This window comes from Arthrobacter sp. MA-N2 (assembly GCF_000517125.1).
Taxonomy (GTDB): domain Bacteria; phylum Actinomycetota; class Actinomycetes; order Actinomycetales; family Micrococcaceae; genus Arthrobacter; species Arthrobacter methylotrophus.
Genome location: NZ_KI912156.1, coordinates 2,290 through 58,868, shown reverse-complemented (window position 1 = coordinate 58,868; position 56,579 = coordinate 2,290). Strand labels below are relative to the sequence as shown.

The following is a 56,579-nucleotide window of genomic DNA, read 5'->3' as shown; positions in this document are numbered from 1 at the left end:
TTTGCGCGGGTTGTTGACCGCGGAGCGCAGCATGATGAGGCACAACGGGACGGTGGGGCCGCTGACGCCCTGGATGATGCGGCCCACAAAGAGCCACGTGACATCCGGGGCCATGGCCGCGATGACCGAGCCAACGGCCATCAGGAGCATCATACCGAGCAGGATCTTCTTGCGTCCCACGATGTCGCTGAGCCGCGGCAGGAAGAGCGAAAACAACGCCGCGGCGGTGAAGAACCAGGTTTGGGAGAGGCCGATGACGGCTTGGTCCGTGTGGAGCTCGTTGCCCATGGTGACCAGGGCGGGGCTGAGCATTGAAGCGTTGAGCTGGAAGGCCACGCAGGCGGCCAGCAAGGCGACCATGAGGGCCGTGACGTTGCCGCGGTTGGTCTTGGTTTCGTTGATAAGGGTGGTCATTTACTTGGCCTCTCCTGCGGTGCTGCCGGCTCCGGCGATGGCGGGTTCGTGCGGTTCGACGGCGCCGGGTTCGTGCGGTTCGACGGCGCCGGGTTCGCCGATGCGGACCAGCGCGTCCGTGACGAGGTTCCAGAACTTCTCGTGGTCGAGGTCGACCGCGACGGAAGTGTTGCAGTCAGCGGGTGCGGGGGCGCGGAAATCGGCCACGGTCATGCCGAGGGTGAGCTTGCCCTGCAGTTCGATGTCGACGGGTACCTTGCGGGTGCTCACGACGCTCGGATCGATCACGTAGGCCACGGCGCAGGGATCGTGGACCGGTGGATAGTCGAAACCTTGGGCGTCCTTGTAGGTCTTGGTGAAGAACTCCATCAGTTCCATCACGAACTTTGCCGGCTTGGTGCCCACGGCGGCGATCTTCTCGACAACCTCCGGAGTGGCCAGCGCCTGATGCGTGAGGTCCAGGCCGACCATGACCACGGGCCATTTTTCGTTGAACACGATGTGGGCGGCTTCGGGGTCGATGATGATGTTGAATTCGGCCACCGCGCTCCAATTTCCCACGTGGTAGCCGCCGCCCATGAGGACCACTTCCTTGACGCGTTCAACGATGCGCGGTTCCTTGCGGGCCGCCATGGCGATGTTCGTGAGTCCCGCGGTGGGGACCAGGGTCACGGTGCCCGGTTCGTGCGCCATGATCGTCTCAATGATGAGGTCGACGGCGTGGCGCGGGTCGAGCTCGATCGTGGACTGGGGCTGTTCGGGGCCGTCCATGCCGGTTTCGCCGTGGATGTCCGGCGCAGTTTCGATGGACCGGACCAGGGGACGGTCGCAGCCGGCGGCAAAGGGAACGCCTGTGATGCCGGCGATGGTGCCTACCGACAGGGCGTTGCGGGTGACCTTTTCGAGGGTCTGGTTGCCAACCACCGTAGTGACGGCCAGCAGCTCGATGTCCGGGTTGCCGTGAGCCAACAGCAGGGCTACGGCATCGTCATGGCCGGGATCGCAATCCAGGATGATCTTCTTGCGTTCACGGGTCATGGTGTTGGGGTCCATGTTCATCTCCACGTCATTGGGGCCTGCGCAGGCAGGGCGCTAAAGCATTCAGAGGAATTCTGGCACTGGAGCAGGGGTTACGTCAAGCGCTTAACGTTCGTGGTGTCAAGCGCTTGATGCCTTGCCACGTGGGAAAGGGCCGATTCACCGCTACGATCGATGTATGGAATCCGCCAATCGAGTTCACCAAGCCCCAAATCGGGTTCAACGCGTCACCGCGGCGATGGTGGCCTCGCTGGCGGGGGTTTCCACGGCGACGGTTTCCCTGGTCGCCAACGGCAAAACCCAGGGCAGGGTCTCCGAAGACAACATTTCGCGCGTCCGCGAGGCCATTGCCGAGCTTGGCTACGTGGTAGATGGAATCGGCAGTTCCCTGGCTAAAGGCGTGAGCTCGATTGTGATCCTCGTGGCGCCGGATATCTCCAACCCGTTTTTCGCAAAGGTCATCGCCGGGGTCCGTGAATCGCTCGGCTCCGATTACCAGCTGCTGCTCTCCGTGACGGACGCCGGTGAGTTCCCCCGCGCTGACGATGTCCGCAGGCTCCTGGCACTCCGCCCTGCCGGCCTCTTGGTGGATGCACCCAGCGCAGCCTTCCTGGAGGAGCTTTCCGTTGCCGGGCCGCTGGTCCTTCTCGATGCCCCGGGCCTCGAGTCCTACGCCCCGTCGGTCAACCTCGATGTCGCGCACGGTGCCCGTGAATTGGCAGCACATCTTGCCGACTCGGGGCACAAGCGAGCGGCCTACATGGACAGTGTGACCGGAACGGCAACGTTCGAGGTGCGCCGGGCGGCGTTCTTGGACGAGGCCCATGCGCGCGGTATTTCCGTGGCCGACGCGCACATCATCAGTACCACCATCGACGTCGGCGCTGCCGCGGCCGCCTTTGCCGCCGCCTGGCCGGACTGGCAACGCGCCGGGGTCACCGCCGTCGTCTGCGGGACTGATACGCACGCCTACGGTGTACTGCAGGAAGCCCGTGTGGCCGGCGTCCGGATTCCGGAGGAACTGGCGGTAGCAGGCTTCGACGACTTGCCATATTCGGCCACGAGCAACCCGAGCCTGACCAGTGTGCATTTGCCAGCCACTCCGCTCGGACTCAAAGCAGGCAAGCAACTGCGCGGGCTCATGGAAGGCCGCGAGTTGGAGCAGCCGCAATTGACCCTGGAGAGCTCGTTGGTGGTGCGGGGCTCCACGGCGTAGGGAGCTGGTTTGGCCGGCGGCTGCGGGCGGCTATGGGCCGGGGGGCTTTAGTGGATGACGGCCAGCAGTACGCCCACTGACATGAACAGCACCCCGAAAGTGCGGTTGAGGACCTTCTGGCCATGTTCGTTGTGCGTGAATCGTTGGAAGGAACGGGCTGCCAGAGCGAAGAAGAACCACATGACGCAGATGTCGATGAAGACGATCGTGGTGCTGAGGATCAGGTATTGCGGAATCAAAGGCTGCTCGGGGCGGATGAACTGCGGCATGAAGGCCAGGAAGAAAACGATCGCCTTGGGGTTGAGCAGGTTCACCCAAACGCCACGCTGGAACATGGACCAAGCCGGCTCATTCCGCCGCGCCTCCACTTTTTCCTTGTCCAGGTCGGGCCGGTGCAGGAACTGCCGGATGCCCATGTAGACCAGATAAGCCGCTCCCGTGTAGCGGATCACGTTGAAGACCACCGGCGAGCTGGAGACCAGAACGCCCACGCCGAGGGCCACGATCAGGATGTGGATGATCAATGCCGCCTGTTGCCCCAAAACTCCCCAGATGGAGCGGCGGAATCCCGAACTTAGCGAATTGCTCATGGTGGAGATGGCGCCAGCGCCGGGAGTGAAACTGATCAGGGTGCCGGCGCCTACCAGTGCCAGCCAAAGCGAAATCTCCACCGATCCAGCTTATGCCCGCAGGATGCGGCGCCCGGACGTGCGGGTGGTGCGGCTGTCGTCGTCGTTCGCATGACCTGGTTCCACGAGAACGATATGCGCAAGCAACTTGATCAAGTTGCTTGTACACTTAGGGAATGACCGATGCAACTGCGACGGACCAAGTGATGACCCGTTCCTTCTTCGAAACACTGCTTCCGCTGTTGCGGCGTTTGAACGCGGATAGGACGCTTTCTTCGGGGAAGTTGGGCGTGCTCCGCCATGTGGCCGAACATGGCCGTACCCCGACGGCGGAATTGGCGGCGGTGGTCCAGGTGAGCCCCCAGGCCATCTCGCTCGCCGCGCGCGAACTGGAACGGTTGGGATTGGTGGTGCGTGTCCCCGACGTCGGGGACCGGCGCAGGGTATGGATCGAGCTCACCGACGCCGGGCGGCAGAAGTTGGCCCAGGAGTCTGCGGCCGGTCTCGGTTGGCTAGATCGGGCAATCACGGAACGCCTGACGCCGCAGGAGCGGAGGACCTTGGAAGAAGCCATCCCGGTCCTCCGGAAGCTCGGGTCGGAGGCCTCTGTTGACTGAACCAGCCACACGCTCGCGCCTCATGCCGGCCTTGGTCTACGCGGCGCTTTCCACAGCGATCGTCAGCTCGCTGGGCATGCTGTTGGTGCCGACCATCTCCCGCGAGATGGACGTCTCCGTCAGCACGGCGCAATGGATGCTGACCGTCAATCTTCTGGTGGGAGCGATCGCGACCCCTGCCATGGGCCGGCTCAGTGACGGGCCGCATAAGAAGCGGCTGTTGCTGTGGTCGCTGTCGATCATCCTCCTTGGGTCCATCGTCGCCGCGGCGGCACCGAACTTCACGGTGTTCCTGATCGGGCGGGCCCTTCAGGGCTTGAGCTACGGGATTGTCCCGGTGACAATCGCCCTCGCCCGCCGCTACGTCGCTGCCGACAAGGTGCAGTTCTCGATCTCCAGCCTGTCGGTGACCGTGTCCACAGGGATCGGAATCGGCTACCCCTTGACCGGAATCATCGCGGGACTCTTCGACTTCAGGTTCGCATTCTGGTTTGCGGCGCTGTTCGTCGTCACGGCCATCATGGTGGTCTTCCGCACCGTGCCCGCAGGCCCGGACGAGCATGCCCTGCGGGTGCCCTTTGACTACACCGGGGCTGCTCTGCTCGGTCTCGGCCTTGGCGCCCTGCTCTTGGGCGTCAGCGAAGGGCCGAACTGGGGATGGAGCTCGCCATGGACGGTAGGCACCCTCATTTTCGCGGCAGCCGTCCTGGCGTCGTGGATCGGGGCGGAGCTGCGGGCCACGCACCCCTTGATCAACCTTCGGGTGCTGCGCAACGGGGAAGTGTTGCTCGCCAACGGCACGGCGGTCGGCCTAGGCGCAGCGATGTATATCGGACTTTCGATTTCGAGCCTCGTCGCCCAGGCTCCTTCCTCCACTAGCTACGGTATCGCGCTGCCCGTCTTCTGGGCCGGATTTGTGATGTTCCCGCTGTCGGTGGGAAGCTTTGCGGCCAATCGCCTCGTGCGCCGGCTTTCGCGGTGGATCCCTCTGACTGCGCTGTTGCCGATCGGTGCCGGCATGATGACGGCCGCGGGAATGCTGCTGTGGTTTGCCCACAACGGACTGTGGGAGATCCTGATCGGCATGTTGGTCTTCGGCTTGGGGATGGGCGCCAGCTACGCTGCGATGCCGGCATTGATTGCCCGTAGCGTCGCCACCGAAGAGTTGGGTAGTTCGGTGAGCTTCAACCAGGTCCTGCGCACTGTAGGGAGCTCCTTCGGCACCGCGGTCGCCGGAGCGGTACTTGCGGCAAACATGGGCCCCGATCTTCACCCGACAGGCAGTGGAATCAGTGCGACATTCGCCCTTGGAGCAGCACTCTGCGCGGCTGTGTTTACCGTCCTGCTCGTCCACGCCCTCCTGACACGATCTGTCCGGGCAGCCCGGGACGGAGCGACGCTCCGATAGCTTGAGATCGCAACCGGGGTCACGTCGAACCGTCTAGTGCTGGTAGATGTCCCTCCGGTGTCCCATGGCGAGCACCAGGACGATCAGCTCGGCGTCCCGGATCTCATAGATGATCCGGTAATCACCGGTGCGGACACGCCAGTCACCGCTGCTGCCGGAGAGCTTCTTTGCTCCCGGCGGGCGCGGTGTTTCGGCAAGGAGCTCGATGGCGGCCTGGATGCGCCTGCGGGCGTCCGGCGGGAGCTTGCGCAACTGCCGGACGGCGGCCGGCGCGAGCTGCACGGAATAGCTCACGCCAGGCCCAGCTCCGCCTTGACTTCCTCCCACGGCACCGGGCCATCGTCGGTCTCCGCCATTTCCGTCCGCGCCGCGTTCGCTGCCCGGAGATCTTCCAGATCCTCGGCCGCTTCGATCAGCGTGGCCAGATCCTCGGCGTCGATCAGCGCGGCCACGCGGCGGCCCCGGCGCAGCAAATAAACCGGTTCATGGCTCACACGCGCGGTATCGACCGCCTCGGAAAGCCGGCTCCGCGCGTCAGTCACTGTCATCTCGCTCATGGCTCAATTTTAGGCCGTGCGCGCCGAAATGTACATAATGGCTAAAAGCGTTAGAACGCCAAGAGGAGCGTAACGTGGGATCGGATGTTCGGCCGCGAGCCGGTAGTCGTTCACTGCCCCAGAGTCGCCGCTTTCACCAAGAGGTACTGCCGCTCCTGAAGGCTCTTGGTCTTCTTCGCTCCGGCGAGGAAACACTCCCGGGCCCGTATGCGATCCCCGGACATTTCGAGCAGGTGCCCGCGGACGGCGTCGAGCCTGTGCCAGTCTTTGAGGTCCGCCTCAAGCCCGCCCAGTAGCTCAAGGGCCGCTTGCGGCCCATCCACCATGGCCACGGCGACGGTGCGATTGAGCGTAACGACCGGGCTCGGGGCCATGGCCTCGAGAACCGTGTACAAGGCCAGGATCTGCGGCCAATCGGTCTGGTCCGCGGTGGTCGCCTCGGCATGGACCGCGGCAATGGCGGCCTGTATTTGATAAGGCCCGGGATGCCCCACGCCGAGCACGGACGACAGAAGTTCCAAGCCCTCGGTGATCTGCGCCGAGTCCCACAACCTGCGATCCTGCTCCGCGAGCGGCACGAGCACCCCGTCCGGGAGGGACCTGGCCCGGCGTCGGGCATCGGTGAGGAGCATCAGGGCGAGCAGCCCACCCACCTCGTGTTCGCCGGGGAGCAGTCTCCAGAGGAGCCGCGCCAGGCGGATCGCCTCCCGCGTGAGCTCCTCGCGCTGCATGGAGGGGCCGGAACTTGCCGCGTAGCCCTCGTTGAAGATCAAGTACAGGACATGGAGCACGACGCCGAGACGCGCCTTTCGCTCCCCGGCTTCCGGGAGTTCGAAATGGGCTCCCGCCTTCCTGATGCGCTGCTTCGCCCGGCTGATCCTCTGCCCCATCGTGGCTTCCGGTACGAGGAACGCGCTGGCGATTTCCGCCGTCGTGAGCCCTCCGGCTGCCCTTAAAGTCAGTGCCAGCTGCGAGGGTGCTGAGAGAGCGGGGTGGCAGCACAGGAAAAGGAGGGCGAGGGTATCTTCTGCAAACCCGCCCGTGTCCCTCGTTGAATAAGGCGCTTCGCTGGGCGGCGGTTCCAACGCTGCCGCACGCTTTTCGCGCTCTTGCCGGGAACTTTCGCTGCGCCAGTGGTCCACCAAACGGCGAGTGGCGACGGTGAGCAGCCACGCCCGGGGATTGTCCGGAACGCCGGAAGCGGGCCATTGCAATGCGGCCTCAAGCAGCGCTTCCTGGACGGCGTCCTCGCACTCAGCGAATTGGCCGTGCCTGCGCACGAGCACGCCGAGGACCTGCGGCGCGAGGGTGCGCAGCAGGTCCTCGAGCATGGACTCCCGGGAAGGCTTGGCCAAGGGCTAGACCTCCGGCGGCTCGTCCTGGACGCGGCGGAGCTCCACGACAGGCGCGTATTTCACGATGCTGGAGCAGATTTCCACTGCCCGTTCCTCGCTGGCCACGTCCACCACCCAGTAGCCGATCAGGGATTCCTTGGCTTCGGCGAAGGGCCCGTCGGTGGTGATGACGCCGTTGTCCGTCTGCTTGACCAGTTTGGCGGTGCCAGGGTCGGCCAGGCCCGCGTTGAAGACCATCTCGCCGGAATCGCTGAGGTCCTTGTCGATCTGGATCATGAAACCGATCATTTCCCGGATCCATTCGGGATCGGCGGTTTCCATCATGCCTTCCGCGGAACCAAACATCATGATCATGTATTTCATCTCGAACTCCTTATGTGGGCGCCCCGTGCGGGCGCTTTCGTTCATGGGTCGGAACTGCATGACGCTTTTCGACATGGCGAAGGGAATTTCCCGCGGGGTTTTGGCAGGCGCTACGCCCGCGCGATGACCTCCCCATTCGGAATCAGGAAAAAGCCATCATCCGTGGAGCCCCAGCGGTGCCAACCGGCGGAGATCCGGGCTAGGTCTGCCTCGTTGGCGAGCCCGTATTCCAACGCCTGCTCGGCAAAGGCGGAGTGCAGGACACGCTCGCTCCACACCCGCGATTGCCAGCGGCGCTGCTGCGCGGTGGCGTACAGCCAGTTGCTGCTGGAGGGCGCGACGTCGGTAAAGCCCGCCTGCTGCGCCCAGGACACGAGCCGCCGCCCGGCGTCGGGCTCCGCTCCGTTCCGGCGGGCGATCTTTTGGTAGAGCTCCATCCAGTCGTCGAGCTCGGGGACCTCCGGGTACCAGCTCATGCCGTGGAAATCGGCATCGCGCACCGCAACGATGGCGCCGGGCTTGGCTACGCGCCGCATTTCGCGCAAGGCGGCCACGGGGTCGGTCAGGTGCTGCAGGACCTGGTGCGCATGGACGAGGTCGAAGGTCTCATCCTCGAAGTCCAAGCCGTAGATGTTGCCGGTCACGAATTCCACGTTTTCCACGCCGCGCTCGGACGCCAGCGATGCAGCCTGGGCCACGATCTCAGGGGACCGGTCCAGCCCGACTGCCTTTGCGGGGGCCACCAGCTCCGCGAAGTCGCACGTGATGCTCCCAGGTCCGCATCCGACGTCGAGCACTGATGTTCCGGCGGTGAGATGCGGGATGACGAACGCGGCAGAATTCTCGGCCGTCCGGGAGGCGTGGGCGCGTACGACCGATTCGTGGTGGCCGTGTGTGTAGACGTCTTCGGGCTTCTGCTCGTTCATAGGGAAACGCTACCCCACGGACTCGAAAGCGGGCGGAACTGCCCAACTAGCTCGCATTTGTTGTCGCTATGGGGCGTCATAACGGCAATAAATGCGAGCTAGTCGGGGCCCACGCGGCCAGGGTTCCTCGGCGTGGAAACTAGCTGGGGTCCTCAGGCCGGCTCCTATACGCGGCCAGGAACATCGAAATCCTGCGCACGGCTTCTTCGATTTCCCGGACCGACGGCAGGATGACGAAGCGGAAGTGGTCCGGGGTGGGCCAGTTGAAGGCCGTGCCGTGGGAGACCAGGATCTTCTGGTCCTGCAAGAGGTCCAGGACGAACTTCTCGTCGCTCTCGATCGGGTAAACCTCGGGATCCAGCCGTGGGAACAGGTACATGGCCCCGGCTGCGGGGACGCAACTCACGCCGGGGATCGCAGTGAGGAGCTTCAAGGCAAGATCCCGTTGCTCGCGGAGCCGGCCTCCTGGCTTGATGAGTTCCTCGATGCTCTGGTAGCCGCCCAAGCAGGTCTGGATGGCGTGCTGCGCAGGAACATTGGAACACAAACGGAGGGAAGCCAGGAGCTCCAGTGCTTCACGGTATTCGGCGGTGGCGGCATGCGGGCCGGTCAAGGCTACCCACCCGGCACGGTAGCCCGGCATGCGGTAGGCCTTGGAAAGGCCGCTGAAAGTCAGGACGCAAACGTCGTCCGCCACGGACGCGGTGTGGATGTGCTGGGCGTCCTCGTAGCGGATCTTTTCGTAGATCTCGTCTGAAAACAGGACAAGATCATGCTTGCGGGCCAATGCCGCGAACTGCTCCAGGATGTGGCGTGGGTAGACCGCGCCCGTGGGGTTGTTCGGGTTGATGATGACGATTGCCTTGGTGCGCTTGGTGATCTTCGCTTCGACGTCGGACATGTCCGGCCACCAGTTCTGGCCCTCATCGCAGAGGTAGTGCACGGGCTTGCCGCCCGTGAGGGTGACTGTTGCGGTCCACAGCGGATAGTCCGGCGCGGGAATCAGGACCTCGTCGCCATTTTCCAAGAATGCCTGCAGCGTCATGGAGATCAGTTCGCTGACGCCATTGCCGATGAAGATATCCTCGACGCCGATATTCATCAGGTTCTTGGTCTGGTAGTACTGCGAAATCGCGGTCCGCGCCGTGAAGATCCCTTTCGAGTCGCTGTACCCCTGGGCACCGCGGATGTGGTGGATCATGTCCACCACAACCGACTCCGGCGCCTCCAGTCCGAACGGTGCGGTGTCGCCGAGATTCATCTTGAGGATGCGGTGCCCTTCGGCCTCCATTGTCTTGGCGGCTTGCAGGATGGGACCGCGGAGCTCGTAACGGACGTTCTGTAGTTTGCTGGAGTGCTGCATCGGGCGCATGGTTGATCATTTCATGTCTGGCGCCTGACCGCCCGGTGATGACGTTTTGCTGGAGTTTTGCTTCCTTTTCATTCCCACCGGATGATGACCGGCAGGCTGCTCGTGTTGGCTGGGACTTCACGCTCAGTGCCGCGGACCGCGACGACAAAGTGCTGGAGCTCGTCCGCTGAGGCAAGTACCTCGAAATGGCCCGTGGGATCGCTCACGACGGCGGTGGCTGACGAATGCGGCCGGATGTAGGCATCTGGGATGCCTTTGTTGTGGACATCGACCAGCCGGCCGTGGATCCGGCGGGACACCGTGGTGGTCGCGACGGGTGGTTTAGCGGCTGGAGGGCCGGAAGGCTCCTCGAAGCGGATCCCGACGGGAATACGGACCAGGAAACCGAGGCCTTGGCGGATGCCTGCATCGTATTCGTCTGGCTGGAACTCGCCGCTGGAGACCACGGAGTACTGGTTGTGATGCTCGACGGCCAGCAGGAGCTTCTCCATGTTGTCCAATTGGGTGGGGCCATGGCATTCCACGGCTACCTTTAGTTCAAGGTCCAGCAAGGGGCCTTCCCGCCGGGATCGGCCCACCCTGTTCATGGCGACGGTGTGGACGGTGACAGGTGCATCGGTGGATTGACTGGCGAGGGGTTCGGAGCCGTCGTCGAAGCGGACACGCTCTGGCGAAACGGCGTCGGAAAGTATCCCGAGGAGTTCGGTCAACGATGATCGCACAACACCCACGGTGTCACCCCACCAAGTGGTCCAGCACAGCCGATGTGGTCAAGATTACTCTTGCACCGCCCTGTGAGTCACCGGAACATCGGGCGTAACTCCAGTCGATGGTTCATGGCTTGGCGTGACGTCCTTGCGGGCCGCCACGGTGGCCTCGATGACGCCCTGCATGAAAGTCATCACGGTGTGAAGTTCTTCCGGTGAAAGGGCGCCGATGACCGGGGCGATGGCGCTTGCCAGGGGAGAGAACAGCTGACTGCCTGTGGCGCGTGCCGAATCCGTCATTTCCAGATGGACCTGTCGCCGGTCCTTTTCGCTGCGGTGGCGCGCGAGATGGCCAGCCCGGTCCAGCCGGTCCACGAGCGCAGTTGTTGCCGGTGAGCTCAGGTTGAGCGCTGTCCGGAGGGCGCCGGGGGTCATGGTCCTGCCTTCCCGGGCAGCGGCGACCATGGCAGCCAACGCATTCAGGTCTGTGCGATGAAGATCGTGACTACTGCTGACGGCCTCTACGTAGCGATCGGTTTCGACCGTGAATTGTTGGAGTAGCCCGAGGAGCGCCGCAGCGGACGGAACGTGCTGATTGTCATCCATGAGGCCTCCTTCAGCCTCAAATTATCCCACTGATGTGCCATTGACCAATTATCTCCATCATAGATATATTTCGTCGTGGAAGTAATTTGAAAGGGTGTGGGGATGATGGACAAGAAGCCAGGAGCCGGCAATCGAGGCCGCTCGCGGTGGTGGATAGCGTTGGCTGTGCTTTCGCTGATCGCATGGATGGCGGTCGGTGGAATGGGCGGACCAACCTTTGGAAAGCTCAGCGAGGTATCCAGCAACGATCAAGCCTCGTTCCTGCCAGCCAGCGCTGAATCCACGGAAGCCCGTGAATGGCAAAGCAAATTCACTTCCGGCGGGAGCGTTCCAGCGGTGGTGTTGATCGAGTCGCCGGAGAAGCTCTCACCCAATCAATTGGCTGGCCTGGCGTCCCTTGGCGCCCAACTGGCGGCTGTCAACGGAGTCAGCCCTTCGGCGTCGGTTGCTGGGCCGATTCCGTCCGCGGACGGGAACGCGGCGCAATTCATCGTCCCGGTTGAGCAAGGAAACGGAGTCAAAGGGAGTATCCAGTCGCTTCGTGCAAAGGCGGCAGGCTATGTGGCGGAGGCCGGTCTTCCCGCCGGGACGGCCACCTACGTGACGGGACCGGCAGGCTTCCTCGCGGACTTGGTCAACGCCTTTGGCGGCATCGACGGGATACTTCTCTTCGCGGCCTTGGGTGCAGTCCTGGTGATCCTGCTGGCCGTTTATCGATCCGTAGTGCTGCCCTTTGTGGTCCTACTGACCGCTGTCTTCGCGCTGTGTGGTTCCATTCTGGTGGTCTTTGCTTTAGCGAAGGCAGGCGTGGTCCAGTTGACGGGCCAGAGCCAAGGGATCCTGTCCATCTTGGTGGTAGGTTCGGCTACCGACTACGCCCTTCTATTTGTGGCCCGATACCGAGAGGGCTTGGCCTACCTGCCCAATAAATGGGCGGCAGTAGGGCGCGCGTACAAGGGTAGCTTCGAGGCCATCCTGGCATCGGGAACAACCGTCGCCTTGGCGTTGCTCTGCTTGCTCTTCTCGGAATTGAACTCAAACCGTGGGCTCGGGCCAATCGGCGCGATCGGAATCGGCTTTTCAATGTTGGCCAGCCTGACGCTGCTTCCTGCGGCCCTTGGCTTGCTTGGCAGGTCCGCCTTTTGGCCGCGTACACCGAGGAAGAGTCGGGCCAACTCCGACATCCCGCGCGTCTGGAGGCTTTTGTCCAACACCATCAGCAGGCGGCCCAGGGCCGTGTGGGTGGGCGCGGCTGCCATTCTGGTGGTGTGCGCCTCGGGCCTGCTCCAACTCCAAGCCAGCGGGGTTCCGCAATCGGATCTCATCTTGAGCAAATCGGAAGCAGTAGACGGCCAGGCGGCGCTCGGCCGGCATTACCCCGCCGGGGCAGGAAGTCCGGTGGTGGTTGTCGCCGACGAAAAGGCTGCGGATGCGGTCCTTGCGGCTGTCGTAGGCCAGGAAGGCATCTCGGATGCCGCCATGGTGGGCGCTCAAACCGGCGCCAGCCAGCGCCCGCTGGGCCAACCCCAGTCGAGCAATGCGCCTTTGGTGCGGGACGGCCGGGTGCTGATCAACGCCACGCTGTCCTCGGAGGCGGATTCGGCGAAGGCTGAGCAGACCATCGCAACGCTCCGGCAGAAACTGCATGACGTGGCGCCCGGGACGTTGGTGGGAGGAACAACGGCCACCGCGGCGGATACCAATGCCAGTGCGCAGGCTGATTTGTGGCGGATTATTCCGATCGTCCTGGCCGTCATCCTGTTGGTGCTGATGGTGTTGCTGCGGGCCGTTCTGGCGCCACTATTGCTGATCGGCACCGTTGTGTTGTCCTATGCGGCAGCGTTAGGGGTCTCGGCTTGGGTTTTCAACCATGTGTTTGGCTTCCCCGGCGCGGATGCCTCGGTTCCCCTTTTTGGCTTTGTGTTCCTTGTGGCCCTTGGAGTTGACTACAACATCTTCCTCATGACCCGTGTCCGGGAAGAGTCGCTGGGGGCCGGAACCCGGCCCGGTATCTTGAAGGGGCTCGGTGCGACCGGCGGTGTGATTACTTCCGCGGGCGTTGTCCTTGCCGCAACGTTTGCCGCCCTCGGGGTCATCCCGATCCTCTTCCTGGCGCAGATCTCCTTCATTGTGGCGTTCGGCGTGCTGCTCGACACCACCATCGTTCGCTCGCTCTTGGTGCCCGCCCTGTCTTATGACATTGGCCGGCGGATTTGGTGGCCCGGGCGTCTCGGCACGGTTCCCGCGGTAAAAGAGACTCAGCGGGCAACCGCGGCTTCCTGATCCCGCCACCAAGCGACCGTTGCCGCCATCGCGTCTTCAAGGGGCGTCGGCTCCAGTCCCAGCATGGCCTGGCTCGCCGTGGAGTCCATGACGAACGGCCGCTCGAATTGGTACAGCATTTCGGCCAGCTCGCGCATGTCGGTCGAGAACAGGCCGAGGGCCCGGAGCAGCCAGCTCGGAACCACACTCAGCTTCGGTTCTGGAACGCCGGCTGAGCGGGCGACGTTTCCCGCGATGCCGCGCATCGTCATCGCCGGTCCCGTGGGGGCGTGCAGCACCGAGTTCCAGGTTTCCGGCTTTTGCGCGGCAGCGATCATGGCGCCGGCGAGATCCGGGACGTAGGTGAACGAGTGCGGCTGCTCGGCGCTTGCGAGGACCTGGACGGTTTTGCCTCCAAGGACCAGTGGCACCATGCGCTCGCCGGCATGCGCCATCCGGACCCGGGGCCCGAAGAAGTCGCCGGCCACCACACTGACGGTGTTCGCCGCGTGGCTTTCGCGTGCCTTCAGCAGGGCGGAGCGGATCCCGCGTTTGCCTCCGGCAGCTTCGCGCGGGCTGCCTTCGGTCATGATCTTGTCCGGCTCGCTATAGGAGTAAAGGCTCTCGGGGAAGACGACGACGGCGCCTGCCGCCACTGCGGCGTCCATCACCACTTGCTCTGCTTGTGGAAGCTCGGCTGCCCAGGCTTTGGCTCGGTAGGCCGAGCCGTGGATGCAATGAAAAACGCCTGTGGCGCCCTCCAAGGCTTGAGCCACTTTGGCTGCATCCGAGACGTCCACGCGGCGCTTTTCGATCAGCGCGTGCTCCGGGCCACTGCCGGAGCGCGTCAGGATGCGCACCCGCTCGCCGCGTTGGGCAAGTTGCTGGGCTATGGTCCATCCGACGGGTCCTGCTCCGGTGACGACGTACATGGTGGTGCTCGCTTTCTGCTGGGGAATCAATTCAGAGAGCAGTGCTCTCTGAATTCAGGATGAACCTTCCCCGATTGCATGTCAAGAGCACCGCTCACATTTGTTGCCCATGCTCTCATTTATGGCATGCTGGGGTGCATGAACCTCCCTCCCGCCGCAGAGGCCAAGCGATCGACTCCCCGGGAGCGCGCCCGGGCCCAAACCGTGGCTGACATCATCCGCTTGGGCCGTGAGCACCTTGCGCTGCACGGAGCGGCGGCCCTGTCGCTGCGCGCCGTCGCGCGGGATCTTGGCGTGGTTTCTTCGGCTGTTTACCGTTACGTGGAGAGCCGCGACGAACTGCTGACCCTCCTGCTGATCGACGCTTACGGCGAGTTGGGCGACGAAGTGGATGCCGCCGTCGACGTCCTCCCGGGCGACGATTACCGCGGCAGGTTCCTGGCGCTCGGGCGGGCCGTTCGTCAGTGGGCCCTGCGCGAGCCGGCAAGCTATGCCCTCCTGTTCGGCAGCCCGGTGCCCGGATACCAAGCGCCCGCAGAGCGCACCACGGAACCCGGAACGCGAGTGATCTACCGGATGGTGGGGATCTTCGACGCCGCCCACCGCGTAGGTGCCTTGGCCGCCGACGTGGCGCCCGCCGTCGTCGTACCTCCTGCCCTTGCGGCAGACCTGGCGGCCATCCGGGCCGAACTGGGCGTTGCCGTTCCGGACTCCACGCTCGCGCGGGGAGTGCTCGTATGGACGTCGGTTTTCGGCGCGGTCAGCTTCGAAGTGTTCGGCCAATACGGGGCCGACACCTTCGTTGCGAGGGACGAGTTATTTGAGCATCAGCTCGCGGTCCTGCAGGGGATAGTGGGGCTGTAGCCGCTCCCGCGGCACGCGTGCAGGGCGGTGCCCGAAAGGTACAGTAACTGCATGGCCCGTGGACTTGCTGACATTGGAGCGGAGGGCGTCTTGCTCGCCGGGGCAGGCCGCGCCATCTTGATGCAGATCGCGAATCCGGCGGTCGGTCACGGCGTCGCCGAGCACAGCAACTTCGCCGAGCGGCCGCTGGACCGGCTGCGTGCCACCATGACGTACGTGTATGCCGTGGTTTATGGCTCGGAAGGGCAATTGGCCCAGGTGCGGCGGGCCGTGAACCGTGCCCACGCCCCTGTTCGGCGGACAGCGGACGAAAAGTCGAAGGGATACAACGCCTTTGACGCGCAATCCCAGCTCTGGGTGGTGGCGACCCTCTATGACACCGCCGTCACCGTCTACGAAAAGGTCCATGGAGCCCTCGACGACGACACTGCCGATCGCATCTACCTCGAGTATGCGCGGATTGGGACAGCCTTGCAGCTGCCCGCCGAGCTCTGGCCGGCCGATCGCTCGGCCTTCGCGCGCTATTGGGACGAATGCTTGCTGAACCTGGAACCGGACGCAGCCGCCTTGAGGGTTGCCCGCGAGCTGTTGTATCCCACGGGCGGCCCGTTCTTATTGCGCCTCACCATGCCGTTGGCCCGATTGCTCACGGCGGGTCTGCTGCCCCCGCAGCTCCGCGAGGGATTCGGACTGCCCTGGAGTTCCCGGCAGCGGCGCGGCTTTGACGGCACCATGCGACTCTTGGCGGCGGCTTATCCGAGGCTGCCACAGGGGGTCCGGCACTGGCCGAAGAACTACTATCTTCGCCAGCTCGGCTCCGACGGGTAGCGCCGATGCGCGAGCTCACCGCGGTAGAGGCGCTTATCGACGGCAGCGCGAGCCGGTTCCTGGGTGGTGCCCCGCTCCGGGGACTTCGATACAGGCTCACTGAGTTCACCGTGTTCGGCCTCAAGCAGGCGTGGGCGTGCATCTTCGGTGCTTCGCTCCTTGAACGGTCATGGAGTTGTTCAAGACCGGCGTCGGCTCGTGGTCCTATGAGGCGGAGGGTGTCCTCCGGGTTGGCGCCGTTCCGCTCTTCAGCGGCTTCATGTATGCGGCGGTCGGTTCGTACATGGTGCGGGTTTACCGGGTTTTCGAGCTGCGGTTCGCCAGGTATCCGCGGCGTTGGATCACTGCGGTCCTGGCCGCAGCCATCTATGTGAATTTCTTTTCGCACCACTTCACCGCTGATGCCCGTTGGGTCCTGCTGGCCGCCGTCGTGGTGATCTATGGCCGGTGCGTGATGTACTTCCGGGTGTTTCGGCGTCGACTCCGGATGCCGCTGGTCCTGGCCTTCCTACTTGTGGCCCTCTTTATCTGGATCGCCGAGAACATCGCCACCTGGTCGCACGCCTGGCTGTATCCGAGCCAATTGGACGGCTGGCATTTGGTGTCGGCGGACAAGCTTGTCTCGTGGTTCCTTCTGATGATCATCTCTGTGGTGTTGGTGGCATGGGTGTACAAGCCGATGCCGCCTGATGGACCACCCGCCGTCGAAGTCGCCGGAACGCTGCGGAGTCGCCGGAGCGTTCGGGCGACTCCGCAGCGTTCCGGCGACTTCGACGGCGGCCCTCAACCGCGCGTTCTCCCACGGCGAAATCGACCGTAAATCCCCGTGTTTCCAGGGTTCTTTGACCCTCCGGAGGCAAAGTTGAGCGTACTTGACTCAACTTTGGATTGACATTGGAGAGGGGCTGAGTACAGTTGAGTGCAGAACGCTCAACCCGGTTTCATTGAAAGGAAGCAACATATGTCACGCGCTGTAGGTATCGACCTCGGAACCACTAACTCCGTCGTCTCTGTTCTCGAAGGTGGCGAGCCCACCGTCATTGCCAACGCCGAGGGTGGCCGCACCACGCCGTCGGTCGTTGCATTCTCCAAGTCCGGCGAAGTCCTGGTTGGTGAAATCGCCAAGCGCCAGGCCGTCAACAACATCGACCGCACTATCGCTTCCGTGAAGCGCCACATGGGCACCGACTGGTCGGTCGCCATTGACGACAAGAAGTACACGCCGCAGGAAATCTCCGCGCGCATCCTCATGAAGTTGAAGAACGACGCCGAAAGCTACCTCGGCGAAAAGGTCACCGACGCTGTCATCACCGTCCCGGCCTACTTCAACGACGCCGAGCGCCAGGCCACCAAGGAAGCCGGTGAAATCGCCGGCATGAACGTTCTTCGTATCGTCAACGAGCCCACGGCCGCTGCACTTGCGTACGGCCTTGACAAGGGCAAGGAAGACGAACTCATCCTGGTCTTCGACCTCGGCGGCGGAACGTTCGACGTCTCCCTCCTGGAAGTCGGCAAGGACGAAGACGGCTTCTCCACCATTCAGGTCCGCGCCACTGCCGGCGACAACCGCCTCGGCGGCGACGACTGGGACCAGCGCGTCGTTGACTACCTGCTGAACCAGCTCAAGGTCAAGGGCATCGATCTTTCCAAGGACAAGATCGCCCTGCAGCGCCTGCGCGAAGCTTCGGAGCAGGCCAAGAAGGAACTCTCCTCCTCCACCAGCACCAACGTCTCCCTCCAGTACCTCTCCGTCACCCCCGACGGCCCGGTCCACCTGGACGAGCAGCTGACCCGCGCCAAGTTCCAGGACCTCACCAAGGACCTGCTGGAGCGCACCAAGAAGCCGTTCCACGACGTCATCGCCGAGACCGGCATCAAGCTCTCCGAAATCGACCACATCGTACTGGTGGGCGGTTCCACCCGTATGCCTGCTGTCTACGACCTCGTCAAGGAACTCGCCGGTGGCAAGGAGCCCAACAAGGGCGTCAACCCGGACGAAGTTGTTGCCGTTGGTGCCGCACTCCAGGCTGGCGTGCTGAAGGGTGAGCGCAAGGACGTCCTGCTGATCGACGTCACCCCGCTGTCCCTCGGCATCGAAACCAAGGGTGGCGTCATGACGCACCTAATCGAGCGCAACACGGCCATCCCCACCAAGCGTTCCGAGACCTTCACCACCGCTGACGACAACCAGCCGTCCGTGGCCATCCAGGTCTTCCAGGGCGAGCGTGAATTCACCCGCGACAACAAGCCGCTGGGCACGTTCGAACTGACCGGCATCGCTCCGGCACCGCGCGGCGTCCCCCAGGTCGAGGTCACCTTCGACATCGACGCCAACGGCATCGTCCATGTCTCTGCCAAGGACAAGGGCACCGGCAAGGAACAGTCGATGACCATCACCGGCGGCACCGCGCTCTCCAAAGAAGACATCGACCGCATGGTCCGTGAAGCCGAGGAGCACGCAGCCGAGGACAAGGCGCGCCGCGAGGCTACCGATACCCGCAACACTGCCGAGCAGCTCGCCTACTCCGTGGACAAGCTCATCGCCGAAAACGAAGACAAGCTGCCTGAAGAGGTCAAGACCGAGGTCAAGGCCGACGTCGACGCACTCAAGAAGGCCCTCGAAGGCGCCGATGATGCAGCAGTGAAGACCGCTTTCGAGAAGCTGCAGCACTCGCAGTCGAAGCTCGGCGAAGCGATCTACTCGCAGGCCGGTTCCCCGGATGGCGCAAGCAGCGCCGCCGGTGCTGAGGGAGCTCACGCTGGCGCCAAGGCCGGGTCTTCGGATGAAGATATCGTCGACGCCGAGATCATCGACGAAGACGAAAAGAAGTAACCATGCCTCACCACGGCAATGACGCAGAGCACTCACCGTCCAACAACGAGGGCAACGAGCAGCACAAGCCGGTTATTCGGGACAACCGCAAGGTTGACCCGGAGACCGGGGCCGCCCGGCACCCCCAAGGATCGGCAGCTGATTCCAACGCCGCTGCCGCCGAGGGCGACGCCCTGTCCCAAGCTGAGGAAATCCTCAACGGCGTCCAGGTTCCGGCTGAAGAGTCGGTGGCCCCCGGCGCCGCTGCGGAAGCAGAGGCCGCGGAACTCCGCAATGACCTCTTGCGCCTGCAGGCTGAGTACGTCAACTACCGCAAGCGCGTCGAACGCGACCGCGCTGTCGCAGGGGAGATGGCCGTGATCGGCGTCCTGAATTCTCTGCTGCCGGTGCTCGACGACGTCGACGCCGCCCGCCAGCACGGCGACCTCGTGGACGGCCCGTTCGCCGCGATCGCCGCCAAGCTGGAGACCGCGCTCAAGACGTACGGCCTGGAGCGCATCGCGGAAACCGGAGTCGAGTTCGATCCCACGATTCACGAAGCACTCATCCAGCAACCGGGCGAGGACATCGACGTGGACACCGTCAGCCAAGTGCTGCGCTCCGGTTACCGTTCCGGCGGCCGCGTCCTGCGTGCCGCACAGGTAATCGTGGCTGTGCCTGCTTAGCATTCTTCGACATGGCAGTTCGCGGCAGTGATTCGCTAGGACATTGTCGCGAACTGCCATTGTGGTACACAACGAAAGGAAACGCCCTTGGCCAGCCAGGACTGGGTTGAGAAGGATTTTTACGCCATCCTTGGTGTCGCCAAGGACGCCCCTGACGCTGACATCAAGAAGGCGTACCGCAAGCTTGCGCGAAAGTACCATCCGGATACCAATTCCGGTGATGCTACCGCGGAGAAGAAATTCAAGGACATCTCCGAGGCCTATTCGGTGCTCTCGGATGCCGAGGAGCGTCAGCAGTACGATGCCATTCGTGCCATGGGCGGGGCACGATTTGCCCCTGGTGCCGGCCGCGGCGGACCTGCCAATGGCGGGTTCGAGGACCTCTTTGGCGGGCTTTTCGGCGGCGGTGTACGTCAGCCGGCCGGAGCCGGTGGCATCCCTCCCGAGTTCGCTGACTTGTTCGGTGGCGGTTTCGGCGGCGGACAGACCGGCTTCCAGCGCGCCCCGCAGAAGGGCAGCGACCGCACGGCATCCACTTCGATATCCTTCGCGGGATCCATCCACGGCACCACGGTGAGCTTGCGCGAAAGCAACGGCAACGTCATCGATGTCAAGATTCCCCCGGGCATCAGGGACGGCCAGAAGGTACGTCAGCGCGGCAAGGGCAATCCGGGCGCCGCGGGCAACGGAGACCTCATCATCACGGTGAACGTCAAGCCCCACGATTTCTTTCACCGCGACGGCGACAATATCCGCATCCACGTACCGGTCACCTTCGCGGAGGCCGCCTTGGGTGCCAACATCCATGTGCCAACGCTCGACGGCGACACGGTCACCGTCCGCGTCCCGGCCGGCACCCCCTCGGGCCGCACGCTCCGGGTCAAGGGCCGGGGCGTCAAGACGTCGAAGGGCACCGGCGATTTGCTGGTGACGATCGACGTCGCCGTCCCGCAGAACCTCAACAAAGAGGCCGAGGAAGCTGTCAAGGCATTTGCCGCTGCTACTTCCGACGCCGATCCCCGTCACGACCTGGCCGCCAAGGCCCGCTTGTAGCGGGAGCAGCACACGGGAGGGACCTAGTCATGGGCATCGATACCAACGAGCCGATCTTCGTCATCTCCGTCGCGGCCGAACTGGCTGACATGCACCCGCAGACCCTGCGCCAATACGACCGCCTCGGCATCGTGTCGCCGAGCCGTGCCCCGGGCAAGTCCCGGCGCTACTCCCAGCGCGATATCGACCGCTTGCGTGAGGTCCAGCGGCTCTCCCAGGAGGGCGTTTCCCTCGAGGGCATCAAGCGCATCCTCGAGCTCGAAAACCAAGTGGCAGCGCTGCAATTCCGCGTGGCGGAGCTGAACCAGGAACTAGAACGCCGGCGGAGCCCCATGGAGGCCCGCATTTTTGCGGCCGGAGCAGCGGGCGACGTCGTCAGCCTGGCCCGCGGGCAGCGACCGCGGGCGCGGTCCCAAGCAGTGGTGGTGTGGAAGCCGCGTCAGGTGGAGTAGTCCACTAAGCCGGTAACAGGGATGCCAGAACGACGGGGCTGCTTTGATCTGCCCACGTACCGCTCAATGTTTCGTTGCCGTTGAGAGGCCCGCGCTGGGCCCCTGGATTCTGGGCCCCTGGATCCAGAACGCGGTGCACCAGGACCGTGAGTTTACCGGCGTCGATGCTGGTGATGCCGTCTTCGGTTCTCGGGACTGCCGGACTCAGGACCGGGACGTCGGTGCCGGTTGCTCCACTGCCCTGGACCTTGACGGAGCTGGTGCGGGGCTCCAAGGCGCCGTCCACCTCCACAAACTGTTTGGCTTCCTGTTGGCCCGTGAGGATGGCGGTTGCCAGGGCCGTGACGTAAACGGGATCGGCGCAAGCGTCGTACACCCACCTCCTGCCCAATACGGAGTGTTCCATGGTGCCCAGCAGCGAGTCTCCCGCACCGGCCAATTCCGAACCGCGGTAGCTCAGCGGAATCTGGTAGACCTTGCCGCCGTGGGAGAGCAGATGGGTTTCAAGTCCGACTTCGCCGTCCGGATCCTCGAACCTGTAGGCGCCGAGGAGCTCGGGCTGCGCGGAACCATCCTTGGTGAACCACGGTTGGTGGGGCAAGTACTTTTCGATGAGTTCCAGTTTGCTCGGACGCAGGGTTGCTCGATGGATAATAGCCATGCCGTCCAGCCTAAGCCACCTCGAAGCAGTTGCTTCAGGCACCCCCTACTCCGCGAACAAGCCCGCCAGGTCCTCCGCCGTCAGGGCACCACCAGTCAAGGCATCACCTTCCATGACGTCCGCGAACAATTGCGACTTCTTGGCCTTGAGCGCCATGACCTTTTCCTCGATGGTGTCCTTGGCCACGAGGCGGTAGACCATGACGTTTCTGGCTTGTCCGATCCTGTGGGTGCGGTCCACGGCTTGTGCCTCCGAGGCCGGGTTCCACCACGGATCCAGGAGGAACACGTAGTCGGCCTCGGTCAGGTTCAGGCCGAAGCCTCCGGCCTTCAAGGAAATGAGGAACAAAGGTGCCGCGCCGTTCTTGAATTCGCTGACGACGTCGGCCCGGTTCCGGGTGCTGCCATCGAGGTAGCAGAACTCGGTACCCTCTTCCTCAAGACGCTGGCGGACCTTGCCCAGGAATCCCGTGAACTGGCTGAAAATGAGTGCCCTGTGCCCTTCGGCAACAATGTCTTCGAGCTGCTCGAACAGCACATCCAGCTTGGACGAACGCACCGCGGACAGGGACTCATCCACCAGTGAGACATCCAAGCTGAGCTGCCGCAAAAGCGTGAGCGATTGGAAGATGGTGAAGCGGTTTTTATTGACGTCGTCAATGAGTCCCAGGATCTTCTGCCGTTCACGTTGCAAGTGCGTTTGGTAAACCTTCTGATGCCGCGGATTGAGCACCACTTCGAGCACTTGCTCCTGCTTGGGCGGCAGGTCCTTGATGACTTGCTCTTTGGTGCGGCGCATCATGAGGGGACGGACCCGACGTCGGAGCTTGGCGAGCTGGGCCTTGTCGCCGTTCTTTTCGACCGGCTTCTGGTAGTACTCCGCGAAGCGCCGTGGGCTCGAGAACAGCCCGGGGGCCACGATCGAGGTCAACGCCCAGAACTCCATGAGGTTGTTCTCCAAGGGCGTTCCCGTGATGGCCAGCTTGAAGGATGCCGGGAGTTTCCGGGCGCATTGGTAGGCCTTGGACTGGTGGTTCTTTACGAACTGGGCCTCGTCCAGCATCAGTCCGGCCCATTCCTTGGCGGCGTAAGCCTCGTAGTCGATCCGGAACAAGGCATAGGAGGTGATGACGACGTCGGCCTCCGCCATCGCTTCGAGCGGATCCGCGCCGCTCTTGGCAAAAGTCTCGCCAATGGTCCGCACGGCCAACCCGGGAGCGAAGCGCTGCACCTCGGCCGCCCAGTTTCCCACGACACTGGTGGGTGCGACTACCAAAAAGGGGGCGTGCGCGGCGTGTCCGGAGCCAGCGCCACCGGCATTTGAAACAGCCTCCTTCGCGGCGCACATCAAGGCAATTGCCTGCACCGTCTTGCCGAGGCCCATGTCGTCTGCCAGGACCCCGCCCAGGCTGTGCCGGTACAGGAAACTCAGCCAGTTGAAGCCCTCCAGCTGGTACGGGCGGAGCTCGGCGTTAAGCGAGCCCGGCAGCGGCAGACCGGTCACGCCGTCGTCGAGCAAGCCGCCTACGGCCTCGCGCCATGCGGCCGCTTGCTCATCCACGATTCCCAATTGCGCGAGCTCGTCCCAGAGGCCGGCCTGGAAACGGCTGATCTGCAAGGTGCCGTGCCGGTCCGGGTTGTCCTGCAGAGACCGCGCTTCGTCAATGAGCGCGCGGAGCTGGTGTAGCTCGGGCAGGTCCAGGGAGAAGTAGGCGCCGCTGGGCAGCAACATGCGGCTCTGACCTGCCGCGAGGGCAGAAAACACGGCAGCAAAGGACACCGGTTCGCCCTCGAGGGTGATGACGATCCCGAGATCGAACCAGTCGCGGCTGTCCGTGGCCTTGGTGGAAATGGAGACCACGGGAGCTTCGGTGGCTTCGCGGTAATCGGCGATGTCGCCGGAGGTCTCCACCACGACGTCGGCCAGCTCGCGGAGCCGGGGGAGGACCTCTTCGGTGAAGGCCAGGGTATCCAGCCCGTCGAGTTCCACCGAGTCGGCAAGTCGCGGAGCTCCCCATCCGCCGCTGGACGATTCGCCGAGGGCCGCGACCACGTCCCAAGGCCGGCCCAGGGTCTCCAGGATCCGGGCTTCCTCGGCGTCGTCGCGGTAGCCGTGATCGTCAGGGTACCGCCAGAGGGGTTGGGCCGTCACGAGCTTGCCGGCCTTGTAGTGCCATTCCCAGTGCAACCGGACCCGGTGGTCGGCGCCGTAGTTCGCCAGCAGGGACAGCGTCGGCACAGCGAGGACCGGCAACTCCACTGAATGGTCCGCTGCCGTGACTCGGGTGGACTGCTTAAGCTTCGGATAGAACGCCGTGAGGAATCGCTCTTCGTCCTTCGCCGGGATCTGGAGCCGGGACGCGCTCATGACGAAGTCCAGCAGTTCCTGAGACTCGCCGCCCGCCAAGGGGGCCAAGGTGATGAGGTTCCCGGGGGCCGGAACACCGGGCAGCGGACCCTCGTCGGGGCCGGTGAAGAACAAGCCATGCGCCGGGCGGCCGATCAAGCCCAAGGCGGCCGGATCGAGGGCGTCCCCGCCCAGGGTCACTGACGGCGCCAGCTGGAGTCCGTCGTCGGGCTGGCCGCTGTTTGAAGGGCCGCTGCCCAAGCGGCTGAGGTCAAGCCCGACGACGGCGGCCTCCGCGGCGATGCGGACCGGCTCGGTCCCGCCGGAGTGGATGAGCGATACCCCGATTTTCGAGGCCTCGGCCAGCAGGCTCCACAGGTTCTTGCCGGCAAATTCGTTGAGCAGCATCCACATGCTTGACGTGAGCTGCCGGTAGTCCGTGGTGGAATGCGCGGCGAGGAAGTTCTGCATCCACTCGATGTGGGCTTCGTTGAACTCGCGCTTGTAGCCGAGGTAGTTCAAGTTGGTCCAGGAGACATCGCCGCGGATCCACTTGCCTTTGGCGCCCATCATCACGGGGCGGGCCTTGAGTTGGCGCACGCTCCGGAGGGGATCCCGGCGGCCGGTGTAGGAGAAGTGCGCAGCCGGTTCTTCCACCTCGAAGGCCAGCGCCAGGGGCAGGCCTTGGCCCTGCGGGGTGGTTCCCGGAGTGGCGATGAGCTTGCTGAGGGTCTGCTCCCAGGCGGGCCGTTGCACGATTCCGCCGTGCTGGGCCGTCTGTCCGACTGCAGGAGCGCTGAGTAACTGCGCCCGCACTGTGGGAAGGTCTTCGGCGGCGAAGAGCAGGGCAGCAACATGTTTGCAGTCCTTGCGGACCGGACAGCTGCACACTCCGACGGTGCAACTCCAGCCACCGGGTTTACGGACCAGTTTGGCCGAGGTCGAATACGGTGACGGGCCGCTGCCCCGGACCTTCCCCATCATCAAGCCGGTGGAGGAGTCGAAGGTGACGCTGCTGACCCGGCTGCCCATGGCATAGGCGAGTCCGGCCGCCAAAGAGCGGTCGTTGATGGCGGGTGTCTGAATCGCCAGTTCCCAAGAGTCGTCTGAGCGGGAAGGCATTCGTTGGGGCTACTTTCGGCAGGAGGCTATCTATGAATCCTAGCCAGCCGAGAGCCGCGCTGAAACTTTGCCGGACGTTCACCTCGGCCTAGCCTGCCCGGCTGCCGCCCCCGCGTACGTTGAAAGGGTCCGGAGCAGCACAAGCTTCTTAGCAGTGAGGAAATCCCATGACTAGCAATGAGAACCCCGTCATTCTGACGAAGGACAGCATCGACGCCGCCGACGCAGACGTTGTGGACGCGAACGTCACCGTGGTCAACGAGATGTACGAGGAGCTCCTCAACCATGAGGAAATCGCCACCAACGCGCTGCGCAGCTACTTTGTGGACTACTACCTGACCCAAGCACTCGCAGGCGGCTTCGCCCAGTACGTGTTCACTGTCCCGGAGCGCGAAGAGGTGGACGTGTTCGTCCGCGAAGGACTCGAAGGAATGGGCGCAACCGGCCACCTTGAGCTGTTCAACCGCACCGCCGCAGCCTTCGATTCCCTCTCCGAGGACGACGTCGAAACTTACTTGGACGGCGACCTTGACGAATCCGAGGAGGCGCCGGAAGCCGTGGCCGAACTCGAGGCCCTCGACGGCGAATTCGAGTCGCTCCTGGAAACCGAGGACATCATTGCCCTCAACGCGGCCTGGCTCCGCGGCCAGGACGGCGTGCTCTACCTGGACGAGGAGCAGCTCAAGGCTCACATCGCCGAGCGCGTGGCCCTCATTCCCAACCTCGCAGAGCGCCAGGCCGAGGCGGCCGAGGCCGAACTCGAGAACGCCCCTGAATTCGAGCTCATCATCCGTGAATTGTGCGACGTTGCAGGCTACACGCTGGAAAAGATCACCATGGGTGATCCCAACTACGAACACGACGGCGGGACCATCCTCGCCTGGCACTTCACCACCGACCAGGGCAAATTCATCATGATCGAGGAGGACGAGGAAGCTTTCATGATCCACCCCGAGACAAAGGAAATCATCGCCGCTGTCGAGTTCGAAGACGCCGACGAGTTCGAAGACGCCTGAGACGCTCCTTCACCTTTAGGCCTCCCCGGGCAAACGCTCCTTCACCTTTAGCGCTCCCCGGGCAAACGCTCCTTCACCTTTAGGCCTCCCCGGGCAAACGCTCCTTCAGATCTGCCGGCCGGTCCGGAAACATCTGAAGGAGCGTTTGCCCTTTGGTGTGGAAAAGTGAGGGAGGATTCAGTAGCCCATGCTGCTGCTCGGGGTCACCATGGAGCCGGACGGGCCGATCAAGGACCAGACACCGCCCACGCCCTGTCCCTTGATGTCGCCGGGAGCCTTGTCCTGGCCGAAGAAGTAGAGCGGCATGCCGTTAAGGGTGATCTGCATCTTGCCGTCTGCCGTGGGGATAGTACCGAGGGTTCCGGTCACGTCCTCAGCCGCAGGCTTGCTCGAGGTCGTCGTCACGGCTGGCCACGAAGCGGCGCAACCGCCGGTGCAGGCACTCTTCCCGGAGTCCTTGACGTCCTTGGTGAAGACATACACGCTCATTCCGTTCGCAGCTACCACGATCTGGCCGGCGCTCGACGTCGCGGTCTCCAGGTCATAGGCGGCGGCGGAAGCGCCCGACGACGGTGCCGGGCTCATCGCCGTCGGGCTCGGAGCGCTTGAACTCGATGCTGCGGGGCTGGATGCAGTAGGACTGGCGGCGCTTGTGGACGTGGAGGACGCGCCGGGGCTTCCTCCGCAGGCAGCGAGGGCGATGGCCAGAGCAAGGACGCCGAGACCGGTGCTGAGTTGTTTCTTCATGGGGTGCTCTCCTTTGCTGCGCCGGCCATGGACGTGCCGGGAACTAACCCCTACGACGCCGCGGGGTGAAGAATGGTTCACGGGACTGAACCTTTTTCGTGGCGGGCACGTCGTATCGCAGGAGAAGGGGAAGCCGAAGCACACAGGAGGCATCGATGCCGCTCGACGAGGACGTCGTGGCCGCGATTTATCGCGACCACGGGACCGCCTTGCGCCGCTTCGTGCTGAGTTGTACGCCCGACGCGCACTTGGCTGAGGACGTGGTGCAGGAAACCATCCTCCGCGTGTGGCAACACGCCCCGCAGATCACCGGGAGCCTGCGCAGCTACCTTTTCCGTACAGCCCGAAACGTCATCATCGACAACTACCGCAAGGCCCAGCGGCGCCCGGCCGAAGCCTCCGAACGCGACATGGCGGATCCGGAAGAAGCCACCGAACGCGTAGACGAGCTCCTCAACAGGGTCCTCATGGAAGAAGCGCTCCTGCGGCTCAGCACCGAACACCGGGAGGTCCTGGTAGCACTGCATTACGAACGTTTCACGGTCAACGAAGCCGCACTCAGGCTCAACATCCCCAGCGGAACCGTGAAGTCGCGGGCCTTCTACGCCGTCAGGGCGCTTCGCACGATTCTGGATGAAATGGGGGTGCAGCGGTGAACGGGACGGAACGTCACCAATTGCTGGGCGCCTACCTGCTCGGCGGCTTGGAGCCTGCCGAAGCCCAAGCCTTCGAGGCGCACCTGGAAGCCTGCACGGATTGCAGGCGCGAGCTGGCGGAGCTGGAGAGCCTCCCGGCGCTCCTCGACGCCGTCCCCGTGCCCGACGCCGTCGCGCTCGCCGCCGGGCGCAGCGCCCTCGAGCCCCCTGCCGCGGCGCAATCCGCTGCGCAGCCCTCCTGGTCGACATCGGCCCCCTCCGACGCTCGCTCACTTTTGGGGGCCTTTTCCGAAACGCTCCCGCAGCCGATCGTCCTGAAAATGGCCGCGCGACGCCGGAAATCCCGACGTCGGTGGACCGCCCTGGTGGGGGCCGTGGCCGCGGCGTGTCTTGGTCTGGGGATCCTCGGAGGTCCGGTGCTGAACCAGCCACCCAAGCCTGACGCCAGCTACTCCGTGCATACCGGCAACGGCTTGGACCTCACAGTGGGGCTCGTCAGGAAATCGTGGGGAACCGAGTTGCAGTTGGAAGGCCGCAGCATGCCGTTGCAAGGCACGATGTACCTGTGGGTCAAGGGCCGCGATGGTACGGAGGAGATGGCGTGCGGTTGGACCGCGACGTCCAACGGACACATCAAAGTGACGGGGGCGACTCCGGTCCAGCTCGCCGGGATCTCGGGTGTGGAACTCCGTGACGATGCCCAAAAGACGGTCGCCGTCATTTCGGTCCCGGGAAGCTAGGGGTCCCGGGACCTGCTCGGCTGGCGGCTCCCGGTCGGCTACGCGGGCGCTGCTCCGCTGGCAGCAGGATCGGGCAGATCGCCTCGCTCCCAAACGGGCATGTCCAGTCGGTTGAAGCTGTAGAGATGGATTCCCGAGACACCTTCAGGGTGCGCCATGAGCTCGGAAACCAGGCTCCCCGGTGAGTACCTGTCCCCGCTCAACAGCTTGCGGGCAAGAGTTCCTTTGCTGCTGAGGAACTTCAGGGAGGTCCCGACGCCGATTTGGGTTGCCAGAGCCAGCAGTTTGGTTCGCGGAACGGCTCCGGGCACCCCTGCCCAGACCGGTAGTTTCACGCCTTCGCGACGCAAGAGTGCTGCGTAGTCGAGGATCTTCGGGGCAGAAAAGCACATCTGCGTGACCACGTGAGTGGCCAAGTGTTGTTTGGTCAACAAGGCTTCCAGCAGGTCCAGCCCGCTCACTGAAGGGTGGCCCTCCGGGTAGCCGGCAATGCCCGCTGTGATCCTGCCGCCGGAGTGTTCCGCGATGTCTTCCAGCAGGGGGAGGGAGGACGCATAAGGGCCGGCGCCTTGCTGTCCGTCTCCGCCGATGGCAAAGACCTCAGTGATCCCGGCAGCCTCGCAGTCCCGGAGGATGCCTGAAAGCTGAGCCCGGTCCACCAGCCGCCGTGCCGCGAGGTGCGGAATCACGTTGTAGCCGAGCAAACCGAGCCGGACCGCTGTCGCCATGGTCTGTGCGATCCCGTGATGGGGCAAGCACGTAATGGTCAGCGTTGTGGAAAGCGGCACCTCGGCCTGGACTTTCTCGACGATTCCGTCTGAGGGAATGATTTCAATCCGCGTGGGGAACATGCTGGGGTCCTTACGGATCAGGCCGTAGCATGGTGTGCGAGGAGGGTGCGGGCTTCCTGGCGGGTGGTGCCGGAGTCTTGGATGCCTTCGGCGATGTGGGCAATGTGCTCTAAGTGCACCGGGATCTCGCGGCCTTTCTTGCGCATCGCGGTGGCCCAGAGGCGGCCGGCGCGGTAGGAGGAGCGGACCAGGGGGCCGGACATGACGCCGAGGAAGCCGATTTCCTCGGCTTCGGTGGCGAGGTCGACGAATTCCTGGGGCTTGACCCAGCGGTCCACGGGCAGGTGCCGTTCGGAGGGGCGCAGGTATTGGGTGATGGTGATCAGGTCGCAGCCCGCGGCGTGCAGATCGGTCAGGGCTTCGGAGATTTCTTCGCGGGTTTCGCCCATGCCCAGGATCAGGTTGGATTTGGTGACCATGCCCCGGGCCCGGCCCTGGGTGATGACGTCCAGGGAGCGGTCGTAGCGGAACGCGGGGCGGATGCGCTTGAAGATCCGGGGCACGGTTTCGACGTTGTGCGCGAAGACCTCCGGGTTTGAGTCGCAGATCGCGTTGATGTGTTCGGGTTTGCCGGAGAAGTCCGGGATGAGCAGTTCGACGCCGGTGCCGGGGTTCAGTTCGTGGATCTTGCGGACGGTTTCGGCGTAGAGCCAGACGCCTTCGTCGGGGAGGTCATCGCGGGCCACGCCGGTCACGGTGGCGTAGCGCAGGGCCATGGACTGGACGGAGCGGGCGACCTTGGTGGGTTCGAACATGTCCACCGGTGAGGGTTTGCCGGTGTCGATCTGGCAGAAGTCGCAGCGGCGGGTGCATTCGGAGCCGCCGATCAGGAAGGTCGCTTCCTTGTCTTCCCAGCATTCGAAGATGTTAGGGCAGCCGGCTTCCTCGCAGACGGTGTGCAGGCCTTCCTTTTTCACGAGGTTCTTCAGGCCCACGAATTCCGGGCCCATCTGGACCTTGGCCTTGATCCATTCGGGCTTGCGTTCGACCGGGACGGCTTTATTGCGCTGTTCAACGCGCAGCAGCTTACGGCCTTCAGGTGCCAGGGTCATGAGGAACTCCATAATTCAGGTGGCGCGGACGCACCACGATGATTCGGTCCCTCCCCGCTCTGTATTGGACCTGAGAGATTCCGCGTCCGCTGCTTTCGCAGCCGCCCGCTTGCACCGTCGGTGAGTCCGGTTGCCCGGCCTGCTTTCCAGAGTTGCCTTGCCGCGGCGGTACGTGGGCCTGAGAGATTCCTGGGGAGGATTTGCTCCTACGGCGCCTGCTGAACGTACCGGCAGGACTCTCCCGCCGCAGATCATAAGCACGTGCCACCCTTCGGTGACACGTCTCACATGGTATCCGGTGCCCGGACGGCACGCAATGAGGCGGACGGCGGGTGACCGGACTGCGTGCTCGCGACTAGCCCGCATCGTGTGACTAGATCTTGCGGTAGCTGAGGTCGAAGATCATGCGTCCGGCCTCGTGGGCCTTGTTTTCGAAGCTGGTACGGATCCGGCCGTCGAAACGCGGAGCCCATCCACCCACATGATCCACACCCTCATTGGGGCCCGTATGTTCGGTGCTGACAGGTGCGCGGCCTTCCTTGACGGGGGCCCCTCCCACCATGGATTCGACGCCGGATTCCCACACCTGGGTGAGGGGGCTTTCCGCGCCGGTCCGCTCGCCGTCGTGCAGGTTCTCAAACTCAGTGGAGCCGGCGAGGACTTCGCGGACGTGAATGGCATAGTTGGACCAGTCGGTGGCGATCCGCCACAGGCCACCCTTTTTAAGGGACCGTGCCGCGAGTTCGGCGAACGCCGGTTGGATGAGGCGGCGTTTATGGTGCCGGGACTTGTGCCACGGATCCGGGAAAAAGACCCACAGCTCGCTGACCGAGCCCTCCGGGAGCATGGTGGCCAGGACCTCCGGGGCGTTGGCTTCGACCACCCGCACGTTGCTGAGGCCACGGCTGTTGATCTTGATCATGGTGTTGGCCAGTCCGGGGGTGTAGACCTCCACGGCGAGGAAATCCTTGTCCGGATTTTCCTCGGCTGCATGGCACACGGCGTCGCCGAGTCCCGAGCCGATTTCGACGATCAGCGGCGCTTTGCGTCCGAACTCCGCTTCGGCGTCGAACACGTAATCCGGGTGCACCGAGGTGTTGGCGACATGCCGTGGAACTTGGATGGCCCAGCGGTCCGAGTGCTCTTCCCACGCGGCCTGGCGGCGGCCCTGAAGCCGCGTCCCGCGGCGCACAAAACTGACCGGCCGGCCGCCATAGGTGCCGAAGGAGGCTTGGGTGCCAGGGGTCACAGGGCGCGGGGACTGCGGTGTTTCGTGGGAAGTTTCGGGGGAATCTGGGGTTTCACTCATCCACTCCAGAATACCGTCGCCGGGGCAAGGGCCGGCGGGCGGAACCTGCGTATGTGGACAAACTGCCAGAATGGGGTAGTGACCCCTGCTTCAAGCGCCCCCAAGAACACCAGTCAGCACTTCGGCGTCGCCGAGATCCTCGTCGACGCCGAGATTGACGATCTTCCCGCCGCCGAACCCACCCGGGTCACAGCGCGCCGCGGACCGGTCTTCCTGGGCATCTGCCTTGTGCTCATCGGGCTGAACTTGCGGACGGTGTTTTCGAGCTTCTCCGCCGTCCTTCCGGAAGTCACTGCCGACGCCGGACTGCCGGGCTGGGCCGTGGTGGTCCTCACTACCGTGCCGGTGACTTTGTTGGGGGTCTTCGCGCCGTTGGCTCCAATCCTGGCCCGCCGTTTCGGTGCCGAGAGGGTCTTGCTCGGTGCGATGGCCGTGCTGACCGCCGGGCTGCTCCTGCGTCCAGTGGACCTCGCCGGACTCGGGCATTTGCCGGCCCTGCTCGCGGGAACGGCCGCGTGCGGTGCTGCGATTTCCTTGTGCAACGTGTTGCTCCCCGGGGTGGTCAAACGCGATTTCCCGCACCGGCTGGGGCTCATGGGCGGCCTGTATACGACGGCGATCTGCGCTTCCGCCGCGTTGGGCGCCGGTTTCACCTACCCCGTCTTCACGGCAGCCGGGCACTGGACCTCGGCGCTGTGGTTCTGGGCGCTGCCCGCCGTCGTCGTACTTTTGCTTTTCCTGCCGCTGGCGATCCGCCAGCGTCCCGTCCGGCACAACGCGGCCGACGGCGGTGCGAACGTCTGGCGTTCCGCCGTCGCCTGGCAGGTCACCGTCTTCATGGTGTTGCAGGCGATGATGTCCTTCAGCGTGTTTGCCTGGTTGGCGCCGATTCTGCGCGAACGCGGGATCGACGGCGGAACGGCCGGCCTGATTGTGTCCGTGTCGATCGTGCTGCAGATGCTGGGATCATTCATTGCCCCGGGGCTCGCGGCCCGGTTCAAGGATCAACGCGTCATCAACACTGTCGTGGCACTCATGACCGGTGGCGGCTTCGCCCTAAGCATCTTCGGCCCGACGGAACTGATCTGGGTGTGGACCGGTCTGTTGGGTCTGGGGCAGGGGAGTCTCACTGCGGTGGCGCTGACCATGATCATGCTGCGCACCCGCGATTCCCACACCGCAGCGCACCTTTCCGGGATGATGCAGGGCGTCGGTTACGGCCTGGGCTCCACTGGGACGCTGATGGTCGGCCAATTGCACCAAGCGACGGGTGGGTTCGCCGCGGCCGGCATCCTGTTCCTCGTGGTGGGATCCTTGGCGGCCTTCTTCGGCTTTCGCGCCGGGCGGAACCGCTACGTCGGCTAGCCCAACTGACTCGCAGTTGTTGTCGTTCTCAGCGCTCAGAACGACGTTAACTGCGAGCTAGTTGGGTCCGGGTCCGGGCCCGGGTCCGGGGACGGGAGTTACTGGGTGAGGTCCTTGCCTTTGGTTTCCGGGATCATGAAGGCGAACGCGATCCCGATCACCAGCAGGATCACGGCGTAGACGTTGAACATGTTCGCCTGGCCGATGCTGCCAAGCCAGGTCTGCAGGTACGGAGCAGTCCCGCCGAAGACCGCTACGCAGATGGAGTACGGGACGCCGACACCCACGGTGCGGATCTTGGTCGGGAACAGCTCGGCGTACACGGCCGGGACAATCGCAGCGCTGCCGGCGATGAAGAACAACATCACGGACATCGATACGGCCAGCTGCCAGGGGGAGTCCTTCAAGAGCCACGTCATCGGGAAGTGCAGCAACGCCGCACCTGCGGAGCTGACGATCAGGACTGGCTTGCGGCCGATACGGTCGGACAGCTTGCCCCAGAACGGCAGCGAAGCGATGAATGCAATATTTCCGATGACGCCCGCCCACAGGGCTGCTCCGCGGTCCATCTTGAGGGTGGATGCCGCATAGCTCGGCGCCACGACGCCCCAGATGTAGTAGACAACGGTGAGACCGACGGTCAGGCCGATCACTTGCAGGGCCTGCTTGCGGTACTTGACGATTTGCGGCCACATGGGCTCGCGCTTTTCCTTCGGCGCTTCGGCTTCGAATGCCTCGGTTTCCTTCATCTTGGCCCGCATGACCAAGGCGTAGATACCCAAGGCGCCGCCCACCAGGAACGGAACGCGCCAGCCCCAGGCGTTCATGTCGGCTTTGCTCAGCACTCCGGTGAGGATAGCGCCGAGCAGGGTTCCGGCGAGGATGCCGGCTGTGCCGGAGGTGTAGATGAGGGTGGCCCAGAAGCCGCGCTTTTCCTTGGGTGCCATCTCGGACAGATACGTTTGCGACGACGGCAGCTCGCCACCGTGGGCGAGCCCCTGGATGAGGCGGGCCACGAGGAGCATGACGGAAGCGAAGGCGCCGACGGCTTGGAAGGTGGGCGCGATGCCGATCAGGAGGCTGCCGACAGCTGCGAGGCCGACGGCGAAGGTCATGGACGTCTTGCGGCCGATCCTGTCGCCGATCCAGCCGAAGACGAAGCCGCCGAACGGTCGGGCGACGAATCCGACGGCGAAGATCGCCAGGGTGGAGAGGACCGCGGATGTGGGGTCGGCGCTGCTGAAGAGGGCGCTGGCAATGAAGGGCGAGAACGTGGCGTAGATAGCCCAGTCGTACCATTCGACGGCGTTGCCGATGCCGGTGCCGATGAGGGTCCGCAGATGGGACTTGTGTATCTGAACGGTGGCTGAAGCGCCTACGGTAGCGGTCATGTCTTGCTCCAAGTAAAGGTGGGGAGGGTCAATTGCCGGCGGCGAGGGTGGCGATGCGGGAGAGAGCGAGCTCGGCGTAGAGTGCCGCGCCGTCGGCCAGGACGCCGTCGTCGAAGGTGGCATAGGGGGAGTGATTGAACGGTGAGGTGGCGTGGTCCACGCCTCGTGGCACTGCGCTGAGGCCCACGAAGGTTCCGGGTACTTCGGCCAGGACGCGGGAGAAATCTTCCGAGCCGCTGAGAGGCGTGGCCCAGCGGGAGAGCCTGGAATCGCCGAACATGCCCGAGATGACGTTCTCGGCCGTGTGCGTCTCGTCCTCGTCGGTAACAGTCATGGGGTATTCGCTGCGGTAATCGACGTCCACCTCGAGTCCGTGGGCGGCGGCGATGCCCTTGAGGAGCTGCGGAATCGAGGTCATCATCCGCTCGCGGGAGGCTTCCGAGAAGGTACGGATGGTTGCTTCGAAACGGGCAGATTCCGGAATGACGTTCCGCTTGGTGCCGGCTTGCAGCACACCTACGGTCAGAACTACGGGATCGAACATGTTGAACTGCCGCGTGATCATGACCTGCAGTGCCGTGACCATTTCGGCGGCCGCCGTGACGGGGTCCTTGGCCGCATGCGGTGCCGAACCGTGGCCGCCGGCCCCCAGGATCGTCACGAAGAGACCATCCGAGGCGCTCATCATCACGCCCGGCTTGGTGCAGAACTGGCCATACGGTTCCAAGGACGAGAAGACGTGCATGCCATAGGCAGCGTCCACGCGCCGGCCCGCGGCGTCCAGGACACCTTCCCGGATCATGTGGCCAGCGCCGTCGAAGCCTTCTTCGCCCGGCTGGAACATGAGGACGACGTCGCCGGCTAGCTGGTGGCGACGTTCGGCCAGGAGGGTTGCGGCTCCGGCGAGCATGGCGGTGTGGAGGTCGTGGCCGCAGGCGTGCATCGCGCCGTCGATCTTCGAGGAGAACTCGACGCCGGTGCGCTCCTGGACCGGGAGCCCGTCCATGTCGGCGCGCAGCAGCACCACGGGCTTGTCCGCCGAGGCGTAAGGGGCGCCCCCGCGCAAGACTGCGGTGACCGACGTCGTGCTCTCACCGAGGGTGATGTCGTAGGGAAGTCCGTCGAGCGCCTTGAGTACCTTTTCCTGGGTGCGTGGGAGGTCCAAGCCGATTTCCGGTTCCTGGTGAAGCTCGTGACGGAACCGGGCGATTTCTCCCTGCATCTCTTGGGCGTCTGCGGCGATCGACATCTGCTCTCCTGTTTCCTGAACGATTGGTAAGTATCCATAGCCATTGTGGAGTGATTCGACTCACAATCTTCCAAAGCCATGGAAAAATTCAGAAGCATGCCAGAATTAACAGGATCCACGCATCACCTAGGAGAGGATCGCTGATGGAACTCAGTGAAGAGGACCTCCGCCTGATCAATGCCCTCCAGATCTCGCCGCGGATCAGTTGGTCCGATGCCGCCGACGTCCTGAACGTCCATGCCACCACCTTGGCCGCGCGTTGGGACCGTCTTCGCGAGTCCGGAGCCGCATGGACAACCGCACACCTCATGGGCCATCCCAAGAACGCATGCCTGGCCCTCCTGGACGTCGACTGCGAAATGCACTTCAGGCCCGAAGTCACGGCTGCCCTCGCAGCAATTCCCGAGATCATCACGGTCGAGGAGGCCGCCAGCAACCGGGACCTGATGCTCACGGTCATCACCCGGGACCTCGGCGAGTTCAGCAGCCGGCTCTTGCCGCAACTGAAGGAAATCCGGGGCCTCACCAAGTACCGGACCTCGCTCTGCACCCGGATCCACACGAGCGGCTACGCATGGCGGCTCAACGTGCTGAGCCGGGCCGAGCAGCAAGCGCTGCGCGCCCTCGCCGGGCCGGAAGCGGCCAATCCGTACGCCCCCGAGCAGATCGTCATCCCGCTGCCGGAGAGCCATCTGGCACTCCTTCCCTTCCTCGCCCGGGATGGAAGAGCCTCTGCCGCGGAGATCGCCCGCGCCCTGGGGCGACACCCTGCCACCGTGCAGCGGCAGCTCGGCCGGGTGCTCGCGAGCCGAATGCTGTCCTTCCGGTGCGAAATTGCCCAGCAATTCTCCGGGTACCCCATCACGTGCCAATGGTTCGCGAATGTTCCGGCCGGCCAACACGAATTTGCAGCGGCCGAACTGCGGACCATCAGGAACATCAGGTTCACGGCCTCCACCACCGGGAGCACCAACTTTGTGATCATCATGTGGCTGCGTTCGCTGGCCGAGGTCATGGAAATGGAACTCGCCATCCAACAGCGCATCCCTAGGATTGAACTGGTTGAAAGCGTCGTCATGTTAAGCACGGCCAAGCGGGTCGGCTGGATGCTGAACCCGGACTCGACGGCGACTGGCGCCGTCGTGCCGACGACTGCCGGTGAGTTGCTCCCCGTGATCTAGGGCGGACGACGGCGGGGCCCGCGGCTTGGGGGGAGCGAGCCATGGATTTGCTCATGTGGACGGATCCTTCCACGGCTCGTCAGACGGGAAACCGCAGGCCTAGACTGTGGCTCTGAGGACGTTTCCGAGATGGGTGCCATGGCGCGATTGAGTTTTCTTGACAGATTCAGGCCAGTCGGCACTCCGGGGCCCGCTGGCCCCGCCGGCGTGCCGTCCGCTGATGCCCAGGGGCCGGCCGCGGAATTGGGACCCGTATTCGCCGCATTGGCCGGCGACGTCGCATCGTGCGCGGCACTTGTTGAGGAAGCACGCAAGAGTGCGGAACAGGACGTGCTCGGGGCCCGCCGGCAAGCGGCTGCGATTTTGTCCCAGGCGCGGCTCGAGGCCGGTGCCGAGCGAGCCAACGCCGCCGCGCGGACCGGACGGTCAGCATCGGAGAGGGACGCGCAGCTTCTGGAACAGGCTCGACATGAGGCCGCGGCCGTGGAAGAGACCGGCCTGGCACTCATTCCAGGCGTCGTTACCCAGGTCATAGACAGCCTGTTGGCTCCGCAAGGCGCTGGAGACGAATGAAGGCCGACTGGGTGGCTGCGTCTGTGCGTTCCCGAGCCATGGCGGAGCGCCGCGTTGGTGCCGGCAGCAGCCGGGAAATGGCTGCCCAACCGACCTTGGACCATGCCTTGGCATTGCTTCAGGAGTCAAGCTACGCGGAACGGCTCAGGGGAAATCCAGGACTTCCGGCAGCTGAACGTGCCATCCACGAGTCGGTTCTCTGGCAACTGCGGGTCCTCGCCGGGTGGCTTCCAGCGTCGGGCACCTCGCTTGCGCGAGCCGCCGCGGGAATTTTTGAAATCGAAAACGTCATGGCTTTGGCCCGCCGGCTTGCTGGCGGGGCAGAGTCACCGGAGCCCTATCACTTGGGAGCCCTTGCGACCGCTTGGCCCCGCCTGCAGTCGGCCGGATCCAGCGAAGAATTGGCCGCGGCCTTGCACGCATCAGCCTGGGGGGACGTCGGTGTTGCGCGTCCAGGCGACCTTAAGGATGCTTTGACTGTTGCATGGGCGCGGCGATTGGCGGCCGTGGCGCCCGCCGCACGGCCGTGGTGTGGCGCGGCATGCGTCCTCGTGGCAGCCAGGATCCTGACTGTCGACGGTGCGACGCCACCGGCCCCCGTCCTTCGCTTATTGGGGCCGGTCATCGGCCGGTCGTGGCAAGACGCCAAAGGGCTCGCCGAGTTCTCGTCGGCGCTCCCGCCGGGACTGCGGAACGTGGTCGTTGGTATCGAGTCACCAACAGATTTGTGGCGCGCCGAGGCCCGGGCGCGTGTCGCGGTGGAGCGGGACGCTTTCCAGTTGCTTCGTCGTCCGATGCCCGGACCCGACGTCGTGCTAGGCGCCATCGCGGTGCTGTTCACCGATGCGTGGCGGATCCGTGCCGCGCTGACTGCCGCAGCGGCGGGCGCCGGATCGAGCGAGGTGCTCGATGAGGCGGCGTGAGTCAGCGGCCCCTGTGCGGATGGCACGGGTAGCGTTGCTGGCACCGGAGCGGAATCGGCGACGTGTGCTCGTCGAACTTGCCCGCCTGGGCATGGTCGAGTTGGACCTTCCGTACGTGCCGGGCAACGGCGCTGAGGAACTGGACAAGGCATCGGCCGCTGCCATCGTCTCCGGGCCGCTGGCGGGTCTCGTGGGCTGGGTGCCCCGGCGAGACATTCCGGACCTATCGGCAGCCCTGGGTCCGCTAGGGGCTGCGGTAGTTCCGTTGCCCCAGCCACAGTGGATCCAACCGCCCACAATGCTCGGTGGTCAGGGCCAAGCCCGCGCTTCCCGGACACTGGTGGACACCTACGGGACCGTTCCGTATGCCGACGTGGATCCTTCGCGCCTTGCAGGTATTGCCTACGTCCTGATGTTCGGGATGATGTTCGGCGATGTGGGACACGGAGCGATTCTCTTGGCCGCCGGTCTCCTGTTACGTGGTGGCCGCATCAAGAAGCTGGCCAAACTGCAAAGGGCGTGGCTTTTCGTGAGTGGAGCAGGTCTGGCTGCCATGCTCTTCGGAGCGCTCTACGGGGAGGCGTTCGGCCCTACAGGCCTGGTGCCGGTCCTGTGGTTGGAACCGCTTTCGAATCCGGTTCCGCTCCTGGTGGCCGGATTGGGCGTCGGAGCGTTCCTGCTTGCCGGCGCCTACGCCATCGGCACCATCAACCGCGTCAGGGAAGGCGGTTGGGGATTTGCCCTGTACGCCCGCTCCGGCGTCGCGGGTTCCCTGCTGTTCCTTGCAATCGGGCTGCTCGTTTGGGGCCTCGGCACGGGTACAGGGCTGCTGACCGCGGCGGCAGTCCTTCTCGCGCTCGGCTCGCTGGTCATTATCTTCATAGGCCTCTTTGTTGAGGCCGGAGGAGGTGCCGCCGCGATCTTCCAGGCCGTCGTCGAACTCGTTGATACGGTCATCCGCTTGGGCTCGAACCTTGTTTCTTTCGCCCGCCTTGCCGCTTTCGGATTGACCCACGCCGCGCTGCTGATGGTGGTCTGGAACGGCACGACGGCGTTATGGGCGCCGGATTGGCGCGCTGCTGCGGCGATCCTCCTGTTCCTCGTGGGCAATGTGGTGACCTTCGCGCTTGAAGCGCTCGTAGCCGGAATCCAGGCTTTGCGCCTCGAATACTACGAACTGTTTTCACGAATTTTCCAGTCCGAGGGCCGCCGGTTCAGACCATGGTCACCGGAACTGGCGCCCACGCCGACAGATGCGGCCACCGCTCTCCCAGTCATCCCCCTTGGCACCCCGGCTGAAAGGCAACTACCGTGAACCTCTGGTTCGGCACCGTTCCTGTTTTCCTCATCGCTGCAACGGGGGCCATCCTGCTCCTCAGGCGCTGGCGAAAGCCCGCGTTCAAAATCCTGGCGGCCCTCAACATCGCGGTGATGGCAGGATCGTTGGCGCTGCTGGCGGGGGCGCTGACCGCAGCGCCGGCAGCCGCCTCCGGGGGCGTGGCTCCAGCGCTTGCCGCGGCAGCCACCGATTCGCCACCCGGGGCCGGCGGCTCCGCGCTGATCGCAGCGGCCATCGCCGTCGCCGGTTCCTCGATTGGTGCCGCATTCGCCGTTGCCTATACCGGATCTGCCGCCCTCGCGGCGATGAGTGAACGTCCGGAAATCTTCGGCCGGGCGATGGTTGTGGTCGGGCTGGCGGAAGGGATCGCGATCTATGGCCTCATCATCGCCATCATCCTCATCGGCAAGGCCTGAGCAGGTGGTTGGAACGATGTCCCACACCATTGCCGCGATCGGTGAACAGGCCCTGCTGGACGGATTCCTGCTTGCGGGGGTCAGCGTCTTCGCAGGCTCCACCGATGAAGAATTCCGCCATGCGTGGAGGGCGCTGCCCGAGGGAACTGCGGTGGTGGTGCTCACGCCCGCCGCGGCGCGCTCACTGGACCAGCTCCTGGCTGATCCCCGCTCGCCCATGAGCGTGGTGCTTCCCTCGTGACCAGGTTGGGCCCGGAATCCGAAAGCGCCCTGCAACCAGTGCGGAAGGCGCTGCGCGCTGCGGCCGAGGAACTGGCCTCCGGGATCCGCGGCGATGCTGCCAGGGAGGCCGCCGGCCTCTTGGATGCCGCGCGCGCCGAAGCTGCAGGCATCCTCGCAGCGGCGGCCAAAGAGGGCGAGTCTGCGGCTCGCTTGGAGGCGGCAATGCGTTCAGCGCGGGTGCGCCGCCAGGCACACGAACTTGTCTTGGCACAGCGGAATTCCCTCCGCGTGGAACTCCATCGCCGGGTACGGGAAGCTGCGGCGGGACTCACCTCCGATTCCCGGTACGCGGAGATGATGATCCGGCTCACGGCGCAATGCAAGGAGCTACTCGGCCCGGATGCGAGCGTATCCGAGAGCCCTGAAGGCGGTGTCATCGCCCAGGCAGGGTCACGCCGACTGGACCTTTCCCTTCCGGTGCTGGCCGAGATGGCTCTGGACTCCATGCCCGGGGCGCGTGAGCTGTGGAACCGGTAGCGGCACGGAAGGACGGCACCGTGGTGCACGTCAGCGGACCCCTCGTCGAGATCGAGGGAGTTGATGGGTTGTCCATGCTTGAACTGATCGCCGTCGGCCCCCGCCGCATCAGCGCCGAAACCGTGGCCATAACCGGGACCCGGGCAACCCTGCAGGCCTATGAATACACCGGTGGCCTTAAAGCCGGCGACGTTGCTGCCCCGACCGGCGGCGAACTTTCCGGACTGATGGGGCCCGGTTTGCTCGGGCAGGTGTTCGACGGGCTCATGCGGCCGCTTTCCTCGGCACCGATGTGGCTGACGCCCGAACGGTCGGGATCCGCGGAAGACCCGACGTCGTTGGCCCGCGAGTGGACCTTCCAACCGGAGGCGGTACCCGGGACGAGTGTCTCCTCCGGCGATGTCTTGGGCACTGTGCCGGATTCGGGGTCGGTGGTACACCGGGTTCTGGTTCCGGCGGGCGTATCGGGCAAGCTCGGCTGGCTGGCTCCAAAGAGCACAGTTCACCTGTTCGACACCGTAGCCGTGGTGGGCGACCACGAGGTGACCCTTGCCGAACGCTGTCCGGTGCGCCGCCCGCGGCCGTTCAGGACCAGGCACACAAGCACGGAGCCCCTGCATACGGGCCAGAGAGTCCTTGACCTGATGTTTCCGGTGGCGCGGGGAACGGCTGCGGCGGTTCCGGGCGGATTCGGGACCGGCAAGACCATGATGCTGCAGCAGATAGCGAAGTGGAGCGACGCCGACGTCATTGTCTACGTGGGCTGCGGGGAGCGCGGCAACGAAATGGCTGATGTCCTGGACGGACTCTCGCAGCTTGAGGACGGACGGACGGGGGGAAAGCTGATTGACCGTACCGTCATTATCGCCAATACCTCGAATATGCCCATGATGGCGCGGGAGGCAAGCATCTTCAGCGGGATCACGGTTGCCGAATATTACCGGGACATGGGTTATGACGTCGTCGTGATCGCGGATTCGACCTCCCGCTGGGCAGAGGCCTTGCGCGAATTCGCCAACCGGAACGGTGACCTACCCGCCGAGGAGGGTTACCCGGCGAATCTCGCATCGGAACTGGCCTCCTTCTACGAGCGGGCCGGCACTGTGACGACGCTCGGCGGGAAGACAGCCTCCGTGACGGTGATCGGGGCTGTTTCCCCGCCCGGGGGCGACATGACGGAGCCGGTCACCACGGACTCCCAGCGGTTTGTCCGGTCCTTGTGGATGTTGGACCGGGATCTGGCCTACTCAAGGCACTATCCCGCCGTGAGCTGGACAAGCTCCTTCGCCCGCGACGCGGAAGCCCTCGGCACCTGGCATGAGGCCAACGGGCAATCCGGTTGGGCGGCCCGTCGGGCTCGCGCAGCCACCCTGCTGGCCCAGGCGGACCAGCTCGCCGAACTGGCGGAGATCATCGGGACCTCCTCGCTGCCAGGCCACGAACGGATGGTGCTGCTAGGTGGTCGCCTGTTGCGTGACGGCGTGCTGATGCAAAACGCGCTTAGCGCCAATGACGGGTTCTGTTCCCCGGAAAAAGGCGCCGCATTACTCGACCTCGTGCTCGACGTCGTCGATGCTTGCCAGAGGCTTGTGGAACGGGGGGTTGCTGCCACCACGATCGAGCGAGCCGATCTCGGACTGGTTCTTCGGGCACGTGAAGAAACGGGGCCCGCGGACGCGGCGGCTGTCAAAGCCCGCAGCGGTGAGATGCTGAAGGCATTGGAGGCCTTGCAATGACCCATTCACAAGCCGCGGAGCCCCGCGAAGCCGGCCCGTTGCCGCTACCCCCGGCCTTCGCCGCGCAGATCTCCCACGGCGATGTTCGGGAGCTCCGTGGACCACTGCTCATCGCAGGCGGGATAGAAGGAGTCGGCTGGGATGAATTCGCCACGATCGACATGGACGGCGGTGAGCGCCGGCACGGCCTGGTTCTCGAAGTGGACCAGGACCTCGCCACTTTGCAGGTACTTGAAAGCACCGACGGCATGTCGCTGGGCGGCATTAGGATCCGTTTCGAGGGACGTCCCTTGCACATCGAAGTGGGAACCGAATGGCTGGGACGTGTCTGCAATGGTCGCGGTGAACCGCTCGACGGCGGGCCCCCCGTTTCGGGGACGGCAACGCTTCCTGTCAGCGGTTGGCCGCTGAACCCCGTCTACCGGGAACCCCCGCAAGAACCTGTCTTGACCGGCATTTCCGTCATCGATGGATTGACCACCCTGGTCAGGGGACAAAAACTCCCCATCTTCTCCGTGCCCGGTCTTGCGCACTTGACGCTGGCTACCCAGATTGCAGCCCAAGCGACCTCGAGCGGTCAGTCCTTCCGGGTGGTGTTCGCCGCGATGGGCCTGACCCACGCTGATATCGCATACGTCAGGGACCGCCTCGAAGGACGATCTGCCGAGGGAGAATTGGTGCTCCTCCTCAATGCGGCCGACGATCCGGTCATTGAACGGATACTCACACCGCGGATCGCCCTCACCATTGCCGAACACCTTGCATATACCGAGGGCCACGACGTTCTCGTGATCATGTCAGACATGACCAGTTATGCCGAGGCGGTCCGTGAGGTTTCTGCTGCGCGACGGGAAATTCCGGCGCGACGGGCCTACCCCGGTTACTTGTACAGCGACCTTGCCACCCTTTATGAGCGCTGTGGGCGGGTCAAAGGCCACGATGGCTCCGTCACGATCGTCCCAGTGCTGACGATGCCGGGCGGCGACATGACCCACCCGGTTCCGGACCTGACCGGCTACATCACCGAGGGACAAATTGTCCTTGCTCCCGAAATAGCATCCCGTGGCATCTACCCGCCAGTCGACGTCCTGTCCTCCCTGTCGCGGCTGATGCGCAGCGGTGCTGGTAAAGACCGGACACGCGAAGACCACCTCGACGTTGCCGCCCAGGTTCTTGCTGCCATGGCGCGTGCACGGCAAGCCACCGAATTGGCCGAGCTGGTCGGTGCGGCGGCGCTGAGTGAAACCGACCGCAGTTACATCGAGTTCCAGACTCTGGTGGAGAACGGCCTCTTCAAGCAGGGCCGCGACGAAATCCGTACCTTGGACGATACGTTGGCACGGGCCTGGGCTGCGTTGGCTGCGCTACCGGAACAAGAGCTGACAATGGTGTCCACCGATTTCCTGAAGCGCTACTTGCCCCACCGGGATGGCAATCCATGAGTGGCACGGGACGGGCAGCGAAGGTCCGGATCGAGCGGCGGCTGGTCACAGCCCGCCACGGCGCACGCCTGCTGGACCGGAAACAGCACATTTTGGCGGACGAGCTGGAACGGTTCCAGCTGCGCGAAGAACTGAGCCGTACGGAGTGGGAAGCGCTGGCAAGGGAAGCTGCGCTTTGGCTGCGCCGCTCTGCCGCTCTGGACGGAACCGGGCAGATCGAGGCGGCTGCACCGTCGGAAGCCGCCGAGGTCCAGATGCGGTGGGCCAGCGCCATGGGTGTGCCGTACCCCGAAGATCCGGAGTGTCGGCTCCCGGCGGCGCCAGGAGCGGGCGGAAGCTCGGCACTCTCCTACGCCGCCGTCGTTCATCGCAAGGCACTTGAAGCCGGCGTTCGCTTTGCCGCCGTCCAGCGTGCGGAAATGCTGCTGACCGCGGAACTCGCTGCGACCAGAATCCGGCAGCGTGCAGTTGAGAACCGCTGGATTCCGAAATTGGAAAACGAATTGCTGGCCATCCGGCGTCAGCTCGACGCGCAGGAACTTGAAGAAAGCCTGCGCCTGCGCTGGGCGGCGGACCGGTCGGCGGCGAACCGGGGACGACCCGTGCCGGATTCCGATGCGGGAGGGGGCTCATGAGCGACGTGATCCTGGTGGCTGTGAATGACTCACGGGCAGCCTTCCGGGCCGCCGAAGTGGCGGTTGATTATGCCCGTCGGCTCAACGCGAGCCTGAGGGTCCTGACCGTCCAGGATGCGAGGGCGCTGGAGAGGCATCCCGGCAGCATCGATCCCTCCGCCATGGCGAGAAGTTCCGACCTCGCTGCCGACGCGGCCCTCCGGCATGTCGCCGCGCTCGCAACCGCGGCAGGAGTGGAGGTCTCACTCGCCCATCGCTCGGGCCGGGTCGCAGCCGAAATTCTCGCCGAGGCCCGCGACGTCGGGGCGGCCCTGATAGTAGTTGCCCTTGTGGACCGTCCGGGCAGCGCAACACCATACATCGGAAGCCATACCCTGCGGGTTTTGGAGTTCTCGGGCGTCCCCGTGTTGGTGGTGCCGTTGCGCGGAGCATCCTGAGGACGGTCTCGGCCCGCAAGCATGTTCGGGAACCTCCCCGTTGACCGTTGACGTGGGCGGTGCGCACTGGCTCCGTGGCCCCAACCCGTCCGGGCTTCTAGGCTGGAGGGATGAGCGACGACGCAACAGCCGGCATACTACAACGCCCCTACCTTCTAGCGACGGCGGGTGCGTGCGCGTTGGTCTTCCTGGCAGCTTTTGAATCGATGGCCGTCACCACCATCATGCCGCTGGTGAGTCGCGAGCTGGATGGTGCCGGGCTCTATGCACTGGCCTTCGCCGGGCCTCTCGCCACGGGCGTTATCGGGATGGTCGTCGCGGGGAACTGGGCGGACCGGCGCGGTCCGGCCGCCCCGTTGTACGCGTCCGTGGCCTTGTTCGCGGCAGGGTTGTTGATCGCCGGTATCGCGGTTTCCATGCCGATGCTCGTGGCGGGACGGCTCGTCCAGGGCCTTGGCGGCGGCGCGATGACGGTGGCGCTCTACGTGGTGATCGCCCGGGTCTACCCTGCAAGGCTCCACGCCCAGGTCTTCGCCGCGTTCTCGGCTGCCTGGGTCATTCCATCGATGATCGGTCCTTTCGCCGCGGGTGTCGTTGCCCAATTGAGCAGCTGGCACTGGGTATTCCTGGGCGTGGTCGGCCTCGTGGTCCCGGCGTTGGCGATGATCCTCCCCGCCATGCGGGGCATGCGCCCGGCGCCAGGCCCACGGGAGGCGTCTGAAGCCGCCATTGCGCCTTGGGCGATCGGCCGCATGGGATGGGCCGCGCTCGCAGCCCTCGCCGTCCTCGGCCTGAACCTGTCCGGCCAGGTGCCCGGCGTCGCTTGGGTGATAGCCGCCGTCGCGCTCGCCGTTGCCATGCTGGCCGTGCGGCCGTTGGTTCCCCGCGGCACGCTCCGCGCGCACCGTGGATTGCCGAGCGTCATCCTGATGCGCGGATTCGCCTCCGCAGCCTTTTTCGGTGCTGAGGTGTACGTGCCGTACCTCCTCACGGATCGATACTCCTTCACGCCAGCGTTCGCCGGACTCGCTTTGACGGGATCGGCGCTCGCCTGGGCCGGTGCCTCCGCCGTCCAAGGACGGCTGGGATCCAGGCTCGGCAGCGCCCTGGCGGTCCGGATCGGTTCCGCGTTGGTGCTCGGTGCCATCGCCGTCCTCCTCGTGACTACAGTGTCCGGGTGGCCGGCAGGGGTGGCGATTGCGGGCTGGCTGTTCGCGGGCGCCGGCATGGGCTTGATGTACCCGAGGCTTAGCGTCATGACCTTGGCTCTCTCCACGCCCGAGGACCAAGGCTTCAACAGTTCGGCGATGTCCATCGCCGATTCCCTCGGGGGTGCCCTCTCGCTCGCCGTGACGGGACTCGTCTTCAGTGCCATGACGACGGCGGCGGCCTCCTTCCCCGCGTCCTTCTCTGGCGTGTTCGCACTGACTGCGGGAATCGCGGTCATCGGACTTCTCATTGCGCCGCGGATTGCAGGGCGGCCGTCCTCGGGTGCTGAAAGCGTGCGGGGCGCCGAGGCGCGCCGAGCCAGCGAGGCGGACGACGTACGGGCCTAGGCCTTTCGGGTGGCCTGTGGCCTTGGCGGCCTTTGGTGACAGTTGTTTATGTCATGGTGGCGAACATGAGGGCCATGGTGGTGGCGCCGAGGGCTTCGAGTCCGTGGTTTGTGCGGGTGTGGGGTGGTGGGGTTGTTTTGGGGTGGGTGGTTTTTTGTCGTCGGGCGCGCAGTAGGAGGATGAGGAATATTACTGCTGCGGCTGTGAAGAATGTTGCCGGGAGGATCGCTAGTGCCGGTGAGTGATCGAGTGTTGGGGTTGCCGGGCTGTGGGGCGTTGTTGTCATGGTGTGGTGGGTGGCTGGCATGGGCATGGGCATGGTCATTGTTTGTGCGGGGGTGGTTCCCTGGGCGGGGGTGGTTCCTTGGTTCATGAGGGCGAATCATGAGGGCTGCGCCGGCCATGGTGAGGGCGTGGTAGGCGCATTTGAGCCGGCCTTGGGCGGTGGTGCAGAGTGTTTTGAATTCGGGGCGGGCGACGGCTTGGATGGTGAACCAGAGGGCTGCGCCGGTGAGGACGGCGATTTGGGCCAGCAGGGTGGTGGGTGCGAGGTTCCAGAGCATGGCGGCCATCAGGATGTTCATGAGGGCGTGGAGGATGTTGTTGACCCGGTCTGTGTGGTGGCGGGTCCGTGCTGCTTGCAGGGCGTGGTAGCTTCCGCCCAGGAGCAGGGCGGCGGTGAGGGTCCAGGTAATGGCGGGGATGTTGAACACGTGGATCACGCTCTCGCTGCTGGGTTTGGGTGGGGTATGGGTTCAGTCCCCGGTGCGGGTGTGGACAGCGCCGGGGACTGAAGATCGGGGAAAGGGGTGTGGTCCCCGGTGCGGGTGTGGAGGGCGCCGGGGACCACGGTTAGTGCTTGCTTGGCTTTATTGGTCGTTTCCTGTGCTGCAGTGCCCGCCGTTGGTGCCCCGGGTTTCGGTGGGGAGGTTCAGGGTGGGGTTTTGGTTGAAGAAGCCGTGGGGTTCGAGCATGAAGCCGATGTTCTGGCGGGGCATCACGGGCCAGTCTTCGAGACGGACGACGTGGTGCATGCCGAAGGTGTACCAGACCACGAGGTCCTCATCCACGATGTTCCGGTCCTTTTCGGTCCAGATATGCAGGCCGTCATCGGCGCCGGTGGACTGGTTCGGGAACTCCCCGGCAGCGAAGCGTTCGGTCCGGTCGTACGCGGTGACCCAGAGGTTGTTCCGGGCGAACTGGGCGCGTTTGGAAACGTAGGACTCGTCCCCGGCCGCGAGCTGGATGCCATCGGTGGGGATCAACCGGTACGCGACCGGTTCATCGACGATGTTCCTGCTTTCGTGGTTGACGATCTTCCAGAACCGGTGCTTGCCCGAATCGGTCTTGCGGATCGCGGCTTTCTCGGTCTCCAGCAAACGATCCACGGCCATGAACGCGGTATGGGTCGGGTTCTCCCGGGGGATTTCCATGTCCACTTCGTAAACGGCGTTCTTCACACCATCAAGCTCGAAGTCCATCCGGACGTTGAACATGTGCTGGTGGATCGGGGCGTACAGGCCATCGTTGTTCAGGGACTGCCCGTACGGGCTCTTCTCACCAGGCTTCTGCCCGGCAGTGGAAAGAATACCGGTGGCCTTGACCAGGAACTCGATGCTCCCGTCAAGGAAAAGGTGCCAGTAGAACGCGTACTCATAGTTCGCGACCGTAGCAATGAAGGAAATCACCAGCTTCCGGCTGCGCCGGGTCTCGGTGGTGGCCTCACGGAAATCGAAGTGCTTCCACAAAATGGAATCGTCTTCCTCATGCATGCAGATCGCGTTCTCGATCGTCCACGGGTTACCCAGGCTGTCCACGCTATGACCATCGAAGTACCTGATCTCACCCAGGCAGTCACAACCCAGCGTCAGGGAGTTAGCCATGTTACCGATGTTGTACTCACCGGAATCAAACGCGTTCTTCTTCGCCTGCACCGGGGCCGTATCACCATACGGAACAACCATTTCCGACAACGAAGCCCGGTTGATCACCGGACGCTCAACACCCTGGTCCCGGAACTTGAGCTGATGCAGGACCAAACCCTCACGCGGGGTGAACCCCACCCGGAAAGACCAATCAGCCCACTGCACATGATTACCCGTCACCGTGAACGAAGCACCCTCGGGCTGGGTGATCTCAATCGGCTTCAGGTCCGTACGGGCCGGACCAACATACTTGGGCAGATAATTACCCGAAGCCTTCGGAACCGGGATCGCCTGATCATCCTCAAGCTTGACAACCTCACCGGAATTCAAATCCACGATCACAATGAAGTTCTCGATCGGGTGCGCGTACGGGCTATCGTCCGCCTCGTCCCGAACAAAAACCAGGGCACGCATCAAACGCCGCCCCTCATCATCCTCACCGAAATACCCCACGGACCACGGCTCGAAACAAACCAAGGACATATCCGTGATCCCACGCTTGGCCAAAGCAGCCTGAACCTCGGGATTCTTCCGGCAACTCTCCTCACCCTCGGCAAACTCATCCACCATGAACGGCGGCTGAACACCCACAGCAAGCTGCGCCCACTTATCAACCGTGCCCGTATCAAGACCAACAACCGCCTCGAACGCACGCCCCTGAGCCCGGTCCACCAAAACCGCGTCCGCCTCACGCGCCACCTGCACACCACCACGCAAATCCGCCTTGGACGGCTCACGCAACTCAACACTGATAAAACGGAACGACTCCCCCGCAGCCGGCCCCTCCTTCAAAATCGAAACCACACGGGAAATCTCCGCCCGCGACAACGGATCCAACGGATGCGCCGTCCCAACAACGGCTTGAGCTTCACTGCTGATAGTCATGATTATCTCCTTGATTGGTCCTGTTCAGGATGAGGATCCCCAAGGCCCGGGCGTCATCAAACACCGCCCCGCGTCATGAGCGGTGTTCGGCGGACGCTGTGGCAGACCCTCTTGTCTTTGGAACTCGTTTAAGGGACACCGAGCCCGGGCTCGCTGCAGCTGACTTGCAAGTGTCCGGTCTGCGCAAACCCGGCATCCCTTACGTCACGAAGGGCCAGCGGAGCTCTGAACTCTACTGGCGTGACGCCGGTCACGTGGTTCCCATGCAGCAAAGCTACGGCAAATAAAACATTTAGTCCAGCTTTTTTTGTGATGATTCGCAGATCAGGCGTCATCGGGAACGCATCGCATGCCACCGAGGGAGGTTCCGCGGTGCGATCTGCTCCCGACCGGAAGGTTTGATCCCACGGAGTGGGGGTTTTGGCCGAGCCCTAGGGTTATCGGAGTGCATCGGTTTCCGCGGCCGGGTAGATCAATAAAGCCTGACCTGCAAGACAAGGTGGGTGTGATGATCGCAAGTCCCATAGCTTTAGGTCTAATTGAATCGCTAAAAAAAGGGCTGGACTAAATGTTTTATTTGCCGTAGCTTTGCTGCATGAGAACCAAGTGACTCGCGTCACGTCAGCGGAGTTCAGAACTGCTATGACCCTTCGCAAGAGGGTTGCCGGGGTTGCGCAGACCGGGCGCATGAAGGTCCGCGCCCAACATCTGCCTAACCCTCTTCACGCCACGGGCACTTCAACTGCCCAGGCCTCAGGGATCCTCATCCTGAACAAAGAACCAAGGAGAAACCATGGCTCTCAACACAGAAGCCGAGACGCTGGTAGAGGTAGCGCATTCCCCGGCCCGACCTCACGCGCCGAGCTCTCCCGGGCGGTCGTCCCCACGAAAAGGATTGAAGGCGGTGCACCCGGCTCCGGAAGAAACCAAGGGGTTCCGTTTCGTCACGGTGTATCGGGATCGGGAAAAGTTATCCCTGCGGACCAGGCTGCTGTTCACGTTTAGTGCGGTCGCCGCTTTGCACGTTGCCTTCTTTGTACTGTGGTTGTCTGGTTCTGCAGGTGCCGCGCAGCCGCTGGGGCTCGGGCTGGTTGTCACCGCGTATGTCGCCGGTATCAAGCACAGTTACGACTGGGACCACCTTGCCGCGATCGACAATTCCACGCGCAAGTTCGTGGCGCAGCATAGGGACCCCGTGAGCGTGGGGTTCGCGTTCAGCCTGGGCCACAGTTCAGTGGTCACCCTGGCCGGGCTGTTGCTGGTGGCTGGAACTGCCTCGATCGGGCAGTTCATGGAGGACGGCACCATTGGGAACAAGGTGCTGGGCCTGGTCGGTAGCGGCGTCTCCGGACTCTTCCTGCTTGCGATGGGTTTGTTCAATGGCTCGGCATTCGTCCGCGCCACGCAGGTTTATCGGAATGTGCGGGCCGGGGGTGAGCTCCGCGATGAAGACCTTGAGGCTAAAGGCCTCGTTGCGCGACTTCTCGCCAAACCGCTGTCCAAGGTGGAGCGGCCACGGAACATCTATGTCATCGGATTCCTGTTCGGGCTGGGGTTCGATACGGCCACAACCATCGGACTGCTGGTCATCACGGCGACGGCGTCACTCGCCGGCGTCTCACCGCTCACCTTGATGGCCCTTCCGCTCGCGTTTACCGCTGCCATGACCCTGTGCGACTCCGTCAACGGCGTGGCGATGATGAAGATGTATAAATCTGCCATCCACAACCCGCAGCGCAAACTCGGCTTCAACGCCGTGATCACTGGCATTTCGGCTGTCTCGGCGCTGTTCATATCTGTGACCACCCTCGGTGGTTTCGTCAACGCGGCGTTCGAGCTCAAAGATCCCGTCACCACATGGTTGGGGCGAATTGACCTCGGCGATGCCGGACTCATCCTGGTGGGACTCTTTGTGCTGGTGTGGGCCGTGTCCGCGTGGCGCGGCAGACGACTCCGCTAGAAATTGCGAGCTCCAAGAGTTTCTTCCAGCAATCCCTAATATGCCGATTCTAACTAGAACTTCCTTCATCCAACCATTCTTCAAAATCGAAGATCCCACCCAAATTAAGGAAAGAAAATGAACACAACCCCCGATGAACCGTCGAAAGTTGAAGGGTTCGACCGTCGCTCCCTTCAAGGAGTAGCCAACCTTGATCTCTTGGCAGAGATTCCGACAGACGTTCATGAGAAATCCAGCGCCCGCAGCCTCAAATTAGGACTTGAAGCAGCCGATTCGATCGAAGATCGAACCATTACCACCTTTAGCAGAGGACCGCAACCAGCCTTTGCGGGTATCAAGACCTTTCTCAAAGCTCCCTATTGCGAAGACATCTCTGAGGTCGACCAGTTCGACGTGGCATTTTTGGGGATCCCCTTCGACACCGGAACGACATATCGTCCGGGAACCCGATTCGGACCCCAGTCCGTGAGGAACATTTCCGCCTTGTATGACGGATATAACCTTGACCTTGCGGTAGATCTACAACAAGAAATTAGCATGTGTGATGCTGGGGACGTTTTCGTCATTCCAGGCAACATTGAAAAGACCTTTGATCAGATCGACAAAGCGGTCTCGTACATCATGCAAAAGGGAACATTTCCGGTAATTGTCGGTGGTGACCACTCCATCGGATACCCCACTGTTAGGGGAATCGCGAAGAATTTTGACGGCAACATTGGCATCGTTCATTTTGATCGGCACATCGATATCATGGAAAAAGATATGGATGAACGCATGCACACCACGCATTATTACCATGCCACCAATATTCCGAATGTACGGCCCGAAAACTTGGTCCAGATAGGCATTGGTGGGTGGTACGGCGCACGCCACGGACTCAAAGTGGCAAGGGAACGCGACACAACGGTAATTACTATCGGTGACCTCGAGAATATGGGAATCGACAAGGCCGTTGAGGCGGCCCTGGAAATTGCTTGGAAGGGTTGCGACGCCGTCTATCTTTCTTTCGACATCGATGTCGTCGATGGCGGAATCGCTCCCGGTACAGGCTCTCCGGAACCAGGTGGCCTCATTCCCCGCGAAGCACTCAAAGCCTTGCGGCAGGTGGCCGCAGAGGGGCTTATCGGCATGGAAGTCGTCGAAATCTCGCCTCCGTACGACACCTCCGAGTCGACAGCACAACTCGGATGCAGGGCAATCCTGGACGTTCTTGGAACCATGGTAAAGACCGAGCAGATCGGCTCCCGTTCCGCTAAAGGCAAGCGACCCGGAACCCAAGGCATCCACGGCGAGCCACTCGGCGGTTGGGATCCGAAGAGCATTCTCGACCCAGAGGCCACCCGGCGCGGCTAAGGGTTAGAAACTGATGCGTGTCACGAGGGCGGGGTAGGGAGTGAGGCCTACAGAATAGGGGTGCTTACTCCCACCGCCCTCGGAGGCCGCGACTTGTCCCACGCTAGCTGCACCTGCGCGCCGGCGCGCAAGCCTTTCGAGCTGCCCGCCGTCCAGATGCCCGTGATTGAGCGCAGCAGCTCTTTCAGCGGGGTTGACGATCTGGCCGACCCTCGGGCGAAGCCCACCATTGCGCGATCGTCTGGGCCGCTGCCCAGTTGTGCGCCCACAACATCGCTGCGTTCGCGACTCCCGGCAAGAATGCTCGGGACGCCCAGCGAATTACGTCTCCAAGCACTTGGATTACTTGCTTCCCGCCAAACATTCGCACCCAACGGCGAGGACCCAACTTCCCAACACCACGCTGCCAGCATCGCCGCTGACAGCACTGCCCGAAGGATTCGGCATGACAATACACAACCGAAGCAATCCCGCTGTCCGGACCGAAGTGCCCAGGCTCGAGGATAAGACCATCCAGCCAATCCCGCTGAACGAACGCCATGGAACGGCCCGGGACCTCTTTACCATCTGGTTTGGCTCCAACATCATGATCATGACCATGGTGACCGGCGGCCTCGCCACCACCGTGTTCGGACTCGGCTTTGTGCCCGCCGTCGTCGGAATCATCCTTGGAAACGCCATCGGTGCCATCTTCATGGCCCTGCACGCGGCCCAAGGACCGCAGCTGGGTGTGGCGCAGATGATCCAGACCCGCGGCCAGTTCGGTTCCTACGGGGCGTTGCTGATCGTCGTGCTCGTGGTGGTCATGTACCTCGGGTTTTTCGCCGCGAACCTCGTCTTCGGCGGCGAAGCGCTAGCCGCAGTCAGCCCGGGCATCAGTGATGATGCGGGCATCATTGTCATTGGGGTGGTGAGTGTTGTTGCCACGATTTTCGGCTACCGAATCATCCACGCCTATGCACGCTTCTTGAGCATCGTGGCCGGGTTGGCGCTGGTCCTGGCCTTCATCTGGATCCTTTTTGTCCACGGCTTGCCAGCCACCTTCCTTAGCGAGGGCAACTTTACCTGGGCTGGCTTCATGGGCACCGTCTCCGTTGCCGCCCTCTGGCAGCTCGCGTACGCTCCCTACGTTTCGGACTACTCCCGCTACTTGCCTCAAGGCACCGGCTCGACTCCGGCTTTCTGGGCATCCTATTCCGGTTGCGTCCTGGGATCGCTCTTCCCGATGATCCTCGGCGCCTTGGTGGGAACCCTCGCGGTCACTATGGGGGTCGACGCAGCCACCGTCCAAATCCCAGGCAGCATGGGCGCCTTGCTCCAGCCATGGACCATGGTAATCATGGGCATCTTTTGCCTAGGAGTCGCAGCGCAAAATTCCATTAATCTCTACTGTGGAGTCTTGTGCAGCCTCACGATAGGTCAGACGTTCAAGCCGAGCTGGTTGCCTCGCGCCAAGACCCGAAGCGTTGCGGCAATTCTCCTCTTCACCGTCGCTCTCATGGTCTCGCTTTTCGCACGCGACAACTTCATCCTCTTTTACACGAACTTCCTTTCCTTCCTGATGTACGTGCTGGTGCCTTGGACAGCCATCAACTTGGTGGACTACTACCTTCTCCGGCACGGCGACTACAAGGTTGAAGACTTCTTCAAGCGCGACGGCGGAGTCTACAAAAGGTTCAACTGGGTTGCGATCGGTGCCTATCTGGCCGGCGCCCTCATCCAGGTTCCCTTCTCGGCAACAGCGGTCTACACCGGACCCGTCGCGGCAGCAATGGGCGGAGTGGACATCTCCTGGATCGTCGGGCTGGGCGTGGTGTCACCGCTCTACTACGTCGCGGCACGGGTGTTCCGGAAGAAGCCAGTGACATCGTCCCTCGAGGCTCTTTCACTCGAAAGCGACATGGTCTGACCCAAACTGACCTTGGCCTCCTGCCCGGATTCGCAGAGTTTCCGGGCAGGAGGTCATCCTTTTATCTGCTGAGGGCTACGTGGTGTAGAGCAGCGAGAGTCCCAAGTGGGGAACGTCCAGAGCCACTCTGTGCTGGTTTGGAGCTCCAGACTTGATCCGCTCGCCCACCAGATACTTCCCGGAGTTGCCGAGAATGACGCGGTTGCTGGCGTTGATGAGGGCGGCGTCCCGTGGGATCGCGCGCAAGTTTGGCATGATGAGGGGTTCTAAGTCCTTGATCCGAATGTCGCATCCCGCAACCCCTGTGAAGTTTCCATGGACGAAAAACGGCTCCGTGAACGAGAGGATGTATTCCTCGAAGCCGAGATAGTCCAGATACGGGCCCCAGAGAGTCTGCTCACCTGTGGAAGCTGCGGTCGAGAAGAATGGCAGCTTCTCATAGTCGTAATATCGGTCACTGCCCGGGGTCCGGTCAGCGTCCAGCCTTTCCATGCCATCGGAGTTCTTGCGGAACCACCATTCGAAGGCTCTGCCACCCTCCTCAACGGATTCCGCAGCGAAAAATGTCCCGGCGCCCACAGCAAAAGAATTCCTCGCCAAAAACTCCCTCGCGACTTCGTCGAGTCCTACCCGTGCAGCCTTATCGACTTTGGCCTTGCCGGCGAGATTCTGCTCAAGCAGCGAGGCAACGTTCCTGACGAGTTCCGTGGTCTTCGTCGAGACGCCGTTTATCCACGCACTGAGGACATTAGCAGCATGTACGACTTCATAGTCGGTGTTCATTGGCCATCCTGAATTGTTTTGGCGTAACACGAGGTGAGTTTCCTGATCAGGTGGAAGGTGTTTCGTCTGATGTTCTCAAACACGAGTTTCTGGACCATCTCGGGTTGGCCGTGATTTAACGTCCAGGCCAGTCCCAAGTGTTCAACGGTTTCCGCGTCCGGATCAAAATGCTGTGGCGAGGGGTTCATTGGCCACCCTGACTTGATGCAGCGTAACTCAGGGTGAGTTTCGTGTCGATGAGGTGGAAGATATTCCGCTTGATGTGCTCAAGTATCAGTTTCTGGGCTTTCTCGGGTTGGTCCTGGGCTATTGCCCGGACCAATTCCAAATGTTCGGCGGTTGCCAACTCCGGATCAAATGCCACAGTGAGCGGGGTCCAGAGCTGTTGAACTGTTTCTTCCTGAAGCCGGATTTCGGCATTCGCAAGCCTCGGTGATTGCGCGGCTACCGCCAACTCAATGTGGAAGCGGCTGTCAGCAGGTGCTCGCGCTTCCGGAGTCGCGGCCAGAACCAATGCTCGCGCAAGTTCCTGAAGACGATCGACGTCGTGTGCTTCCGCGCGCTCGCATGCCAGACGGACGGTCGTGGCGGAAATAGCGGAATGCTCGTCTCCAATGTCGCGTATTTCCGAAATAGACGTCGAAAGAAACCAATCCCGTATGGTGTCGGTCTGGGCTGGAGGCTGGTTCACGACGAAGGTTCCTCCACTGCGGCCTCTCCGGGTCTCGACGACACCCTGTTCCCGAAGCTCCGCCAAAGCTTCGCGAAGGGTGGCGCCGCCAACTCCGAACATGTCAGAGAGGGTCGCTTCGGGGGGCAGCCGTTCACCTACTTTGAGCAGACCGAGCCCGATCGCCTTGGAAATCCTTTCGACTATCGCGTCGGCCCTCTCGATTTCCGGCAGGGAGCGGTATATCTGCGACTGGAAAGAGGTTGGCGAGGCCAAGAGTCTGCGCTCCGAAAGTGGGCTACGGGATGTGTCAATACTAACTAACTAATAGCAAACTGCAGCGGCGTTCGCTGGTACCCAGACGACGGGTCTTAGGCTGTTCCCCTTGTCCAGTCCTTAAGGGTAGTTAGAACCGTCAGAAAATAGCGTTACCCCTGCCCGTTTGCTTCGAGATCATGGATATCAATCAGAAGGACCCATTCGGTCTTTATGGCC

General features: G+C 63.5%; 53 protein-coding genes, 1 pseudogene and 2 riboswitches (1 of these 56 running past the window's edge). Of the genes and pseudogenes, 30 read left to right on the top strand and 24 right to left on the bottom strand.

All coding sequences use genetic code 11. The features are described 5' to 3' along the window. On the bottom strand, positions 1-414 hold the 5' end (the start) of the coding sequence (uriT, locus tag A3M3_RS0118455; protein ID WP_028267580.1) for a uridine transporter UriT. Its footprint begins 1,014 nt before the window's first position; the window shows 414 of its 1,428 coding nt (coding positions 1-414); its start codon is at positions 412-414; its stop codon lies off the left edge, out of view. Continuing rightward, a complete protein-coding gene (uriH, locus tag A3M3_RS25865) occupies positions 415-1,467 on the bottom strand; it encodes a uridine-preferring nucleoside hydrolase UriH (RefSeq protein WP_051423457.1) in 1,053 nt (350 codons plus the stop codon). 223 nt (positions 1,468-1,690) lie between these two features. Between uriH and A3M3_RS0118445 the strand changes: the two genes are divergently transcribed. Continuing rightward, the gene (locus A3M3_RS0118445; RefSeq protein WP_028267579.1) at positions 1,691-2,668 is read left to right on the top strand and encodes a LacI family DNA-binding transcriptional regulator; all 978 of its coding nucleotides are present in this window, start codon (positions 1,691-1,693) and stop codon (positions 2,666-2,668) included. A gap of 47 nt (positions 2,669-2,715) precedes the next feature. On the opposite strand, the gene A3M3_RS0118440 is transcribed toward A3M3_RS0118445, so the two are convergent. After that, entirely contained in the window at positions 2,716-3,339 is a 624-nt protein-coding gene (locus A3M3_RS0118440; RefSeq protein ID WP_028267578.1) for a LysE family transporter, read from the bottom strand. Positions 3,340-3,473: 134 nt separating this feature from the next. Between A3M3_RS0118440 and A3M3_RS0118435 the strand changes: the two genes are divergently transcribed. After that, the gene (locus tag A3M3_RS0118435) at positions 3,474-3,914 is read left to right on the top strand and encodes a MarR family winged helix-turn-helix transcriptional regulator (protein WP_028267577.1); all 441 of its coding nucleotides are present in this window, start codon (positions 3,474-3,476) and stop codon (positions 3,912-3,914) included. Next, entirely contained in the window at positions 3,907-5,322 is a 1,416-nt protein-coding gene (locus A3M3_RS0118430; RefSeq protein WP_028267576.1) for an MFS transporter, read from the top strand. The genes A3M3_RS0118435 and A3M3_RS0118430 overlap by 8 nt, the downstream gene beginning before the upstream one ends. A 33-nt stretch (positions 5,323-5,355) precedes the next feature. On the opposite strand, the gene A3M3_RS0118425 is transcribed toward A3M3_RS0118430, so the two are convergent. The 8 genes from A3M3_RS0118425 to A3M3_RS25860 form a co-directional block, all read right to left on the bottom strand. Beyond that, the gene (locus tag A3M3_RS0118425) at positions 5,356-5,616 is read right to left on the bottom strand and encodes a type II toxin-antitoxin system RelE family toxin (RefSeq protein WP_028267575.1); all 261 of its coding nucleotides are present in this window, start codon (positions 5,614-5,616) and stop codon (positions 5,356-5,358) included. Next, the gene (locus tag A3M3_RS0118420) at positions 5,613-5,879 is read right to left on the bottom strand and encodes a type II toxin-antitoxin system Phd/YefM family antitoxin (protein ID WP_028267574.1); all 267 of its coding nucleotides are present in this window, start codon (positions 5,877-5,879) and stop codon (positions 5,613-5,615) included. Before A3M3_RS0118420 ends, A3M3_RS0118425 begins: the two co-directional genes overlap by 4 nt. A gap of 110 nt (positions 5,880-5,989) precedes the next feature. After that, positions 5,990-7,234, bottom strand: coding sequence for a DUF6596 domain-containing protein (locus A3M3_RS0118415; RefSeq protein WP_231497359.1), 1,245 nt, complete (start codon positions 7,232-7,234; stop codon positions 5,990-5,992). A 3-nt stretch (positions 7,235-7,237) separates the two neighbouring features. Continuing rightward, complete coding sequence (locus tag A3M3_RS0118410) at positions 7,238-7,597, bottom strand: YciI family protein (RefSeq protein WP_028267572.1); 360 nt, start codon at positions 7,595-7,597, stop codon at positions 7,238-7,240. Between the two features lie 110 nt (positions 7,598-7,707). Beyond that, a complete protein-coding gene (locus A3M3_RS0118405; RefSeq protein WP_028267571.1) occupies positions 7,708-8,523 on the bottom strand; it encodes a methyltransferase domain-containing protein in 816 nt (271 codons plus the stop codon). A 139-nt stretch (positions 8,524-8,662) separates the two neighbouring features. Beyond that, positions 8,663-9,895, bottom strand: coding sequence for a pyridoxal phosphate-dependent aminotransferase (locus tag A3M3_RS0118400; RefSeq protein WP_028267570.1), 1,233 nt, complete (start codon positions 9,893-9,895; stop codon positions 8,663-8,665). Positions 9,896-9,963: 68 nt separating this feature from the next. Next, entirely contained in the window at positions 9,964-10,626 is a 663-nt protein-coding gene (locus A3M3_RS0118395) for a hypothetical protein (RefSeq protein WP_028267569.1), read from the bottom strand. A gap of 45 nt (positions 10,627-10,671) precedes the next feature. Then, a complete protein-coding gene (locus A3M3_RS25860) occupies positions 10,672-11,208 on the bottom strand; it encodes a MarR family winged helix-turn-helix transcriptional regulator (RefSeq protein WP_051423377.1) in 537 nt (178 codons plus the stop codon). 102 nt (positions 11,209-11,310) lie between these two features. Here A3M3_RS25860 and A3M3_RS0118385 point away from each other — a divergent pair, with 102 nt between their 5' ends. After that, positions 11,311-13,491, top strand: a complete 2,181-nt coding sequence (locus A3M3_RS0118385; RefSeq protein ID WP_035743344.1) for an MMPL family transporter — start codon at positions 11,311-11,313, stop codon at positions 13,489-13,491. Here A3M3_RS0118385 and A3M3_RS0118380 read toward each other — a convergent pair. Continuing rightward, the gene (locus A3M3_RS0118380) at positions 13,467-14,402 is read right to left on the bottom strand and encodes an NAD-dependent epimerase/dehydratase family protein (RefSeq protein ID WP_028267567.1); all 936 of its coding nucleotides are present in this window, start codon (positions 14,400-14,402) and stop codon (positions 13,467-13,469) included. The two genes, A3M3_RS0118385 and A3M3_RS0118380, sit on opposite strands and share 25 nt — an antisense overlap. 138 nt (positions 14,403-14,540) lie before the next feature. Between A3M3_RS0118380 and A3M3_RS0118375 the strand changes: the two genes are divergently transcribed. The 7 genes and pseudogenes from A3M3_RS0118375 to A3M3_RS0118345 all read left to right on the top strand — a co-directional run bounded on the left by A3M3_RS0118375 (position 14,541) and on the right by A3M3_RS0118345 (position 21,097). Continuing rightward, positions 14,541-15,266 (top strand): TetR/AcrR family transcriptional regulator, encoded by a 726-nt coding sequence (locus A3M3_RS0118375; protein WP_028267566.1) that lies wholly within the window; start codon positions 14,541-14,543, stop codon positions 15,264-15,266. 51 nt (positions 15,267-15,317) lie between these two features. Then, positions 15,318-16,094: an oxygenase MpaB family protein gene (locus A3M3_RS0118370; protein ID WP_028267565.1), complete on the top strand. Its 777-nt coding sequence runs from the start codon at positions 15,318-15,320 to the stop codon at positions 16,092-16,094. Positions 16,095-16,099: 5 nt separating this feature from the next. Further along, positions 16,100-16,914, top strand: a pseudogene (locus tag A3M3_RS25855) (DUF817 domain-containing protein). A gap of 141 nt (positions 16,915-17,055) precedes the next feature. Beyond that, a complete protein-coding gene (gene dnaK / locus A3M3_RS0118360; RefSeq protein ID WP_028267564.1) occupies positions 17,056-18,927 on the top strand; it encodes a molecular chaperone DnaK in 1,872 nt (623 codons plus the stop codon). A 2-nt stretch (positions 18,928-18,929) separates the two neighbouring features. Next, entirely contained in the window at positions 18,930-19,592 is a 663-nt protein-coding gene (locus tag A3M3_RS0118355) for a nucleotide exchange factor GrpE (protein ID WP_028267563.1), read from the top strand. Positions 19,593-19,679: 87 nt separating this feature from the next. Then, a complete protein-coding gene (locus A3M3_RS0118350; protein WP_028267562.1) occupies positions 19,680-20,645 on the top strand; it encodes a DnaJ C-terminal domain-containing protein in 966 nt (321 codons plus the stop codon). Positions 20,646-20,674: 29 nt separating this feature from the next. Beyond that, positions 20,675-21,097, top strand: a complete 423-nt coding sequence (locus A3M3_RS0118345) for a heat shock protein transcriptional repressor HspR (RefSeq protein WP_028267561.1) — start codon at positions 20,675-20,677, stop codon at positions 21,095-21,097. A 4-nt stretch (positions 21,098-21,101) separates the two neighbouring features. On the opposite strand, the gene A3M3_RS0118340 is transcribed toward A3M3_RS0118345, so the two are convergent. After that, a complete protein-coding gene (locus tag A3M3_RS0118340; protein ID WP_028267560.1) occupies positions 21,102-21,758 on the bottom strand; it encodes a CG0192-related protein in 657 nt (218 codons plus the stop codon). Between the two features lie 45 nt (positions 21,759-21,803). Continuing rightward, positions 21,804-25,226: a DEAD/DEAH box helicase gene (locus A3M3_RS0118335; RefSeq protein WP_028267559.1), complete on the bottom strand. Its 3,423-nt coding sequence runs from the start codon at positions 25,224-25,226 to the stop codon at positions 21,804-21,806. A gap of 167 nt (positions 25,227-25,393) precedes the next feature. Between A3M3_RS0118335 and A3M3_RS0118330 the strand changes: the two genes are divergently transcribed. Further along, positions 25,394-26,242 carry a DMP19 family protein gene (locus A3M3_RS0118330; protein ID WP_028267558.1) on the top strand — a complete coding sequence of 283 codons (849 nt, stop codon included), beginning with the start codon at positions 25,394-25,396 and terminating at the stop codon, positions 26,240-26,242. A gap of 177 nt (positions 26,243-26,419) precedes the next feature. Here A3M3_RS0118330 and A3M3_RS0118325 read toward each other — a convergent pair whose 3' ends face one another. Further along, positions 26,420-26,989 (bottom strand): COG4315 family predicted lipoprotein, encoded by a 570-nt coding sequence (locus tag A3M3_RS0118325; RefSeq protein ID WP_028267557.1) that lies wholly within the window; start codon positions 26,987-26,989, stop codon positions 26,420-26,422. A gap of 155 nt (positions 26,990-27,144) precedes the next feature. Between A3M3_RS0118325 and A3M3_RS0118320 the strand changes: the two genes are divergently transcribed. Both A3M3_RS0118320 and A3M3_RS0118315 read left to right on the top strand, forming a co-directional pair. Beyond that, positions 27,145-27,645 (top strand): sigma-70 family RNA polymerase sigma factor, encoded by a 501-nt coding sequence (locus A3M3_RS0118320; protein WP_028267556.1) that lies wholly within the window; start codon positions 27,145-27,147, stop codon positions 27,643-27,645. Next, positions 27,642-28,385, top strand: coding sequence for an anti-sigma factor family protein (locus A3M3_RS0118315; protein ID WP_028267555.1), 744 nt, complete (start codon positions 27,642-27,644; stop codon positions 28,383-28,385). Before A3M3_RS0118320 ends, A3M3_RS0118315 begins: the two co-directional genes overlap by 4 nt. Before the next feature lie 38 nt (positions 28,386-28,423). On the opposite strand, the gene A3M3_RS25850 is transcribed toward A3M3_RS0118315, so the two are convergent. From A3M3_RS25850 to trmB, 3 genes are all read right to left on the bottom strand, one after another. Next, the gene (locus A3M3_RS25850; RefSeq protein WP_081736939.1) at positions 28,424-29,236 is read right to left on the bottom strand and encodes a methylenetetrahydrofolate reductase; all 813 of its coding nucleotides are present in this window, start codon (positions 29,234-29,236) and stop codon (positions 28,424-28,426) included. A gap of 17 nt (positions 29,237-29,253) precedes the next feature. Next, positions 29,254-30,288, bottom strand: a complete 1,035-nt coding sequence (lipA, locus tag A3M3_RS0118305) for a lipoyl synthase (RefSeq protein ID WP_028267554.1) — start codon at positions 30,286-30,288, stop codon at positions 29,254-29,256. A 49-nt stretch (positions 30,289-30,337) separates the two neighbouring features. Next, positions 30,338-30,443, bottom strand: a riboswitch (glycine riboswitch). Position 30,444: 1 nt separating this feature from the next. Next, a riboswitch (glycine riboswitch) is annotated at positions 30,445-30,542 on the bottom strand. A gap of 119 nt (positions 30,543-30,661) precedes the next feature. Further along, on the bottom strand, positions 30,662-31,597 hold the full coding sequence (gene trmB / locus A3M3_RS0118300; RefSeq protein WP_028267553.1) for a tRNA (guanosine(46)-N7)-methyltransferase TrmB: 936 nt from the start codon (positions 31,595-31,597) through the stop codon (positions 30,662-30,664). 78 nt (positions 31,598-31,675) lie between these two features. Here trmB and A3M3_RS0118295 point away from each other — a divergent pair, with 78 nt between their 5' ends. After that, positions 31,676-32,962, top strand: coding sequence for an MFS transporter (locus A3M3_RS0118295; RefSeq protein ID WP_051423376.1), 1,287 nt, complete (start codon positions 31,676-31,678; stop codon positions 32,960-32,962). Between the two features lie 98 nt (positions 32,963-33,060). Here A3M3_RS0118295 and A3M3_RS0118290 read toward each other — a convergent pair whose 3' ends face one another. After that, a complete protein-coding gene (locus tag A3M3_RS0118290; RefSeq protein WP_028267551.1) occupies positions 33,061-34,353 on the bottom strand; it encodes an MFS transporter in 1,293 nt (430 codons plus the stop codon). Between the two features lie 28 nt (positions 34,354-34,381). Further along, positions 34,382-35,602 (bottom strand): M20 metallopeptidase family protein, encoded by a 1,221-nt coding sequence (locus tag A3M3_RS0118285; RefSeq protein WP_028267550.1) that lies wholly within the window; start codon positions 35,600-35,602, stop codon positions 34,382-34,384. A 143-nt stretch (positions 35,603-35,745) separates the two neighbouring features. Here A3M3_RS0118285 and A3M3_RS0118280 point away from each other — a divergent pair, with 143 nt between their 5' ends. The 12 genes from A3M3_RS0118280 (at position 35,746) to A3M3_RS25835 (ending at position 46,599) form a co-directional block, all read left to right on the top strand. Then, a complete protein-coding gene (locus A3M3_RS0118280; protein ID WP_051423375.1) occupies positions 35,746-36,783 on the top strand; it encodes an Lrp/AsnC family transcriptional regulator in 1,038 nt (345 codons plus the stop codon). 207 nt (positions 36,784-36,990) lie between these two features. Then, positions 36,991-37,356: a hypothetical protein gene (locus A3M3_RS0118275; RefSeq protein WP_231497358.1), complete on the top strand. Its 366-nt coding sequence runs from the start codon at positions 36,991-36,993 to the stop codon at positions 37,354-37,356. Beyond that, positions 37,353-38,279, top strand: coding sequence for a V-type ATPase subunit (locus tag A3M3_RS0118270; protein ID WP_028267547.1), 927 nt, complete (start codon positions 37,353-37,355; stop codon positions 38,277-38,279). The genes A3M3_RS0118275 and A3M3_RS0118270 overlap by 4 nt, the downstream gene beginning before the upstream one ends. A gap of 19 nt (positions 38,280-38,298) precedes the next feature. Next, complete coding sequence (locus A3M3_RS25845) at positions 38,299-39,594, top strand: V-type ATPase 116kDa subunit family protein (protein ID WP_081736937.1); 1,296 nt, start codon at positions 38,299-38,301, stop codon at positions 39,592-39,594. Further along, positions 39,591-40,034 carry an ATP synthase subunit C gene (locus tag A3M3_RS0118260; protein WP_028267546.1) on the top strand — a complete coding sequence of 148 codons (444 nt, stop codon included), beginning with the start codon at positions 39,591-39,593 and terminating at the stop codon, positions 40,032-40,034. Before A3M3_RS25845 ends, A3M3_RS0118260 begins: the two co-directional genes overlap by 4 nt. A gap of 16 nt (positions 40,035-40,050) precedes the next feature. Continuing rightward, positions 40,051-40,275 (top strand): V-type ATP synthase subunit F, encoded by a 225-nt coding sequence (locus A3M3_RS0118255; RefSeq protein WP_035743338.1) that lies wholly within the window; start codon positions 40,051-40,053, stop codon positions 40,273-40,275. Beyond that, positions 40,272-40,793: a hypothetical protein gene (locus tag A3M3_RS28600; protein ID WP_028267544.1), complete on the top strand. Its 522-nt coding sequence runs from the start codon at positions 40,272-40,274 to the stop codon at positions 40,791-40,793. The genes A3M3_RS0118255 and A3M3_RS28600 overlap by 4 nt, the downstream gene beginning before the upstream one ends. Before the next feature lie 20 nt (positions 40,794-40,813). Beyond that, positions 40,814-42,529 carry a V-type ATP synthase subunit A gene (locus A3M3_RS0118245; protein ID WP_197023330.1) on the top strand — a complete coding sequence of 572 codons (1,716 nt, stop codon included), beginning with the start codon at positions 40,814-40,816 and terminating at the stop codon, positions 42,527-42,529. Beyond that, positions 42,526-43,971, top strand: a complete 1,446-nt coding sequence (locus A3M3_RS0118240) for a V-type ATP synthase subunit B (protein WP_081736935.1) — start codon at positions 42,526-42,528, stop codon at positions 43,969-43,971. The genes A3M3_RS0118245 and A3M3_RS0118240 overlap by 4 nt, the downstream gene beginning before the upstream one ends. Further along, a complete protein-coding gene (locus A3M3_RS0118235; RefSeq protein ID WP_028267541.1) occupies positions 43,968-44,606 on the top strand; it encodes a V-type ATP synthase subunit D in 639 nt (212 codons plus the stop codon). The genes A3M3_RS0118240 and A3M3_RS0118235 overlap by 4 nt, the downstream gene beginning before the upstream one ends. Continuing rightward, positions 44,603-45,043 carry a universal stress protein gene (locus tag A3M3_RS27080; protein WP_051423373.1) on the top strand — a complete coding sequence of 147 codons (441 nt, stop codon included), beginning with the start codon at positions 44,603-44,605 and terminating at the stop codon, positions 45,041-45,043. Before A3M3_RS0118235 ends, A3M3_RS27080 begins: the two co-directional genes overlap by 4 nt. A 110-nt stretch (positions 45,044-45,153) precedes the next feature. Continuing rightward, a complete protein-coding gene (locus A3M3_RS25835; RefSeq protein WP_051423372.1) occupies positions 45,154-46,599 on the top strand; it encodes an MFS transporter in 1,446 nt (481 codons plus the stop codon). Here A3M3_RS25835 and A3M3_RS29600 read toward each other — a convergent pair. Next, positions 46,596-47,162, bottom strand: a complete 567-nt coding sequence (locus A3M3_RS29600; RefSeq protein ID WP_442853127.1) for a DUF5134 domain-containing protein — start codon at positions 47,160-47,162, stop codon at positions 46,596-46,598. The two genes, A3M3_RS25835 and A3M3_RS29600, sit on opposite strands and share 4 nt — an antisense overlap. Positions 47,163-47,468: 306 nt before the next feature. Continuing rightward, positions 47,469-49,409, bottom strand: a complete 1,941-nt coding sequence (locus A3M3_RS25825) for a primary-amine oxidase (RefSeq protein ID WP_035743334.1) — start codon at positions 49,407-49,409, stop codon at positions 47,469-47,471. Between the two features lie 793 nt (positions 49,410-50,202). Between A3M3_RS25825 and A3M3_RS0118210 the strand changes: the two genes are divergently transcribed. From A3M3_RS0118210 to A3M3_RS0118200, 3 genes are all read left to right on the top strand, one after another. After that, entirely contained in the window at positions 50,203-51,369 is a 1,167-nt protein-coding gene (locus tag A3M3_RS0118210) for a HoxN/HupN/NixA family nickel/cobalt transporter (RefSeq protein WP_081736933.1), read from the top strand. 117 nt (positions 51,370-51,486) lie between these two features. After that, a complete protein-coding gene (locus A3M3_RS25820) occupies positions 51,487-52,722 on the top strand; it encodes an agmatinase family protein (protein WP_081736932.1) in 1,236 nt (411 codons plus the stop codon). 445 nt (positions 52,723-53,167) lie between these two features. Then, positions 53,168-54,631 carry a purine-cytosine permease family protein gene (locus A3M3_RS0118200; protein ID WP_051423370.1) on the top strand — a complete coding sequence of 488 codons (1,464 nt, stop codon included), beginning with the start codon at positions 53,168-53,170 and terminating at the stop codon, positions 54,629-54,631. Positions 54,632-54,706: 75 nt separating this feature from the next. Here the strand turns inward: A3M3_RS0118200 and A3M3_RS0118195 are convergent, their stop codons facing one another. Both A3M3_RS0118195 and A3M3_RS0118185 read right to left on the bottom strand, forming a co-directional pair. Beyond that, positions 54,707-55,414 carry a cache domain-containing protein gene (locus A3M3_RS0118195; protein WP_028267538.1) on the bottom strand — a complete coding sequence of 236 codons (708 nt, stop codon included), beginning with the start codon at positions 55,412-55,414 and terminating at the stop codon, positions 54,707-54,709. A gap of 184 nt (positions 55,415-55,598) precedes the next feature. Continuing rightward, positions 55,599-56,360, bottom strand: coding sequence for a FadR/GntR family transcriptional regulator (locus A3M3_RS0118185; protein ID WP_028267536.1), 762 nt, complete (start codon positions 56,358-56,360; stop codon positions 55,599-55,601). Positions 56,361-56,579: the final 219 nt, after the last annotated feature.

Coding starts and splice junctions, on each gene's coding strand:
- A3M3_RS0118445 (WP_028267579.1), top strand. CDS start 1,691: ATGGTGGCCTCGCTGGCGGGGGTTTCCACGGCGACGGTTTCCCTGGTC.
- A3M3_RS0118270 (WP_028267547.1), top strand. CDS start 37,353: ATGAAGGCCGACTGGGTGGCTGCGTCTGTGCGTTCCCGAGCCATGGCG.
- A3M3_RS0118355 (WP_028267563.1), top strand. CDS start 18,930: ATGCCTCACCACGGCAATGACGCAGAGCACTCACCGTCCAACAACGAG.
- A3M3_RS0118280 (WP_051423375.1), top strand. CDS start 35,746: ATGGAACTCAGTGAAGAGGACCTCCGCCTGATCAATGCCCTCCAGATC.
- A3M3_RS25825 (WP_035743334.1), bottom strand. CDS start 49,409: ATGACTATCAGCAGTGAAGCTCAAGCCGTTGTTGGGACGGCGCATCCG.
- A3M3_RS0118210 (WP_081736933.1), top strand. CDS start 50,203: ATGGCTCTCAACACAGAAGCCGAGACGCTGGTAGAGGTAGCGCATTCC.
- A3M3_RS0118380 (WP_028267567.1), bottom strand. CDS start 14,402: ATGTACGTCGTCACCGGAGCAGGACCCGTCGGATGGACCATAGCCCAG.
- A3M3_RS0118375 (WP_028267566.1), top strand. CDS start 14,541: ATGAACCTCCCTCCCGCCGCAGAGGCCAAGCGATCGACTCCCCGGGAG.
- dnaK (WP_028267564.1), top strand. CDS start 17,056: ATGTCACGCGCTGTAGGTATCGACCTCGGAACCACTAACTCCGTCGTC.
- A3M3_RS0118290 (WP_028267551.1), bottom strand. CDS start 34,353: ATGACCGCTACCGTAGGCGCTTCAGCCACCGTTCAGATACACAAGTCC.
- A3M3_RS0118405 (WP_028267571.1), bottom strand. CDS start 8,523: ATGAACGAGCAGAAGCCCGAAGACGTCTACACACACGGCCACCACGAA.
- A3M3_RS0118420 (WP_028267574.1), bottom strand. CDS start 5,879: ATGAGCGAGATGACAGTGACTGACGCGCGGAGCCGGCTTTCCGAGGCG.
- A3M3_RS0118195 (WP_028267538.1), bottom strand. CDS start 55,414: ATGAACACCGACTATGAAGTCGTACATGCTGCTAATGTCCTCAGTGCG.
- A3M3_RS0118255 (WP_035743338.1), top strand. CDS start 40,051: ATGTCCCACACCATTGCCGCGATCGGTGAACAGGCCCTGCTGGACGGA.
- trmB (WP_028267553.1), bottom strand. CDS start 31,597: ATGAGTGAAACCCCAGATTCCCCCGAAACTTCCCACGAAACACCGCAG.
- A3M3_RS25860 (WP_051423377.1), bottom strand. CDS start 11,208: ATGGATGACAATCAGCACGTTCCGTCCGCTGCGGCGCTCCTCGGGCTA.
- A3M3_RS27080 (WP_051423373.1), top strand. CDS start 44,603: ATGAGCGACGTGATCCTGGTGGCTGTGAATGACTCACGGGCAGCCTTC.
- A3M3_RS0118340 (WP_028267560.1), bottom strand. CDS start 21,758: ATGGCTATTATCCATCGAGCAACCCTGCGTCCGAGCAAACTGGAACTC.
- A3M3_RS0118325 (WP_028267557.1), bottom strand. CDS start 26,989: ATGAAGAAACAACTCAGCACCGGTCTCGGCGTCCTTGCTCTGGCCATC.
- A3M3_RS29600 (WP_442853127.1), bottom strand. CDS start 47,162: ATGCTCTGGAACCTCGCACCCACCACCCTGCTGGCCCAAATCGCCGTC.
- A3M3_RS0118400 (WP_028267570.1), bottom strand. CDS start 9,895: ATGCGCCCGATGCAGCACTCCAGCAAACTACAGAACGTCCGTTACGAG.
- A3M3_RS0118385 (WP_035743344.1), top strand. CDS start 11,311: ATGATGGACAAGAAGCCAGGAGCCGGCAATCGAGGCCGCTCGCGGTGG.
- A3M3_RS0118370 (WP_028267565.1), top strand. CDS start 15,318: ATGGCCCGTGGACTTGCTGACATTGGAGCGGAGGGCGTCTTGCTCGCC.
- A3M3_RS25845 (WP_081736937.1), top strand. CDS start 38,299: ATGGCACGGGTAGCGTTGCTGGCACCGGAGCGGAATCGGCGACGTGTG.
- A3M3_RS0118240 (WP_081736935.1), top strand. CDS start 42,526: ATGACCCATTCACAAGCCGCGGAGCCCCGCGAAGCCGGCCCGTTGCCG.
- A3M3_RS0118435 (WP_028267577.1), top strand. CDS start 3,474: ATGACCGATGCAACTGCGACGGACCAAGTGATGACCCGTTCCTTCTTC.
- A3M3_RS0118200 (WP_051423370.1), top strand. CDS start 53,168: ATGACAATACACAACCGAAGCAATCCCGCTGTCCGGACCGAAGTGCCC.
- A3M3_RS25835 (WP_051423372.1), top strand. CDS start 45,154: ATGAGCGACGACGCAACAGCCGGCATACTACAACGCCCCTACCTTCTA.
- A3M3_RS25850 (WP_081736939.1), bottom strand. CDS start 29,236: ATGTTCCCCACGCGGATTGAAATCATTCCCTCAGACGGAATCGTCGAG.
- A3M3_RS0118335 (WP_028267559.1), bottom strand. CDS start 25,226: ATGCCTTCCCGCTCAGACGACTCTTGGGAACTGGCGATTCAGACACCC.
- A3M3_RS0118330 (WP_028267558.1), top strand. CDS start 25,394: ATGACTAGCAATGAGAACCCCGTCATTCTGACGAAGGACAGCATCGAC.
- A3M3_RS0118320 (WP_028267556.1), top strand. CDS start 27,145: ATGCCGCTCGACGAGGACGTCGTGGCCGCGATTTATCGCGACCACGGG.
- A3M3_RS0118410 (WP_028267572.1), bottom strand. CDS start 7,597: ATGAAATACATGATCATGATGTTTGGTTCCGCGGAAGGCATGATGGAA.
- A3M3_RS0118235 (WP_028267541.1), top strand. CDS start 43,968: ATGAGTGGCACGGGACGGGCAGCGAAGGTCCGGATCGAGCGGCGGCTG.
- uriH (WP_051423457.1), bottom strand. CDS start 1,467: ATGGACCCCAACACCATGACCCGTGAACGCAAGAAGATCATCCTGGAT.
- A3M3_RS25820 (WP_081736932.1), top strand. CDS start 51,487: ATGAACACAACCCCCGATGAACCGTCGAAAGTTGAAGGGTTCGACCGT.
- A3M3_RS0118345 (WP_028267561.1), top strand. CDS start 20,675: ATGGGCATCGATACCAACGAGCCGATCTTCGTCATCTCCGTCGCGGCC.
- A3M3_RS0118285 (WP_028267550.1), bottom strand. CDS start 35,602: ATGTCGATCGCCGCAGACGCCCAAGAGATGCAGGGAGAAATCGCCCGG.
- lipA (WP_028267554.1), bottom strand. CDS start 30,288: ATGACCCTGGCACCTGAAGGCCGTAAGCTGCTGCGCGTTGAACAGCGC.